Here is a 57,671-nt window from a genome sequence, read left to right as displayed (position 1 = left end):
ATTTCAGCAGTTGCAGGGAAGTTGGATCCGAGCCGCCAGACCTTGATGAGGTGACGAATGAATCCGCAGATTTGCTCCAGCGCGATCAAATGCGGGCCATGTCGCTGCTGCTGCCTTGAGGCGCCCCGCCCGTCGAAAGTCTTGTGCGCCCATGGGTGCCGAACACGTACTCAACAAGGCGGTGGTCGCAGAAAGGGACCCGCACGTCGAGACCCAAAGCCATGCTCATCCGGTCCTTGCGGTCGAGCAGCGTCGGCAGGTGACGCGTGAGAAAGAGATAGCAGACCTCTCGTGCGGATCGGCCGAGGCCGGCCCGGTCAGGGCGGGTACTTCCGCAAGTGCCCTGCGGTACTGCTCGTCGAGGTAGCCGCCCCGAGTGATGTTTAAGACGGCATGCGGATTACATCGAGTGTGTGCTCCGGCGGCATCAGATTCAGGAGGATTTCGCCTCCATCTTCCGCACGATGGGAGAGACATCCTTGTTGGCTTCCGATGCGGCGTCTTTTCATGTCCGTTACTCGTCGTCAAATCGATTGTTTCGATGCAATGCATCTGCAGGATGCATGAACTCTTGTCGATTGAGATGAAGAGTTCAGAGCGTTTGAACGCAGATCAGCTCATCGAAATCCGCGCCGCGAGGAGATGGCAGAGCCGTTATTCCGCGCCGCAGTCCGTAAACCATTGGTTGCTGGCCCTCCCTAAGAGGAATTTCCGGTGCGGAGCTGCTCTAGTAGCCTGCCGGCAAAGGACAACGAGGTGCAAATCGGCCGCCGGCGCACGGTTTCCCTCAATGTCGGATACCCGACAGGAACACAAATCTGCTAACGCATTGCTTTAATGTAATTTCCTTTCTGGCACGTTCGATGCGGAGACTTTCCGAACGCATCACCGGGTGTCGTCCTATGATCAGGCTCACCGAAAATGCTGTCGCCGCATTTAAGACCGCGCTCTCGCTGGCCGCCAAGCCCGGCCGAAGGTCGGCGCATCATGGTCGAGGCGGGCGGCTGCGCCGGATTAGGATACGGAATCGATTGGAAAGCATCTCGCTGACGGCGACGCGGTCATCGAGCCGGGCGGAACTAGGATATGGGTCGATCCCGCCAACGAAGCATGTCCGGCATGACTGTTGATCGCGTCACTGGCTGGGATCCTCGGGCTTCACACCCGACACACGAACGCGAGCACAAACTCTCGCACATCCGGCCAGGACCGCGGCTCGAGAATACCCCCGTAAGCCCAAAGGCTATGGGCTATATTGGCCGCGAACATGTCGCCTACTTGGGAAACACCTATAGGAACAAGACAAGTGGAGCTCTCTTGCATTGGGGTCGGTTCTGGAACCGTCTATTTTGAGCTTTGCGTATCAGATACACGAGCAAATTGGGCAAGGGGCACTGTTCCTGGATCGGCAGGTCGACTTGGTATCCAGGCATCGCACTCGATTAACTCCAGGTCAGCCACTTCAAGTATCTGGGCACCCTACTGGCGCCCCTCTCGTCGCCCGCCTGGGGCCCAGAGCCGGATTATTCTGGCGGGGGCCTCCAACGGGTCGGCTACCGCCTCTCTCGCAACTTGCACAAGAGGCTGTTGCGTTAGTAGCCGAAGATACCACTGCTTCAACAGCTTAGGTTCGTCATGCGCAAACACAAGTTTTCTCGAACCGGGCTGTCGCGCGCGTTCGGTGTCGACATGGCCACGCTTGGAACGGGAAGCGCCGGCACGGGGTTTTCGTTCGGTAGGGTGGCAATGGTATCCATAAGTCCGGAGCCAAGGCACCAGGAAGAGCGCAGGGTGCTCCTATTCACCAAGGTCCGAATGTGGTGTGATCGACCAATGGATTAAATCGGCGGCACGCTGAAGTGTCGTCTGGGTCTGAGCATGATTGGATGAAACGGCGATGACATGTCCGATGCATTCTCGATGGCCGCCTTTCTTGGGGACTCGCGTCTTGGGTTCGATATAGAACTCGACCTCGGCGATGCCTGAGACAGCAGCCGCCCGACTGTCGCCATCGATCCAATCGAGGGTGCCATCGAGATCAGGAACCAGGAACCGTGCGGCCGCGGTGTTCGTCGGGCTTCTGCGCAAACTCCTTTGGGCACCAGTCACAAGTTTGATGTGCTCGGTCACGAGATCCACGCGGTAAACCAGCTGAACCAATTCAGGAGCAGGCGAAGCTGGAAGGTGCGGGCTGACTCCAATCACAACTGGACCACGCTTCGTCAACCGGAGTTCAATGTTCGTTGGCCCCCAGCCAAGGCCGAGTGCCCTCAAACAATTCAGCGAAACATTGGCAATACTATCATGCTCGTCTTCACTCAGCATAGCCGGATAGGTGCACTCGCGACAGATGAGATCCAGTGGTCGACTGAAGTAAAGGGCGGCAATTCCAATCACCTCATTTCCCATCATGTTAATGCTATAGTGGGGACCCTGTGTTAATTCTTCGACTAGTATCCGCGGCGAAGAACGCGCCATGTGATTCACACCCAACAGACTGGCTGTATGTTCCGCTAAATCTTTGAGATTTCTGCACAATCTGGCGCCGGTGCTTCCGCTGCCCTTGACGACTACCGGCAGTCCGATATCATTCGCAAAGCTCTCCACCTCCATCGCGTTCGCTGCCATGTGATACGCAGGTACTGAAACGCCAGCCTCCGAGAGAAGCTGACGTTGAGCGAATTTGTCGCAGCATTGTTCAATCGACGCAGGGTTCGGTCCCGGTAGACCGAAGTGCCGGCAGAGCTTACCAACTGTCGCGGAAACTGACACGTCGTCGCCCGCAAATCCAGTAATTCCAGCAATGTCGTAGGTTATACGCAGCCGGTAGCATTCGCGGATCAGCGCATCGATATTGCTTGTATCGATAGGAATAGCGTCGACGCTTTCCGCCCCAAGATATTCGTACTGAGCGGGATTTACCGCCAGGGTAATTGGATGGAGACCGAGACGCTGAGCCGCTTGAATGTGGAGCGGACCATTACCCCTATGACCTTCAATCAGTATGAGCGCTTTTCTTCCCACGGGCTATGGACTCCGATGTTGCGTGCTGTTGCGGCGGCCACGAGCGTAAGCAGGCATCCGTACCTAATCTCAGACTTGGCGGTGAAGGCAGGGAAACCGATACCCGCGGATCGCAAGGGACTGTCCTCAAAAGCCGGGCGCCCCTCATCATCCGGCGGGAGAATGGCGTTCCACGAGCCAGCCCGAGTCGGTAGACGACTTACCTTTCATGGAAGACTTAGCTTGGCCGTGCGGCCACCGTCCACGACGAAGGTCTGGCCGCTGACGAATGAAGCCTCATCCGAGGCGATCCATGCGACCATAGCCGCGACTTCCTCAACACGGCCGGTTCGGCCCAATGGATGAATGGCACCCAGCCTCCCGCGCGCCTGCTCGGGCAAAGCGTGGATGAACTTGACGTTGAAATCCGTATCGATCCAGCCAGGAGCCACGCTATTGCAACGCACCCCCTCCGGCCCGCCGTCGACCGCCACGGCGCGCGTCAGGCCATGCAGCCCTGCCTTTGAGGCACAATAGGCAGCGTGCCCGGGGTTAGAAGCCAATCCTTCTATCGAGCCGATATTAACGATGGCGCCGCGGCTTTTGCGAAGGTGAGGCATTGCGTGGCGAATCAGCAGGAAAGGAGCATCAAGATTGAGCGCCATTGTGCGTCGCCATTCGTGCAGCCCCATCTCATCTACCCTCGCTTCAACCATACGTCCCGCGTTGTTGACGAGGATATCGAGCCGGCCGGCTTGTTGAATGACGTGGTCAATGGCCAGGTCCGGAACGCCGGAGTCGCAAAGGTCAGCGACTATCGTTTCTAGATGACCGGTCTCTTCAAGTTGAACCGAAAAGACCCTGGCACCGTCGCTGGCGAGCCTGTCGGCGATTGCCGCCCCAATGCCGCTGCTGGCCCCAGTCACCAGGGCGACTTTCCCGGCAAAGCGACTCATGCGACTGCCCTTTCGCGGTTCCCCTGGACAAGCGCGCCGCGGGCTGGGCAAGCCGGGTTGACCCAGACACCTTCTCGCGCGTGATCGGGACCCATCCCCCGGGTCCGCGATTCGACGACTGCCCTAAGCATCCTCCTGAGCGAGCGTAGGATGAACGGTGGCAGGTCTGCCTCCCGTGCGGACACCTTGTAGCCGACCGCCTGCAGCCTGGGATACCCGACAATAAAGATAAGTTTCTTGATCAGAGCCGACGGCTTGGTGGGCTGATCTGACGGCCATGCGCACATCGCACGAGACCGGTCTGGCGCCGCCACTCGATGTCCGAAGTCAATTTGAGTGGTAACCCGAGAATCCGCGCTAAAACCTCTTCTCAGTTCGGTGCCTGAACCCTCCCAGTATGATCTAGCTAAGGCTCCAAAAACGTCGCGCAAAAAGATGGTGTAGATTGGTCCGGTGTTGGGAGTCGGTTTCGTCCAGCATTGCGATGGCATGTTCCGGCACGTGCACCGCCTAAGTCGGAAGAAGGCTTGGCGTAACGCCCAAACGAGAGGCGAAGCTTGCTGATCATAGCACGCACACAACAATTCATTTCGTTCAAGAAAGACGCCGGCAAACAGCCAGTGTATCAACCGGTAGAGCGAACTAGGCGATTCTTTCTCCGGCAGCTTCGCGTCGGGCGCCCGAGTTTCGCCATTTGCCGCAAAAGTCATCGTCTGGTCCATCAGGCTTCCTCTGGCCAAGTGCCGGCAAATGCGCTGAGCGCTTTCGGCCTCCGACGTCGGCAGTTCCTGCTGCCTGCTATTAGGAACACTCAAAAGTCGTGCCAAGTGGGCATCAAGACGTTAAAAGAACTTCTAGTTATTATTCAAAGCCTTAGATGAGAGTGCGTCAGCTGCAGCCAAACGCCACAGCGTCACCGAGTCGACAAAACCGACAGTTTGTCTCGGCGCTCGTCGCTTTGAGGCTTTCGAAGTGGCGTGTTTTTTTGTCCTTGAGTCGGACTGGAAAATCCCACAAGGCCATCGACTTGGGGCGTAGCGATTGTAACGCAGGGAAACCACGGCTCAGCCGACAGGCAGGTAAGCAACCGTGTTTTCATGTCGATGCTGAGTGCCAAGGCTTGTTAGTCCGCAGAACTTCGTCGAGGATCGTGATGAGCTTTCGCGTCGCGCGATGACCACCTTTGCCTGCTTGCCCTTGGCGCGCGGGCGCTGGCGGAACGCAGCGAAAACGACTCTATGAAGGGCCCGCGCTGAGGGCGTGGCGCTACAGGACCGGGCAGACACTGGGCGTGGAAAGCAGCAGGCGGTCGCTATAAGCCAAGCGGGATCGGCCAATGGAGTGGACAATGCGTTTGTCGAGCAGCAGGATGTCGGCATCGAGCCGGCTCCAAGGCGCTTGGGCGGCGCTTGAGAGCGGGATCGCGCAGGTGCTCGAGCCGGTTGTTAAGGTCATGGCAAGTTTTTGAACCTGCCGCAAGCGATGGGCCCGCCGCGGCACGACCCTAGTTGCTGCGGCCACGCCAGGGAAATGAGCGAATTGGCCGGTAAGCCATTCCGGCTATCAATCCTTTCTATGTTTTCTCCTCGGGCGGCCACGCTTTGGCACCTTCGGCAAAGTGCATTGCGGAGCTGCACAGAAAGCGTCGTAGCAAACCTTCTTACCCTTGTAGTTGGCCAGGGCCTGAAGCAAACTTGGTAGAAGGTACTGTTTCAGCTCGTCCAGGATAGGCCCCGGACGGTCCAGCGACTTCAGTGCCATCTCGATTAATTCGATCGCGCGATTTTGGTTGCCGCTCTCGTGATAGTATCGAGCGACCGCCGGATAAGCCCGGAACTTGTGGCCGTCGCCTTGCGGTGGATTGAGTGCCAGGATATGCTCGACGAGCTCTTTGCCGAGCGCGAAGCGCTCATGAGAAGGAAAGTGCGAGTGGTCATGCGCCGGACCGAAGAGTTGGTCTAGTGTTGCCAGCAGCCAATGCTCGGAGTTTCGGCTGATCGCGTCGCGAACCAATTGGCGTATGACAGGCAACCCGGTCCGCATGTCGTGCATCCTGTGAAGCAATAGATGCGCATGAGCAAGGCGGAAATTGATATCGCCCTCCATCAAGGCGGTGCCCTCTTCGACTGCCGAGAGTGCCGTCTTCCAGTCCTCTTTCCTCACTGCCGCCCAAAATCTCTTATTGATTGACTTGTTCAACGCTTGTTCGCGTGCTGTGAGCTCTCTATCGGCGATCTGCTTCGAGTCGGCGGCTTTCGCTGCGTCGCTGGTGCGCCAGCTGCCGTTGAGCACTTTCGGCAAGATCTCATCAAGTTCCGTCGGGTGACCCATAAAGGCGATACGGCCGTCTAGGTCGATCACGAACGAGGTCGGAACTCCGACAGAAGAGCTGGCTTCCATCCAAAGCTTTGTCATTTCGCCTGTGTAGTCGAACGCGATCGGAAAATTCAGATTCGAGCACTTTTCGGTCAACCACGCGTCCAGCTTGGCTCGCGCCTCAACGGCCGATGAGGCGCGTTCATGAGCCGCGACTCCGACGACCTCGAGTCCGCTGTCTCTAAACTTTTCCTGCAACTGTATCAGATGGCGCATCGCCGCCGCACATGGTTCGCTCCCGGTTGCCCAAAATTCGACGACGTACACTTTGCTGGGCTGGAAGTGTGCGATGGGCTCGCCGCGCAGCCAAGTCTCCACTTTGATCGAAGGAGCCGGCGACTCCATCTGCAATACCATATTGCTCTCCAACGCCATACCAAAGTTGCGCGCCTTTATGGGCAAGCTGTTCCCTGAAAGACGGGGCACGGGGGCCGACGAAAAGGAAGGGGCATCGCTCGTCCTGCGGGCTTCGATGCGGTCAGCCGTCAATCAGTTTTGCTGCACTTCAATTTAGCAAAAGCCGTGCCAGCGTGCTGAACGCCCAGTGACTGCATAATTACCCTGAAAAACATCCATGTGCCCCAAGAGTGACGGATGTAATGAAGCTGACATTTTTGCCAGTGTTTGTTTTGCACCCGACATTTTGCAAGCGGCTGTCGGTCTGGGCATATAGAGTCGTCGCCCTCACTGCGATGGCCCAGCAGTACCTGAATGCTCTTGTGTCCCGGGCTCGCGGCGTGAAAAGCGGCAACGAGGTTTTGACGCGTTTCACTGCTTCACGTTTGGGCCCTCCACCGCCTTTCATGGAGGGATCGGATTCAGTCAAACAGCGAACCGTTCAAATTGATGCATTTACGAATCATCGGCGTCCTTTCAGTCAACACCACAAGCAAATGATGGACACCGTCCACTCGGGTGTTGCACCCTTCCAGGTGCTGCTATGAATCCACCAACGTTGGAAGCAGCCCTATCTCTCTTGGAAGGTGCCCCGGGTTTTCTTGAGGTATGGTGCGTAGAATCCGGACACGAGCATAGGATGATCACGAGGCAACGCGGAGAAGCCTCCGGCTGAACCCTGGCAATTTCTCGATGAACACAGACATACCGATACTCCGATGCACTCGAATTCCGATGTAGCGTAGTTCCACGTCACTTCGGCGCCAGAAGAGATATCCTGAACAGCAACAAAGTCGTAGGCCCCGAAGCGATTAGGCACAATCGCTAAGTTTGGATCACAAGAATGATTCACAATGACAGCCGGCTCCTGAAAGAGAGCATGGACATTCCAGTCCAATTGAAACGAATTCGTCGTTCGTGTCCTCTCCATGCGTTCAATTAGCCCTGTGATAACAATTTCCCCCGGCAGGAAATCGCGAGCGGCGAATACCCCGCGCCCTCTATCGCCACCCGTGCTGAGGATTCTTACGCTACGGTCATTGAGCTGCTTTGCGCAGGCGACATCATCCGTCAAAATAGACAAGATTTTGTTTAAGTGGTTATTCGACATGGCCTATTCTTTCCATCCAAGGCTAGTTTCTGCTGAGAGATTCTTAAATCTTGCAGAGAATACACACTCTGTTTTCTGAAGCGTCATTCTTTACTTTTCCAAGTACTGCTGAGGCATACGAACTGTGGATGCCGATGCCCAATTGCCGCAAAGGGATCTTACTCAGACCTGGCATGTAGCGTTCCTCCCTTCGGACCATTCCCCGACATGAATGCCGCTAGCAGCGACCGCTCCTCCGCAACACGAACCCTCAAATTTCGTGCCAATCGAGCCGAAGAAGAAATTTCGTGATGCCTTTCGGTCATTATCTGAGGCAAACAAGAGAACGGCTAAACCAGGCGTGTTTAGCGGATCCGACAAACGTGACACCAGATGTCGCATAGCGTTGCTGGAGGAGCTTGTGGCTAGACCGTGGATGGCGAAGACGTGGGGGCGATTTGACAGGAAATCCGCCGCAGGGACGTCGGTCTATACTCATTCCAGCTGCCATCGAACTGGCGGTTCGCACAATTTAGTACGAACCGGAGTCCAACGGCGACCAAAGCATCGCCGTTTGCGTCTCTCAGCCCGAGAATCGAGGAGTGCAGCTGACAAAGCCTGGCGGGCAGCTCTATGACCAGGTGTGCACCAGCTTTCGCGGTCTGGGATAGGTGCCTGCGGCCTTGCTCACGCTTTGGCCAAGTGAGCGTAACTTGCTGCGAAACGTCGGAGCATGTATTCGCCGCAAGTTACCGGCTGGTAGCGCTGTGGGTTGCTGTCCGTGACACATGACTTTAACGGCTCTATGATCGCATCGAAATCAGGGTCGATAAAGAAGGGGACTGAGTATCGCTCGCGCCCTGAGCTATTCACCACGCGATGCATGTTGGCCAGGTAGACATCGTTGGTGAGCCGCTGAATCAGGTCCCCGATGTTGATTATGAAAGTACCGTGGATCGGTGTGCCCTCTACCCAATCGCCATCTCGGTTCAGGACCTGAAGACCGCCCACGTCATCCTGTGCCAGGATGGTCAAATTACCGTAGTCTGTGTGGGCGCCAATTCCGATCATGTCCTCGCTAACATGGCCGCTCTGCGGCGGGTAGTGGAGCAGGCGCTGGACGCTGATCGGGTTCCGCATGAAATTCTCGAAATAGCTTTCCGACAGGTCCAGGCTGAGCGCAATTCCCTGCAAAAGTTTTTTCGCGAGGTCCACCATCCTTTGATGGTATCCGTATGTCAGTTCCCGAAACTCGGGCCAATTTGAGGGCCACTGGTTAGGACCGAAAAACGGACCTTCCAACACCGAACGTTCAGGTCCGAAGTCAAAGCACTCCTTAAGGTCTTTCGTCTTTCCGGGATCGGTGTTTTCTCCAAACGGCTCAATGTATCCGCGAAAAGCCAAATCGGAATTTCTAGTGTGCAGTAAGGTCTTCTGCCATAATGGCAAATCAAAGAACTCCCGGCTGACACGGAAAACCGAATCTATCAAATCCTGCGGAATACCGTGGTTCTTTACATACATGAAACCGGCGTTGGACAGCGCCCATCGTATTTCACTAGCCACCGCTTTTTTGTTCGTACCATCGAGAAGTGGGCCTATATCGACCAATGGTATTTTATCAAAGCTTTCGCGTTTTGCTTTCAATTTGTCGTCTAGCCTGACTAAGAAATCCTTGGACATAAGTACACCTGTTTAACAATGGGGAGTCGGAGCATCGCTTCGACGATGTGGTTCGTGGAGCGTCGCAACGCGAAAAGCGTCGGGAGACGTGACGTGGTCCCCGCCATTTCGGCCGCGATCATCGGCCCGCAGTACCCATCGGCCAGACCCAAATCGTAGGAACTGGCCCATCCGCGGTAGAAGTGGTCTAAGCGACCGGCGTCGCCGCCGAGGGCGTGGGAATCCTTGATGTGCTTGCGTGCGGCTTGCTCCAGTGCCGTCTGCTGATCAAGTGTTCATGGCAGCTCCTGCGTTTAGGAGGTCGTGATGAGCAGCGGCCCGTCCTACACTGCTGCTAACTGCCAGATGAGGACATCAAACCTCGTGCCAATTGACCAAAGGGGACGTGAAAAAAACACTTTTATGAATGTTTTCCGCTATTTGGGCTGAGGCATGATAACAGGTTGGCTCTAACTAGGCCTGTATGGTTGACTACAACCCTACAAGAGTTTCGGATTGTAGAACCTCACACTGCTGTACGTTGACGACGCCGCGGAGCGCGGGCCCGCAGGTCGTTTGCGCATTTCGCTGATTGTGAGAGCCATTTCACCTAAATCACTATGCAGGTCTGTCGAAGCGGCCGCTATTTCCAGAAGATCGCGGCGTTGTTCGTCGTTGAGCTTCTCCGGCCCCCAATATCTAAGATCAGCAAGTCGGTTTTTGTCAGGCTATTGAGCAGTGCGTAACGGCCGTCTCCGCGGGCAAGACGAGCGAGGCGAAGAGGCGCGGCACGCGGGGGTACGCGACCGAGAAATCCTCGCTGCATGCCCTTAGGGCCGAGCGCGCAGGCCAGCCAGCTTTTCCCGACGTTCGTTCGAAAGTGTCATACTGCCGGGTGTCCGGCGCATGAGGTTCGGATCACATATCGCTTTCATCCACGCGCGGGAGGTTTCGTCACTGTGGTCGGTGTCCGTGGGCATGCTGGCGCCGATCGTTTCATTATCCGCCAACCCGATCGCACCTTGGCTCTGCTGCCTGCCTGGATGGCCAACGCGGCTGGATTGTTATGCGAACTTGTCCAGCATCCGAAGCTTCCGCTTCAGAAGCTCAACATACTTCACGCTTTGGTCAGCGCGCACGTAACCTGGCTCAGAGAGGATTCTCTCTCAACGCGAGGAGCCGCAGATGAAGGAGCAGAGACGCAGCCAAGGGGATTTATTCGAACCAACCAGGTTGCCGGCGGAGCGTCCGCTCTGGGTGAGGAAGACGCTGACGCCACTGCTCCAGCTTCTTCTGGTCGAAGCGGCAGCTTAGGCGCCACGAGAGGAGAACAGAGAGTGGATTGGCGAGGAGGACGGCAATTACCATGATACGTCTGAACACTTAGCTCGGAGCGCGTTCGTTTATATGCGCCAGTCGACGGCTGATCAGGTCCACAACAATCATAAGCGCCGTCGGCGCCAAATATGCGCTCGCCGATCGTGCTCGAGCTCTCGGACGGAGCGCCGTCGAGGTAATCGATGCTGATCTCACCCGCTCCGGCTCGGGGATCGTACGGCCGCGCTTCGAGAAGCTGCTGGCTGCAATCTGCGAAGGACGCGTGGGCGCCGTCGTCGATGAGGATTGGCGTCTATGACCTCCTCATCCGAGCGATCGCCTCCTGCTCGGCATGAAGGGCACGATGAGCGAGGCCGAACTGCACACCCTGAAGTCGCGGCTGCAAGGCGGCATCCTCAACAAGGCGCGCCGCGGCGAGCTCGAGATGCCGTTGCCGATCGGGTTGGTCTACACCCGGACGTGCGGGTCGTGCTCGATCCGACCGACAGATCCAGGACACGGTGCGGCTCCTGTTCAATACCCCCCGCCAGACCGGCTCGGCCTGCGCCGTCGTGCGCCGCCTGCGCGGCGAGAAGATCGTCTTTCCCGGGCGTATCCGTCGCAGCATCGGCAAGGGGGCGACGTCCTGTGGAGCGAGATCGACCAATCCCCCGTCCTCCAGATACCGATTGCCAGGTTCTGATACCCGAACCCCACGAGGGCTACATTTCCTGGGCTGAGTACGAGCGGAATCAGACTACCCTGGAGCAGAACGCTGCCGGCTTTTCACCCGCGCTGAGCATGCCCCACCAGGCCAGCGGTCTGTTGCAGGGGACGGCTGTTGTGCGGCCGCTGCGGTGCACGCATGCCGGTCCATTACGAGCCGTTCGAGGGGCGGCTGCGCCCGTATTACGTCTGCACCGAAGCCGTCGTGCGGCACGCCGGCAAGCACTGCCAATGCGTGCGCGGCGCTCCGGTCGACGAGGCGGTAAGCGCGCTACTGCTGAAGGCGATCGCGCCGGCGGCGATCGATGTCGCGCTTGCCGTGCAGCACGAGATCACCCAGCGTGTGGAGCAGGCTGCGGCGCTGCACGGCACGCAGTTGCCACGCGCCCGCTATGAGGCTGAACTTGCCGTCGAGGCTATCCTGAAGGTCGATCCGGACAACCGCTTGGTCGCCGACGCGCTGGAAGTGATCCGGCCAGGATCGCACTCATGCAGCGCCTCTTGTGTAGGGATGGCCGGGATTATGGAAGATGTCCCGCCGACACTCGGATCCCTGTGGCGCTGATAGAGCTGCTCGCGGCGCCTGCGCGCCGGCAATCGACGCCTTGAAGTTGAGCATGGCGCAGCAAAATTGGGAAGCACGAAGATCCGAACATTTGGTATCGGCATGTCACGTTATGCTGCAGGCAATGCCCAACCATGGTACATGACATTGGCGAGACCGTAGTGGTGCTCAGGAGTTCTGTTCGCGGGGGGTGGTCATCGTCGGACGAAGCGCTCGTCGAACAGAACGGCAGCGGCCGGCATCCTCCACTCCTCCATCAAGTTGGCGCATAATACCTCTTACTTTGAGATTAGCATCCGGTAACGCACGTGCCCATCTTCCTTGACGTAGGAATCATAGAGTCTACGGGCACGGACGTTGTCCTTGTCGGCATGCCAGTAAAGCCGATCCCAGCCATTTTTTTTGCAAACTGCGACGAGATCGTCAACGAGCGCCCGGCCAATGCCGGAGCCGCGGAAATGCTCGTCAACATAAAGATCCTCAAGATAGCAGTCATTGCTCTTGACCCACGACGAAGGGTGGGGGATATGGATAGCGAAGCCTACAGGCGTACAATCCTGCTCGGCAACCCGCATCTTAACCGGCGAGGCGGGATCGATAATCCGCCTCCAGGCGATCGCAGTCACCTCGGGATCGAGCGTCATCCTGAAGAAGTGCACGTGACAGTCCCAAAGTTTGCGCCAGGCATGTTCATGCTCTGGACGCGCATCCTTGATCTCAAGTGCCATGGCGATCCTCAAATGAAAAGAACGGGAAATAACTGCGACCGAGGTTTTCCCCAGTCTGGTTATGACCGGCGGCTATGCCGATCAGCTAAATCATTACATTCGCAGGGATGATGTTGCGATTCAGTGCTCCTAACTTGCAATGCTCTCCCGCTAATCCAGCTTCAGGAACTAGGCTATGTTTTTGCGCGCAAAGTCGGCCAATGCCCTAGAACCTCCCCAGCGCTCGCGCCATTGTCCGCCTCCTGAAGGCAGCGTTGAATCAAAGCAGCGTCTGGCATGACATCACAATCGCTTGTCGACCTGCGGACGTGCCTATCGGCCGTGCCTCAAGCTGTGCTCATCAAAGCTGGATCAAAAGGACATTTTGTGAGATTTTCGACGCCGTTCTCGGTGATCAGCACCTGCTCTTCTAGTTTAACGCCCTCGTGCCCGCCAACGGCGCCGATGTATGACTCTACGCATAGCGTCATCCCCGGTTCGAGCACATAGTCGAATGCTCCTGGGATGAAATCTTCAGGATATAGGATGGCAGGGTATTCGTCGCAAAGGCCGATGCCGTGCATCATGACGCCATAGCGCTGCTCGACGAATTCCGCGGGGAGTCTGTGACTGCGTTCCGTGAGCTCCGTGAATGATGTGCCAGGTTTGAGCATGGCCATATTGGTCATCATGTGCTCATAGGCTATACTGTGGAGTCTTCGCTGCTCGTCACTCGCTCGGCCGTCGCCACAGTACCACGTTCGGGAGAAATCCGCACACATGCCGTAAGGCCCGACAACATCGGTGTCGAATGCGACCAGGTCTCCCGTTCTAATCCGTCGTGGCCCAGCTTCCTGCAGCCACGGATTTGTACGAGGGCCGGACGTAAGAAGGCGCGTTTCGATCCATTCGCCACCGCGGGCGATGTTCTCAGCATGAAGAACAGACCACAACTCCGTTTCGGCGATATCTGGACGCAAACGCTCGCGCATTTTGGAAACTGCAATTTCACAAGTAGCCAACGAGCAGCGCATCGCGTTGATCTCGTCTATCCCCTTGATAGCCCGCGCATGCTCCATAAGCTGCATGCCGTTGCAAACCTCGATGCCAAGGACATCTAATGCGCGCAGGCCCGGGATCTCCATTTTGTCAACAGCCAGACGCCTATTTTCGCCGCCGAAGCGGCGCAGCAGTTCATCTACCTGCCCGGCAAAATCCGTTGCGATGGCCTCTCCTTCGTCCCCGGCGACAAAGTAGTAAAAGCCAGCCCCCCCTTCTCGGATCTCGTTGATGAGCGGGAGGTGCCCCGATAGCGGACTACACCCGCGAAGGTCCCATAGAACGACATGGCCGTCCGCCGATACGAAAACAGCTCGGGAAGTATTGTGCATGATCCAGATTTGCATGTTCGAAGAATCAGTAGCATATCGAATGTTCAGAGGATCGAAGCACAGCACTCCAGTATAATCGCGTTGGCGCAGTTGCTGGACGATACGGTCTAGCCGCGTCTTACGCATGCGGTCCAGGCTCGGCGGTGTAAGACCCAGTGCCGACCACTCGGCAAAGGCTAGGTCCGTCGGCCCGATCTCCACTCGATCGTTGTCGTCGATGCTCCCGTCGGGTTTCAGAGCAATTTCCTTACGTGTCGGATCAATTTTGCGGTTCACAATAGAAAAAGAGGACATTTTAGCATTGCCTTTTCCAACGTCACTTTGCCTTACGCGCCCGGCATCGTCGGCAACTCAAGCGAGGTGAGGGCCGGCCCGTGCGATCGCACCGTCAGCGAAGATTTCGTACCCTGCTGCGGAGTTCTTCAGTCGTTCGTAATGTGATTGAGTTGACTATTCCGGTTCGCCTTCTGTGACTGGGAGCGGACCGGTTCCATACCCGTTTCGTCCTCTCAGATGAGGGAAGTGCTTGATGTATTTTCCGAACTTGTATGCCCCGCAAGTGATCGGCTGGTATTGCGCCGGATTGGCCTCGGAAACGCAACTCTCCAAAGGCGCGAAGACAGCGTCAGGGTCGGCGTCGATAAAGAACGGTATCGAATAGCGTTCTCGCCCGGAAGTGTTCACCACTCGATGCAGGTTCGCGAGATAGACATCGTTGGTCAGCTTCTGCAGCAAATCGCCGATGTTGACGACGAAAGTATTAGGGATCGGCGTGCCCTCGACCCAGACCCCATTTCGGTTCATCACCTGAAGCCCTCCGACGCTATCCTGGGCGATAAAACCTAGGTTACCAAAGTCGGTGTGCGCTCCGATGCCGATGATCCTCTCGTCCACGAGGCCGGTTTGTGGCGGATAGCGCTGCAAGCGTTGAGACGTAATGGGATCCTTCATTCGCGGCTCGAAGAAATCTGATGGAAGATCAAGGCTGAGCGCTATGCCCCTCAGAATCTTTATCGATAGCTCCTTCATGGCCTCGTGATAGGTGAAAACAGCCTCCCTGAAACCGGGTAGAGTGGCCGGCCACTGGTTGGGCCCAAAGAACGGGCTATCGACACTCGGCCGCTCGGGGCCGATGTCGAAGCACTCTTTTAAGTCCCTAGTTTTTGACGGATCGGTGTTTTCGCCGAAGATCTCGATATAACCGCGCAGCGCGACCCCGGAATTACTGATGTGCAGTTTCATCTTCTCTTCGACGGGAAGGTTAAAGAAAGCCCGAGCCTGCGCAAAGATTTCAGCCAGTAACTTCTCTGATATGCCGTGGTTCTTGATATACATGAAACCGACATTGCTTAGCGCCCATCGAAATTCCTTCGCCACGCTTCGTGCATCTGTTCCATCAAGCAACGGACCAACGTCAATAATTGGGAGTCTGTCGAATGTCTCGCGCTGGGCATGAAGCCTGTCGTCGAGCTGGACCAAATCTGATGTCGTCATTGAAGTTCACCCATTTCTTAATAGCGCATATTTGGCTGCAAGGCTGCGCGTGGCGGGAGACTGGCTGCCGTTCGGCAGCAGCGAGCTCGAGAGCGTTTCCGCTATCCGCGTCGCCTGTGAGCGCCGCTGGAACAAGGCATCGCCGGGTTCCGAATACTTACTAACCCAAGATCGTCCATCTTCGGATCTCCCAAGGTTGGGGCTCGGCTTTTCAGGACCAGTCTCTTGGCCCAGAGGTTGCCAGTCAGCTTGTGGCCGACACCGCGCATTTGCAAAGCGGCAGATGTGCGAACTTGGCCAAACTAGTTCCCACATTCCGAACGATCAAGATAAACATGATTTCATCAAGGTGAAGTCTAGGTAACGTAAAGAACAAATCCTTATTGTAATTGTAGTAAGCTGTTAAAAAACCGGCACGGCCTGATTCGCTGACTCCGAAGAAAATTCGGAGGGCATTGGGTGAGAGGCGGTGATCATCGGACAGGCGAGCTATTCAGATCCTATGAAGTCTGAGAGGCTGGTGGATGCAGCCGAAACGAATGATTTAGCGTAGGATTCGGTTGTCTAAGCCAACCTGCGACCTCACTGGCGAGCCACCGCCATGACCGACGATACGTTCGCGCCGTTTTCATTTCCAGTCGTTGGACGCAAGAAGATCACAGCTGCGTTTGACGGCGGACGCAACACCTGGGATGGGCGTCACGCTTTTGGACGCGGCCGAGCGACGCCTTCAACTGGCTGACAGGCTGGCCGCCGCGAGCCCCGATCCGCTCGATCCAAAGCGGTGATGCGCGATGGCCCACATTGTGCGCGCGCCCATCTTTGCGATCGCGTGCAGCAAAGGGATTGGCAACGACATCACCGACTGCGTATCGACCCGGCCGTTAAGCTCCCCCGGCGGCTGCCCGACAGCGGGATTGGTCTTTGCTCGCAGCCGACCTGCTCGCGCCTGGAGAACCTGCCGACCTGCGCACTGTCATGCTGCTCGGTTGGGTTCTGTTCGATATCTAGCTGTCGAGCTATGCCGCGTCGCCCGCAAGCGCAACGCTCATATCGACGACACGGTGGATGTGATTCACGGCCATCAGCAGCTCTCGCACTTCAACGCCCACTGCGACGAGCGTTGCTTACTGCCGATCCTATTCTACGACGCTGAGACGGGACGCCCGGTCGCCATGATCGGGGTCCTTGCAAGACCTCGGCGGGCAAGGAGATCCGCGGCCATCTGCGGCGGCTTATCCGGCGCATCCGCACCGCTGGCCGACCACCCGCAACCTGGTCCGCAGCGATGGTCACTTGGGCCGGGCGCAAGTCATGGCCTGGTGCGAGAACATTGCGATCGACTATCTCTTCGGATTGCCAGGCAACAAGGTCGTTCAACGTCTCATTTATGAAGCCGCCGACGATACCGCACCCGCCGCGCGCTCAATCACAAGCTGCGCGGCTATGCCGAGGCCCTTTTTTGCCGACGTGGAGGTGCTCACATCGTCACGCCAGCTCTGTCCGGCTTGCTTGGGGATTACGCACCCGTTCTGTCGGCTTTTCTGTCGGCTTTCTCTCAGTTTGTGTCGTTCGCGACCCTTTGCTCCTCCAGGCATTTTCTCGTTCTTGCTTAGGCCAAATCGCTCAAAACAGTTCCTTTCTCGCCGAGCATCTTAACTCAAAGTTCGAGCGATTCGATGGTTTGCATGCGGAAGGGGCTGTCATCGGCGGACTTGGTCCAACGGAAGAGCTTACCAGTTTCATTTGTTGGCACGAATTTTGAAGCCCTGTTGGGTAGCAAGTGGCCACAGCCGACGAGGAACACTTGCTTACGTGCGAAGGAGCTGTGATGAATACCGTTGATCAACAAACCGCCCTGGAGCACACCGCACACAAGCGCATCAAGGAGGTCCTTGGCCTCGATGGCAACGCCGATCGCTTAGCCAAGTTCTATCGCCAATGGGCCAGCACCTACGATCTGGACGTTGTTCAATACGGATACTGCGGGCCGATCATCGTGGCGGAACTCGCAGCTGTTGTACAAATGGCCTATTTGCCCAAGGAACGAGCAGCCACGGCAATTTTGGATGTCGGCTGTGGAACAGGCCTTGTCGGAGTGGAACTGGAACGCCTCGGATTCCGGTTGATCGACGGGTTCGATCTGTCCGAGGAGATGGCCGAAAAGGCCCGGGAAACTCGCGTTTACCGCAATGTCAGAGGCGATGTTGATCTTAGCGTGCCGCTCTCCGGATACTCGGCGAGCTATGATATCACGGTATGCTGCGGCGTCTTCACGCTCGGGCATGTCCAACCAGACCGGCTGCGTGAGTTAGCCCGCGTTACGCGCCCGAACGGGTTCATCATCGCAAACACCCGCAGGAGCTATGCGGATGCCACTTGCTTCGCAGACGAGGTGAAGCATCTGCAGGACGCGCGTGTACTCGTGCTGACACATTGTCTGAACGACGGCAGATACGTCACGGAGGAGGACGCTCATTACTGGGTTTTCCGGATACCTGAAAAGGCCAGCTCACCAGAGGTATAGAGACTCCACAATTCGTTGGCGGGCCGACACACGGCAACGTCGATAACGGAGTAGTGCAACATGACGGCACGATCAATCGCGGAATCCAGACGGCCCCTGAGAGAGCGCTGTCGTGCGGCATCGATGTACGCCTCCACCTACAGTCGGCGAGCAGCACCATCGTCAACGTCGGCTCAATCGAAGGGCGGGGCTCCAATACGAAACTCGCGGCCTACTGCACCTCCAAAGCCGGTCCGGTATCCACTGCCTCACGACAATAGCGAAGGCGTCCGTTGCAACGGAGTTGCGCCGGGGTGGATCGACGCCGACATAAAAATGTGGATCTCATGAGCAACCTGCCGATCCCCAGGGTTCCGCCAAAAGGTCGGAAGTAATCCATCCAGTAGGCCCACCGATGGAGGCGGGGTGCCGATGTTAAGCCTGCCGCATTAGGGGCAGGTTTGCGCTTCCGAAGCAGAGTCACAGCGCTTCTGTCAAACAGGTCGTCGGCACGCGCAATGGACGATGCAAATCTAAGGAAGCAGATCTAAGGAAAAGGTGAGTGTTGAGACGGGCCCACGGAATCCAGTTTCAAAGAATGACAGTCTCATCCCGCGAAGCTCTGGCGAATAGGCGTGGTTTTCTGGCGCGTCTCGATGCAATCCAACTGGAGGTAATTAAATGGTGTCGAATATTGCTTTGGACGAGCGTCGGAATGCGGCTGTTTCGGCGGGGGGCTCGTGGTCCTTTCCGATATATGTCGAGCGGGCTCAAGGTGCAGAGATCTGGGATGTGGAGGGGCGGCGATATATCGACTTCCTGAGTGGAATGGGTGCTCTCGCTGTCGGACACTCGCATCCGAAGATTGTCGCTGCCATACAGGCCCAGCTTACAAAGTTCAGCCACACCTTTTTTGGCACCGCTCCGTATGAAAGTTACCTTGCCGTAGCTGAGCGGTTGAACCAGCGTTGCAAGGTGGGCGGGCGGGCCAAGACATTGCTCGTCACGACCGGGGCAGAGGCTGTCGAGAATGCCGTCAAGCTTGCCCGCGCCTATACCAAGCGGCGTGGCATTATTGTCTTCGGTGGTGCATTTCACGGCCGCACGCTGCTGACGATGGCGATGACGGGAAAGGTAAATCCATACAAGCAGTCGTTCGGACCGTTCCCGGGCAACATCTATCGTGCCCCCTATCCGGATCTGTATCGGGGCGTCAGCGTCGAGCACTGCCTTTCGGAGTTGGACACGCTCTTCGAAACCGAGATCGAGGCGAGTGCGGTCGCGGCGATCTTCATCGAGCCGCTTCTGGGTGAAGGTGGCTTCATCCCCGCGCCCGTTGAGTTCATGGCAGGTATCCGGCGCCTTTGCGATCAGCATGGCATCGTCCTTGTCGCCGACGAGGTGCAATCCGGCTTCGGGAGAACCGGCCGCCTGTTTGCCATAGAACATACCGGCATCGAGCCTGACTTGATCACGATGGGCAAGAGCATGGCAGCTGGCATCCCGATTGCGGCAATCGTCGGCAAAGCGGAGATCATGGATTCCGTTGCCGTCGGCGGCCTGGGCGGAACCTATGCGGGCAATCCGTTGGCATGTGCGGCTGCTTTGGCCGTGCTGGATGTCCTCGAGGAGGAAAACCTGCTTGGCCGCGCAAGTGAGATCGGCGAGCGTCTCACGGCTGGCTTGCAGCGGATTCAGAAGAAGAGAAACCGCACGGTGATTGGCGACATCCGTGGGCTGGGCTCGATGATCGGCGCCGAACTGGTCGAAGATGGAGAAACCCGCAAGCCCGCGCGCGCCCTGACCGCCAAAGTCATCAAGGAAGCAGCCAATCGCGGTTTGCTGCTCGCATCGGCCGGCCGACACTTCAACGTGATCCGCTTCCTTGTCCCGCTGGTCCTGTCGGATGCGCTCGTCGACGAAGCCCTGGGCATCATCGATGACTCGATCGACGTCGCGCTCGAGAGTGAGCTTGCCCCCGCAAAGGCAGCAGATCAGGTCAGGTGAGAACTCATGAACTTTGCAAATCCCTCGGAGGCACTTGCACTGGCAAGTGAATTCCGTCGTGCACCGTTCGGGCATCACAGTCCGAACCTGCAGAAGCTTCTGCGCATGTTTCGCAGCCTTCCAATCGCCGGAAAGCACGCCTTGTTCTCAATCCGGCCCAACCGCAGTTGGATGCTCGTTACTCTCACAGGGATACCCGGCCGTCCCATGACGAAACATGAGGACATCATCTTTGAGGATCTGGCGGAGGCGGAGTGGTACGTGTTCCGCCGACGCTGGCGTCAACATTTCGGAACTGAGCTTCCGGACGGAGCTGAAGCATGAGGACGCTGTCTGGTTACGCAAACATTATAAGCGCCAAGCCGGGCGACACTGTTGAATTCAAGGTGAGTTCGCACGGTTCCGCCTCGAGCTTCTCGGCTCGACTGGTGCGGCTCATCACCACTGAGGAGCATCCGCGTACGGCCGGCTTGATCGAACGGGACGTCGAGGCGGCCTTCAACGGGGAATATCCCGCCCGACGGCAACCGATCCACACTGGGTCTTACGGCTACGTGGACCATGCCACCGCGTTTTCCGGACTAGAGGATTTCACGTTCCAGACCTGGCTCTGGCCAACCCTGCCTGGAACCAGGCGTCAAACAATCGCGGGTACTTGGGACGAGAGCCGCAGCCTGGGTTTTGCGCTCGCGATCGACGAGACGGGTCGATTGACGTTCCTGATGGGTGATGGTGAAGGGAAGGTTTCCTCCGCCAGTCTGTCCACGCCCTTGCTTGAGCGGCAGTGGGGATTGGTTGCTGCCAGCTATAGTGCAAAAGATCGCACGGTAGTTCTACACCAGAGCCCCCGCTGTGAAATCGGTGATCTCGGCTCCGCGGAAACCCGCCAGTTTGATATTGCTGCCTTTCATGGGAACGGCGCGCAAAGACATTTCTTCATCGCTGCCCACAAGGCGTCCGGTGACGATGGATTGCTGTTGGCGGGAGGGCATTACAACGGGAAGATCGATTCTCCGAAACTTCACGCCTGTGCCCTTTCCGTTGAGGAGATGGCCTCGCTTGGCGGCGACGCCGACATCGCCCGGCTAAACGAGTGCGTTTCGGCCGATTGGGACTTCAGCATCGATCAGGGATCGGACATCTTCAAGGATGTCTCGGGCAACGGGCTGGACGGTCGCCTGGTGAACATGCCAACCCGGGCCATGAAGGGTTACAACTGGACCGGTCGATTCCATGACTGGCGAACCGCGCCACGCGAATATGGCGCCATCCATTTTCACGACGACGACCTCTATGACGCCGGGTGGTCGACCGACTTTGCCTTCACGGTCCCGAACGGACTGGAAAGCGGCGTCTATGCCGCCCGCCTCGACGCTCAGCACGCAAGCCCAGCCTATATCATATTCTTCGTGCGGCCGCCGAAGGGGCAGGCCACTTCGGATGTGGTCTACCTGGCCTCGACGGCGACCTACATGGCTTATGCCAACCAGACGCTCATTGCCCGCGACCCGCTCGACGAGATGAGCATGGGCGGCCTTCTGATCTTCGGAGAAGATGACGTTTTCCTGGATGAGAACCCGGAATACGGAAAGTCGCTGTACGATCTTCACACCGACGGAAGCGGCGTCTGTTACTCGTCGCGTCTACGACCGGTCCTAACCATGTCGCCGAATGCAAAATATTGGAGGTTCGGTGGTGACGGCTACCTGACAGGTTGGCTCGATGCGCTAGGCATCAGCGCAGACGTCATCACGGACGAAGACCTCCACAACGAAGGAGAAAGCATTCTCGCCCCTTATCGTGTCGTCTTGACGGGATGCCATCCCGAATACGTGTCCTTGGCAATGTGGGATGCCTTGAAGACCCACCTCGGCCGAGGCGGGCGTCTGATGTATCTCGGCGGCAACGGGTTCTATTGGAGGACGGCGTTTCATCCAACGCTGCCTGGCCTGATCGAAGTTCGCCGCGCCGAAGACGGTTCTCGCGCCTGGTCGGCTGAAGCGGGCGAATATTTCATGAGCACGACGGGCGAATACGGCGGGATGTGGCGTCGCCAGGACCGAACCCCCAACCAACTCGTTGGAATTGGCTTTTGCGCGCAAGGCTTCATGTCGGGTTCATACTATCAGTGGGGCCCAGGCAGCAGCGATCCCCGCGTCGATTTTGTTTTCAAGGGTATCAGCAAAGGTCCCAAGTTCGGGGATTATGGCCTGTCCGGCAACGGGGCGGCGGGACAAGAACTGGATCGCTACGATCCGGCCTTGGGATCGCCAAGACATGCTGTGGCCATAGCGACCTCAACCGACCATACCGACAACATGCTATTGGCTAAGGAAGAGTTCGGCGCGATGCATTGGATGATTGGTGGGACTGAGAACAAAAACGTTCGCTCGGACATAGTATTTTTCGAAACCTCAGGCGGCGGAGCGGTTTTCTCCGTTGGGTCCATTTCCTGGTGCATGAGCCTGCCCATCGACGACTACGAAAACGATGTCTCCCGGGTGACGCGGAACGTGCTTGAGCGCTTCCGCGATCCCAGACCGTTTCCGTTACCTCGTTCGGATTGGTGAGCGGGCTCCACCGATCCCGCCATTGTGTTTCGGCGTGTAGAGATTGCACGCCGAAACACATCTCGGCGTCGTCGGCAGCCCATCCGAGAAACTGGCGCTATTGGAGAGGTGTACGCCTCCGGCGAAGCTTTCGACTACCCACATTCGCAGACGCGGCCTATTGCCCTGCATGAATCTGTCGTGATTTTGTCCATGACGCCGAATTACGGAAGCGTCACTGACGCGAGACAAGACCAGCAGCAGCGGAGCCGCTTGGCAGGAGGAAGAGCTTTCTGCTGCGGCGCTTCCCCGACAAACGCCTAGCCTGTCGACTGCCGCAGTTGCTGGATCAACTGTCAGCTGCGCCGCGCAAGCCGATCCCGGCGGTATGTGGCGACTGACGACGGCGAAGACGGCTTCCCGCTTCTTTGACAACCCGCTGACCGGACATAGCGTTCTCGCCGGCCATTTTGCAGCGACTGCGGCGCGTTGCGGCAAACGAAGGTCCGATCTTATCCTGCAGGACACGACCGAATTTGCCGCCGGTCAACTTCTGCACCGCGGACGGCCCGGGCGCTGCAACGGAACGGCCGTCGTCGGCGATGTCTCGATGGTCGTCTAGCCGCGCACGATCGCCGCCGTGGTCGGCACCTCCGGCTCCGGCAAGACGGCAGCGTATCCGGGCAGCGAGCGGTTATCGGCGCCGTCGATCTTGACGATGCCAGAGGTGGGCTCGACCAGCCGGTTGATCATCCTGAGCAGCGTCGCCGCAGCATCGGCTACGCCATCCAGGGGCCACGCGGTGAAGTGGCGCAAAGGTTTTGATCCCGAGGGGGCGATGGGGCAGTCACCGGACTTGGTCTACGACCCGGCCCGCCTTGACAGTTTTCGCCAGGCGTTTCGTCAGACGCGGCAGGAAGAGACCCGGGATCGCGTCAATTGGTTGGGTCCCGATAACCTCCATTCCCATCGCTGAATAAAAGGGAACTGCGAACGGGTCGGCCGCAAGGCTAATCCGCTCGGCGCCAATGCTCTGCGCACAGGTCTCGAGTTTCCGCCAGAGCGCCCGCCCGACACCAGAGCGCTTGAGCCTCGGATCGACGAACATGGCCCAGACCTCCGCGCCGTCGTCCGATCGTCTCAAGTCAAAGAAGCCGTTCAGCAGGCCATCGGCATTTTCGGCAACCCAGGTCTCGCCTTCTACGATCGTTTGCGGCGTGTAGTGGAGATTGTAAATGGCCTCACACGCCCGCAAGAATGCCTCGTCGTAGCCGTTCGAGGCCTTTGAGCGGAGCGCCAGCGCAATGAGCATCGACGCTTCCTCCGCTCTTGCACGTCGGATGCGGTACTGCTGGTCCAAGCGCTCGGTCATGATTATCTGTTCCTCCGAAGATGAGAAATCTTGATGCAGCGTGGAGCGCGATGCAAAAGCGGTGCCAGTCTACGGGCATTTGGCTTTCTGTATTGCGAAGGAAACCCTTCGCTCTGAGAGCCTTGGGCGTCGACAACGGTAGCGAATTCGTTAACACGAGCTTGTCGAATATTGCCTTGGTCACGGTAAGCCCCGCGGATACCTCGAGCGTTTCAACCACGTGGGGGTGGGTCGAACTCATCCGATCGCGGCCCTACCGCAAGAACCACCAAGCGCGGATAAAGGAGAAAAGGGCGCCGTTGTGTGGAAGCTCTTGGACTATCGGTCGCTTCGAAGGTTTGGTGGCGGCAAGGGCGATCACGCGTCTCTACGGAGCTCCAGGCTGTTCGTGGATTTCTTCCAGCCCTCGTTCAAGTTGACCTCGAAGCATCGCGACGGCGCGAAGGTGGTATAAGCGCTATCATTCACCGCAGATGATCTGCGAGCGTCTCCTGCAAGAGGAAGGTGTCCCGAGGGCCACCAAGAGCAAGTTGCGCGAGATCGCCGCGGACCTCGATCCCTAAAACTTCTGGTGGAGATCGGACCGGCAGCGCCTGGCAGAATGTCGGGTTCAAAACAAACATTGGCAGAAGTGAGCTTCATTAAATCCGCTCACTTATGGCACATGGATGTTTTCAAAGGGCAATTACCAATCACTAAAGATTCGGCACGCTGGCACGGCTTTTGCTAAGTTGGAGTGGGGCAAATATGTTTGACCGACGACTAATCGACTCCCGCAGGACGGGCGATGCCCTCCTTTAGGCACTCTCTCAGGGAACAGCTTGCCCATAAAGGCGCCCAACTTTGGCATGGTGTTGGCGAGCAATATGGTATTGCAAATGGGTCATCAGCTCCTTCGATCAAAGCTGAGACTTGGCTGCGCGGCGAACCCATCGCACACTTAAGGCCCGGCAAAGTGTACGTCGTCGAATTTTGGGCGGCTGAGACCGAACCATGTACGGCAGCGATGCGTCATCTGATGCAGTTGCAGGAACAGTTCAGGTACAGCGGATTCCAGGTGGTCGGAGTCGCGACTCCTGAACGCGCCTCAACGGACGTCGAGGCGGGGAGCCGAGCTGGCCGCGTGGTTGACCAAAAAACGAATCTCAAGTTTCCGATCGCGTTCGACTACAAAGGCGAATTGTCGGATCGCCGACCTTGTTCGTAATCGATCTAGACGGCCGCATCGACTTTATCGGAGGCGATCCGCAAGATGATGAGCGACAACGTGCCCACGAGCCGGCATCACCGGCGCCCTAGCATGGCGACGCTCTGCTCGCAGGACTTGTCCGCTGCCGGCGCTGCGGCCGCAACCTCACGGTGCGGTACGCGGGCACCAAGTACAACATTCCGCGCTATTTCTGCTGGCGGGATCTGCTCGACAATGGCGAGCCGCATCGCCTTTTGGCGGACCGCGCGTCGATGATGCGATTGAGGAAGCGCTTCTGCGAGTCGTGGAGCACCGGGAGCGATTGCTGCCGCTGCCGAGCGAGCTAAGACCAGTCACTAATCATGTCGGTGAGATCGAGAACAAGATCGCCGCGCATGATGCCGCTACGCTCATCAGCCCGCCAATTGGAGCCGAGAAACCGTTGTCGAATATGCCAACTTGAAATCGCCAACCCGATGTCGGGTCTTCATCGCAATCCAGAGCGTCGCGTTGCCCCAGCCATCAAGGGTCGGATGAGCAGTCGCTCCGCGATCGCGACCCATGATTGCTGTTAAGCCCGAACACCGGGATGGAGCGCGACTACCGCGCCGGCGAGCAGGGCGACGCCAACCCGCAAAACTTGGGCCGTATCGCGTGATACTAAAATGGTGAAATAGACCAATCGATCAAGTCAACGGCACGCTGAAGTATTGCCGAAGTCTGAGCTGGGCTGGCTGAAACGGCTATGATATACCCGATCCAGTCGCGATAATCGCCTTTCCTAGCGATCCGCATGTTCGGTTTGACATACAATTTTACCTCGACGACACCCGGCACAGCAGCCGCCCGGCTGTCGCCATCGACCCAATCGAGGATGCCATCGCGATCCGGAACCAGTATCCGCGCAGCCGCAGTCTGTGAATGTTTTATTCGCAAATCCCATTCGTCGCCGATGACGAGCTTGATGTGCGCAGTGACGAGATCGACACCGCAAGCCAGGTGAACCAGTTGAGGAGTGGGCACGCCCCCAAGGCGCGGGTTGACCTCGATGACGACTGGGCCACGCTTCGTCCATCGGAATTCGATGTTCATAGGCCCCCAGCCAACGCTGAGTGCCCGTATACAGTTCACCGAAATATCGACGATACGTGAATGCTCTTCATCAGTAAACGCCTGCGGGAACGTGAACTGACGAAGCACAAAATGCGGTGGGGGACCGAAGTCAGCGGCTGCAATCCCGATGACCTCATTTCCCATAGTTTCAATGCTATACTGCAAGCCTTGTGCGAATTCTTCAACCAGTATCTTCCTCCCCGAACCCCGCCATATGTGCTTCCCGCACAACAGATAGGTCGTATGTTCGGCCAACTCTTCAGTGTTGCGACACAACCGGACACCGCAGCTGCCTCCCCCCATGGCCGGCTTAAGAACTACCGGCAAGCCGATCTCCGCAGCAGCGCTTTCCACCTCCGCCGCATTTGCGGCGACGCGAAAGGCAGGTACAGGAACGCCGGCCTCGGCGAGAAGTTGACGTTGAGTGAATTTGTCGCAACACCGTTCAATGGATTCGGGGTTCGGTCCCGGAAGGTCAAAATACCGGCAGAGCTTGCTAATTGTCGCATAGAACGCCTCTAAGGATGAGGTAATGCCAGCAATGTCGTAAGTGGTCTCTAACCGGGAACATTCATGGATCAGAGCATCGATATCGTATGTATCGACACGGACTGCTTCAGTGCGTTCCGCGGCAATATACTCGTACTGGGCAGGGTCAGCCGATAGGGTAATTGGATGAAGACCAAGACGCTGAGCCGCTTGGACGAAGAGATGACCATTACCCGTTGGATCACCTTCGACCAGTATGAGTGCTCTCGTTGCCATTGGCTGTGCTCCGTTCGCGGGGAGTTCGAATATAACCGGATCAGCCTTTTTGGCTGTGCACCAGATCGGTCTGATGTGAACATAACATTGTCTGCGATTAGCGATTGCAAAGATCCTGCAAACATACTTGAAGATTTGTTGAACCGAGGATCGTGCCTAATCATCGAACTTGAGATCGACGGCATTGTGATGCGGGGTTGTAGACGACGTCGTAGATCTTGCGCGCAAGCACGCGATCAGCGAGGCGACGCTGTATAACTGGAAGGCGAAGTATGGCTGGATGGACGTGTCCGACGCCAAGCGCCTGAGGCTCTGGAAGACTAGAACGCGAAGCTGAAGAAGCAGATGGGTGGAGGCAGCGGCGCTGTCTCTGGATGTCGACGCCACGTTTCTCCCGGCTGGGCATTGAGCGCCGCTGACTGGTGGTCGGTTCCGTCGGACCTAATCAGCGAGAGGAGCGCCGTTTTTCCCGACCCACCGGTTCGGAGAGTCGTGGCGAGCTCGCCCTGTTCCGCCGTAAAGTCGAGCCGCTCCAAAGCGCAAAACTGGCCGTACTGCGAAAGCCCGTAAAGACTGATCGATGCCATTAGCCGAGCGCGCTAGTTCTGATGCCAAGCGCTCCGCTCTTCGACCCAGATCCCCCGCAACCCCGGCGGCGTCACACTCAAGGTCGGCAATCCTTGCGATCTACTCTTCGACCGAGGTTCGTACCAGCCCATATCAGCCACGTCGACGCGAACGCATCGGTGGGGCCAAGCGTGACCTATGGGAATAAATCACGACGTGTAGTGATCCTCACGACTTCCGACGCCTTAGAAAAACTGCTTGCCAGCAACCTATAGAGGTCTTCGCCGGCTCTGGTAAGCACGACATTATCCCCAAGCCCCACAATCAGCCGAACGCCAAGCTCCCCCTCAATGGCTTTGATCTGCCGACAGATCTCTCCCGATGTCACTTTTAGCTCGGAAGCCGTAAGCTTGAACGACAAATGGCGCGCCAATGCCTCGAATCCCTCAAGGGCAGTCAGGGACGGTATATCATGGTAGAGATGGACCATTGGTCACTCATAGAGAGTTGGAAATCGGGAACAGAACGAAACGTATTCCGTGCCACCACTGTCCTCCGTGACAAATTGCAGCCGTCCACCGCGCCCCCGCAAATTGCATGCCGAACTGGCGCGTTTTAGTTGCACCGCTACTAACCCGTGCCGATGGTCCAATCCTTGGCGTCGGTTTCGTCAGGTTTTCGGCATCTTAGGAACTAGCTGACGGCCACCGGCACGTCCGTAGAGGTAATGGGGACGAGCATTAATAGGACGGGAGAGCCGCAAGGTGGCCGCTGGACGACGTCCTTAGTTCTCAGCTCGTTAAAAGAATAGGGCGAGCCCGCATGAAAGCCGTCGTCAAGTGAAATTGAGGTTGGACAAGCTTTGCCGACGCCCATCTCGAAATATCGATGAGTTGACCGATGAGGCTGACAACAGACTGATATTGCGTCCCGCTGCGAGACATTTTGGTTGCGACTTTGCAGGCTTGCCAATGCCGGGACTGTCGCTCGCATAGACTTCCGGATCAACCGCTCCGGCCAGCCGCATGTCCTAGACAATAATACTATGCCAGGGTTCGAAACGGGCAATTCTTACGCCCTAGCGGCCATGAACGCCGGATGTGGTTAATCCTATCTTGAATGTCGCACACGGGCGGCATTTCGGATGCACATTCCCCTGAACTGCAATCACCCGCCCAGGGAGATTCTTCTTCGCATGCCATCGAACGCTGGCACCTAAAGTTAGGTATGCAACCGGACGGCAGTCGAATTCAAAGAGATCAGTTATGACAAGGCAGAGGAAGCAGAGACAGGACCTTGGTGGCGGCCAACGAAATTGTGGTTCACAGCCGTCGACCGCTCCCGACCAAGGCATTGCGCGTTATGCGTGCTTCGAACTCGCGGTCAGGGGTTTGTGTCACGACGAGCCCGAAATACTCATCAAGCAGGGCGAGCACGCGCTGCGTGTGATTCCGGAGCTGCTCTAACCCGTACATCTTCACGACGTATTCGGCTAACAGTTGGACAGCGCTCTCTTCGTCTCCTCCGTGAACGACGAACGGGTCCGGGATTCGCTGCACAGTTACGTCACTAAAGTGCGCGGCAGCGAACAGATCGAGCACCTCGCCCGCGGTAAAATGAGGATAGTCATGGGGGGTCACGGAATGAATTGACACCACGTCAGCGAACCAGCGGGCAGTGGGGGAGCCCTCCTCAAAGTCATGAAGAACAAAGATGCCACCGGGCCGGAGAATTCGCGCAGCCTCCCGGACAGCAGTGACGCGCTGAGAGCGCGGGATGTGGTGCGTGCCGTAAGCCATCAGCACGCCATCCACTGATCCGTCTCTAATCCAGAACGGATCGGTTGCGGCCTGCCAGATCGCAAACAGGCCGTCTCGGGTGCAGCGGTCTACCATAAACTGGGAGACGTCCGAGTTGATGAAACTTGGGCAGCGCGCCGCACCCAAGAGCCGGTGCGCTACCTTGTTCACGTATCCGTCACCGGCGAGAAGATCGCAGAAGATCAGTGATGAACACAGTCCGTCGCGTCCATTGGGGTGCATTTTTCCCAGGAGGTCCATCACACCCTCCGATCGTGCCAGCAGGGACATTTGGATGCTATCGAGGTAGTCCGAACCACGCGCTTCCGAGGTGAACTCATTCCGCGACAGAATGGCAAGACAGTCGAATGATTCGATGGCTATTCGGGGATCGATGGCCTTGAAGGCCACTGGGTCTATTTTTTCCAACCGGGAGAGGTGCGAATCTAAACTATTAGGAAACATTGTTGTTCTCTGTGGGATACCAGGTGCCGACGGGTAGAGCGATAGTGCCAGTTCTTCGTTCAGTTTACGGACCCCGATCTTGGAGAGGCTATTGCCGCGTTGGATTCTGCGGATAGCTGCATTCAATATGGCGTTACTCTTCCGGTCGGACTCCGTATCCGTCGCACTAAAACGGAATGTGCTAGAGATCTCTGAAGGTTCTATCTCCTAAGGTGGACCAACCGCAAAACCTGCTGACCTAAGCCCCCGTATTTCATGCGACCCTGGATCTCATCGGTCGGGCAAATCGTCCAACCAGCAGGCACCCTCAACGTGCGGCCGGGAAAAGATCTTTCCGATCTTTTCGGGATTCTTGTTTTGATGATACCGCATATACATACGGTCATCGGCGCCAAGGTCGAGGACTTCGATCTTTCCTGTGTAATGGGACATGATGTATTTGAAGGTTTTTTGGATCCCACTGAGGCGTTGGTTGATGCCGCGAGAAATCTCTATTCCGCGGCGCAGTGAAACCTGAAAATGGGAAGCGCCTTTTACCGGTCTGGCCTGAAAAAGGTAATACGGGCGGATACCCATTTGGTGACACTTGGCGAACGTGGCTGCCAAGATCTCTGGATCATCGTTGACCTTCGCGAGAAGCACGGTTTGGTTCAGGAACTGTACGCCCTGTGCGCGCAATGAGCGAACCTCATGCTCCGCCTTGACAGAGATTTCGCCGATGTGATCGAAGTGTGTGACGATCACTGCGGCCTTACCCGCTTCGTCGATGCGTTTGAACAAAGCCGGTAAAGCGGGATCCTCGAACCGTTTGGGCTGGTACGCTAGTGTTTTTGTACCAAATCGAATCGAATCCAGATGTGGGATTGGCAGCAGATGATCAATCATCTTGTCGAGCTTGGCCGTGCTGAGTACCAGCGGATCGCCTCCTGTTATCAGTACGTTCGTTATCTCGGGATGGCCGTTTATATATTGCGAAATTTGCTCGAAATCGGTTGCGATTTCATCGGTATTTTTTCCGACAAGGCGTTTTCGAAGGCAATAGCGGCAATATGATGCACAACGGTCCGTAACCAGAAGCAACCCGGTTTGGGCGTACTTGTGCTGAAATCCGGGAAAGACCGTATTATGTAGCTCGCCGCTCGTGTCCAGGTTTCCAGAACTTTCGAACTCATCGAATGACGGCTCCACGATGTATTTGAGCTGTTCATAATAACCGCTGTTTGTGATCTGCTCACGATAAGATTTTGTGACAAGATAACGCATGATGCGACTGGCTTGCAGTTCCCCCTCTGTAACGACGCGCGGGCCCTCGATGAAATTCATCACCGTAGTGTCAGGCTGCGAGGCCGGGTTGGCGGGTGGTGCTTCAGGAGGGCAAACGAGAGGCGTTCGCGTGTTCAACTCACGATCGCCACGGCTCTGGCCCTTATCGATGTCCGCGACCGCTTCCGGATGCCGTTCCCGCTGCGCCTCAAGCAGTTCGTGAACCCAGCGGTCTTGTGGAGGGGCCGTCTTCGTCGGGTTCGGCTCGACAGGATATCGACATGCGTCCACCAACAGAAGTGGTACCGACCAAACTCGCTGCCCGGGGCCGGCCACCATCTGGCTCAGGACCTGCTGCAAATAGGTCACAAATCGCTCCACCGTGCCCCGCTCAAACAGCGAGGTCGGATAGATCAGCTCTCCACAGATCGCCTCGCCGACTTGGGAAAGGTTAAGCGCAAGATCGTGTTGCGCGACACGATCGCCAACGTAAACAGATTCAAGCTCAAGGCCCGCCAATTCGGCCGACCCCCCAGAATTGTCTTGCCATGTAAGTGTAACCTCCGGTTTGTGAGACGGATCGATAAGTTGCACCGCCTGCTCAAATGGTAGGTCCTGATCATCCTGCACCCCACGCGCGGCGACATTAGCCCGTTCTAGCAATGTCTCCAGTGTCGGATCTCCCGATAGACTAATCCGCAACGCCAAGGTCCTGACGAAGCAGCCGATCAGTCCCTCAATCTCGGAGCGGGTGCGGTTGTCGGTAGGTGTACCGATCACCAGCTCGTTCTGACCCGACAGCCGCGCCAGTACCAGCACCCAGCCCGCCAGCAGGGTAACGAACAGGGTCGTCCCATGACGCTGGCTCAGTTCCTTGAGCTGTGTACTCAGCCGCTCGTGCAACTCAAATTCGACGTAACTGCCGCTGTAGTCCTGCTCCGCCGGCCGCGGCCGGTCTGTCGGCAGCTCCAGCACTGCTGGCAAGCCGTCCTGCATCCGGAGCCAGTATTCCGACTGCCGCTGCAAGAGTTCCCCTGCTAGCCGACCTCGCTGCCAAATCGCGTAGTCCGCATACTGCACCGGCAATGGTCTCAGCCGATCCGCGCGGCCTTCCCAGGCCGCGGAGTAGAGTTCGCTAAGCTCGCAAATCAGGATCTCCCGCGACCGGCCGTCCGAGACCATGCGGTGCATGATGATCAGCAGCATATGAATGTCCTGCGTCAAACGCCCCAGTCGAGCACGGATCAGCGGCCCGTCTTCCAGATCAAACACCGCCTGCCCTTCAAAACACATCAGCTCCGCAAGGGCCCCCTCCACATCCGTGGCCACCAGATCATCTCGTTTCAGCGGCAGGCCGATGTCCGCCGGTCCAATCCTTTGGAACGGCTCGCCGTCCTTCACCCCGAAGCTGGTGCGCAGCACCTCATGACGCGCCACCAACCCGTCCAAGGCCGACTGCAGGGCAGCCTCGTCCAATTCGCCGCGAAGCCGAAGCCCCACATAGATGAGATCGGCCTTATTACCGCCCTTCCGATGTGACAGGAACCAAAGTCGCTGCTGGGGAAGCGACAGTGGCACCCGTGATTGACGCGGCAAAGCTTCAATTGGCGGTACCGCACTCAGTGCAAGGTCTATCGTATTGTTTTGGATTGTTCGAGCCAGTTTCATTAGCCCTCCTCGGTCGAAGCATGCGACACCGCTATGGGAACAGGTCGTGTACCGTGTCCAAGCAATCGGCGTGCCACCGAGAAGGTCGTGCGAGCCAAGAGCCAATCCAAGTGTTTTCGCCGCGACAGTCGGTTTGCTGCGCCTAATTGTGTCGGGTTCCGGACGGTAGCGTCTTTAATCGGATACGGCTGGCACAGAAAAATTTGCCACTGAGCGCATGTTGAAAATACCGGCGAGCCGGCCACTAGCGCGGGCTAGGACGAGAAGGGCTTATTGCTGGTGCTCAGCGTTCATGGCTATCGAGACTGGCAGATGCGCGCTTGATCGGAATTGCCCATTTAAGAGCTCAGGAAGGTTGCTCTAGTTTCGAGTTCTGAGCTGACGGAACCGCGTTCCGATCGGCCGTCGCCGTCCCCGGCGCTTGCGCAAGGTGGGTGAATGATCGTAGGCCCGACCAGCGCCGCGGGGACCGATGGTTGACCGGATTGTGCAACCTGTGAGGCGGTCGAGAGCGCGGTCTTATCGTGGCGTCACCGTGATCGGTAGAGAAGAGGAGTGCCGGCCGCTTTGGGTGTAGAGGAGTATAGAAACGAAATGTGAACAAGGGTCAGATTGATGCGCAGTGTCGCGGGCTGCAGATGCGAATCCAAATTCGCCAGCGACATTTGCGCTGCTCAAGAATCCGATCTTTCGCTCTCCAGCCTCGGATGGCTGGTGCACGCCGAGACACGGCACAGGGTTTGGTGCGATGGGCGCAGATCGTTCTGTTGGCCAGTGAGGGGATCGAGAACAAGGAAATTGCCGTACGCCTTCGAGCGACGCCCAACACGGTGGGCACATGGCGTCGGTGCTTTGCCGAACAGAGGCTCGACGGCCTCTACGATGAACCCGCCCCGGCGCCCCTCCGGCAGATTGGCGATGAGGAGATTGCCGAGACGATCCGGTTGACGCTAGAGACGACGCCGCGGGACGCTACGCATTGGAGCTTGCGCTCCATGGCGCGGGCCGTTGGTTGTGCCCTCGACGATCCACCGCACCTGGACAGCCTTTGGCCTTCCGACGCACCGCACCGATAGCTTCAAACTGTCGTCCGATGCCTGTTTGTGAAGAAGGTGCGCGACATCGTCGGGCTCTATCTCGCACCGCCGCCCGAACCGGACGCTGGTCCTGTGCGTGGACGAGAAGAGCCAAATCCAGGCGCTGGACCGCACCCAGCCTTATCTACCGATGCGCCCTGGCCAGATCGAGCGGCGCAGCCACGGCTACACGCGGCAGGGGACCCTTTCCCTTTTAGCCGCGCTCGATGCCGCCAACGGCAAGATCATCGGCCGCTGCTTCAAATGTCATCGGGCGCGGGAGTTCCTAACGTTCCTGCGCGAGATCGAGGCCAACGTGCCGGCTGACCTGATCCTGTTCCCCGCCTGGTAGCGCAACAACTTAGGGCGCGCTAACGATCTCAATCTTCGCAGTCGGCTGCCTAGATGCAGATCTGCTAAGGCAGAAGCCTCGTCCCGCTTTACGGTGAGCACCGTCCGGGGCTCTTCCGCTGGCTTCAGGACGGCAGGCAAACCCCCGACGAGCCATGATTACCGGGTCTCCGTTCCCCAGCAAGTCAGATTATGTTGCCGCGGCTGGTGCGACAGCATCAGCGTGGCATTCTGGGGGTACAGCCTCTGCCTAGCGACTTCGCTGCTTCGAGGCGGTAGCAAGAGCAGCGTGTCACATAAATTCTTCCTATGTCGACCCAGTATCTTTTCCGACTTATCCCGTTCGAAATGTTGGCTTAAATCCATTGTGCTCCTCAGCGCGAGGAATGCTTGGCAACCTCTACGGTCTTTACCCTAACCTTTGGTTTCCACACATATAAGGGCCGCGCTTTGAAATTAGACGATAACACCGCCGGGAACGATCAACTGAAGGGCGGACCGTCGCATAACGCATCTCCGGAGCGGTTCGCGCTAGGGCTGACTCGGGCGAATCTGGGCAGCGTGAGGGAGGCGGGTTCCTCCTTATGTGAAGTGTCGCTTCGCGGCCCGTTCAGCCGAAACGAGCACATCGAGCGGGAGCGTGCCCTTGCGGTCGCGGCTCTGATCCGAAGCAAAGTTTTCATCCCGGTCGGCCACGCCCGCGGACCTTACCGCCTCCATCTTGCGCTTGATGGTGACGGACTACTTTTCCAGATCGCCACGGAAAAGCATGTAAACGCAATTACTCATCGAATGTCCGTCATTCCAATGCGTAGGTTTCTCAAGCATTACATCCACACCTGCCAAAACTATTACGACGCTATGTCGCGCGCGCCCCTTGCGTCGCTAACAACGATTGATGCAGGACGTTGCGCTCTTCATGACGAGGGTGCCGAATTCCTCAAGACCCGCATTGCCGACAAGTTGGTTGTCGATAGCGACACTGCCCGACAGCTGTTCGTACTCGTCTACGTTCTGTTGATGCGAATCCAGCCGCTCAGGGATAGGCATCAGAGTGAGAAGCGCCGATGGCGAGGCAGAACCCCACTGAGCAAGTGCAAGCAACACGATCTCTATCCATTTAAGGAGCAACTATGGATGCCTTGGCCCTAAATGCCACGTCGGGCTTTTTGGCGAGCATCGATCATAATTTTCGAGCCGCCATGGCCTTTCTGGATCTCCCCGAGGGACTTGCCGAGCGCATCATACAGTGCAACTCAACCTATACGGTGCGCTTCGGGGTGAGATTGCGTGGCCGAATGTACAGCTTTGTCGGGTGGCGCTCGGTACACAGCGAGCACTGTGAGCCTGTCAAAGGGGGCATTCGCTACGCTCCGGACGCAGATGCTGAAGAGGTGGAGGCGCTCGCGGCGTTAATGACATTGAAATGCGCACTGGTTGATGTGCCGTTCGGAGGTTCAAAAGGCGCTCTCAAGATCAATCCACGTGAGTGGAGCCCGCAAGAGCTGGAACGCATCACACGGCGGTTCACTCAGGAGTTGAACAAACGTGGCCTGATCGGACCCGGCCTCAACGTGCCTGCGCCTGACGTAGGCACCAGCGAGCGCGAGATGGCTTGGATGATGGACGAATTCCGCCGGGCCAACCCCACCGATGTCATCAACGCCCGCGCCTGCGTGACGGGAAAGCCGCTTTCCAAAGGCGGGATTGCGGGCCGCACGGAGGCGACAGGTCGCGGAGTGCAGTTCGCCATCCAATGCTATCTCCGCGATCTGCGTACCCCCGGAATTTGCGGACGGCGAGATCTGGAAGGGGCCCGTGTCATTGTGCAGGGTTTTGGCAATGTAGGCTACCACTCGGCAAAATTCATCTCCGAAGATGATGGGGCGCGGATTGTAATAGTCGCCGAGCGCGATGGATTTGTCTCAAATCCCGAGGGCATTCCCATCGAAGCTCTGAAACAGCATCAGTTGCGCACCGGCACCATTCTCGGTTTTGAGGGCGCCAATTCTTTCGCAGGGGACATGAGCGGCATTGAAGAGGAATGCGATATCCTTATTCCCGCAGCGATGGAGAATGCCATTCACATCGAAAACGCCGAGCGGATCAAAGCCCGCCTCATTGTTGAAGCTGCCAATGGCCCTGTCACCTTCCAAGCCGACCGAATTCTGCGGTCCCAAGGAGCATCGATCCTGCCCGATCTCTATGTCAATGCGGGCGGAGTGGTGGTGAGTTATTTCGAATGGGTGAAGAATCTTACTCACATCCCTTTCGGTTTAATGGAGAGGCGGCGGCGCGAGCGAAGGAACCACGCTATTGCAACAGCGCTCGAGCGAATGACCGGCAAGACGTTTCCCGCTGACATGCGCGACGAATTTCTGGAAGGCGGCGCCGAGATCGATCTCGTTCGCTCCGGCCTCGAGGACGTGATGCGCAGCGGCTGGGCCAATATCGCGGATCTTCTTGAAGAGCAGCCGGACCTTGGTGACTACAGGACAGCGGCTTACATCGTGGCCATTCGCAGGATCGCCGCGGCTTATGAGGCTATAGGTATTTGAGAGTAGCCCCTGAGTGACTCTAGCTCTGCAACCCCTGCCGGCGCCACCTCCCCGCCGGCAGGGTGCTTTTTCTGAAACATGTGACCTCATGAACGATTGAACCAGCCGGCGCTGACCATCTGGGAATAGCTCTCGTTCGCATGACCTGGCATCGATCGGGCCGCATGTCCTTACTCTACAGGAGAATGCCTTGCCGATTCGCCGCGAAGGTTACTGGCCCGACCTCCCAGTCTGGCTCTTCGTCGCGGTGGTCGCCATAGCCCGTCATTGCGTCATTGAGCGCCTCCGGCGTGATCACCGATGGTCGACGCAAGCTCCTGGCGTGGTAATTTGGCCTGTCCAAGGTCGAGCTCACCGGGACGGAGTTCTTCTGCAAGCGCTCATTTGCCTTCGTTCGTATAACGGAATTCTAGATCGGGCTAACCCCGGACTCTCCTGCAAGCTCTCCAGCGATGCCGCTCCTTGCAGCAGGTATTTTGCCGGCCGACTCATCTAATCGGCACCGCTTTCGAGCAGCTGCCGCGCGGCAGTCAAAAGGTGCAGCGTGAAGATCAGAACGGAACGTGCGTAACAGGAATTCCCGATCCAGCCGCGCCGCTTTTTCAGACCGTGCATAGACCAGGGGTCCGAGTCCTGAGCTCTCGAGGCGGCATTTCGCAAATCGTCTCGCGGAACCCGATCGGACGCTAAATTGGAGCAGATGTCTTTGGTGTGTTTGCAACCAATGAACTCCGCCCGGCGCAGCCCGAGTAAGACACCACCGAAGCGCCTCTATCGAACATAAATTGTTTCTATGGCAGCGGCAAAATAATGAGGGTGCGAGAGCTGAGTTTTGACCTCTCCAAACGCACAAAATAATTATACGGTGCCTCGTCTACCTAGGCGCCCGCCACTGCGGGCGACAAAGGCGTCACCCGGTATGTTGATTATAGAACGTTTTGCCATGGCTCTTAATGAGACCTACCCTCGAGATGCTTCCTCGTTGTCCACGAGGACGGTCACAGTCAGCAACTTCCCCTCAGAGCTAAGCGTCAGCGGGTGGTTCGCGAATTTGGGCAATGTAAATATCGCTGCCCCACTGACCGGTAGTGTCGACGCTGACTGGGTTGTAGTGGGTGGGGGGTGGTTCGGAACTAATGCGGCTAGGCGCATAGCAGAGCTTCGTCGCCAGGATTCGGTTTTGCTGGTCGATGCTGTTGAAATCGGCAACAACGCCGCGGGGCGCTGCGCAGGCTATGCGATTGACCTTGCGCATAATCCACGAAACGCGAATTTTGTCGAAGATGAAAAGGGCAATATCGAGGAGCGCGATATCAATCTGGAGGGTATAGCCTATCTGCGGGATGCCGTGGAGAGGTATGGCATCAAATGCGATTGGAGCCCTGAAGGAAAGACGCACTCGGCAGTGACCGCGAGAGGCGAAGCTTGTCTTGCAACCTTTGCTCAAGCACTCGATCGGATCGGAGCAGAATATCAATGGTACGACGCCCGCCAGATGAAAGACATGGTTGGCTGCTCGTACTACACGAAAGGCCTGCACACTCCGGGCACTGTTCTGCTGCAGCCAGCAGCCTTGCTCCGCGGCATTGCCGCCAATCTAGGAGACAATGCAACAGTCTATGAAAAGACACCAATCCTTGAGGTTGTGTACGGCTCTCCGCGCCATGTCCTGCGCACGGCTAACGGGGAGATCCAAGCCAAGAACATAATCCTCGCCAATAACGGATTCATCTCAGAGTTCGGCTTTTTCGAGAAGAGCGCCATCCCGGTTTACACATACGCGAGCATGACCCGCCCTTTGACGGCTGCGGAAAGCGCTAGAATCGGTGGTCGAGCGACCTACGGCTTGATTCCGGCGGAGAGCTTCGGGACCACAGTGCGCAGGACGGCGGACAATCGGCTTTTCATTCGAAACATCTACGACTACGCCGACGGGTTCCATACCACCGATGCGCAGCTCGCGCGCGCCAAACGCAGTCACCAGAAATCGTTCTATAGGCGCTTCCCCGAAATATCTTCGATCGGCTTCGAATACACTTGGGGCGGTGCCCTGAGCCTGGCCCAGAACGGCGGCTTCGTTTTCGGTCAGCTGAGTGACCGGGTCTTCGGGGCGGGCTTCTGCAACGGCACCGGCGTCTCGCGCGGTGCAATATACGGCAAGGCTGTAGCCGAACTCGCCTGTGGCCAGGATAGCAAGTCTATTCGCATTCTGCAGAACAAGGCAAGGCCGAGCCCGGCATACCCAAAGGTAATCACTTCGCTTGGTGTCCGATATTCGACGAGATTCCGGCTCTGGAGAGCCGGTCGTGAAGTATAGATGCGGGCTAAAGTTAAATCAGGAGTGACGAACATGGCGAATCTGAGAGGTATAAACTTGGCTATGCAGACCCCCTTCCATAAGGACGGGTCAATCGATTTCGCCCGCTGGGACAAGCTGCTCGATCAATATCTGGAGACCGGGATGCACGGTTTTGTGCTCAGTTCCGGCACTGGCCAGCATGCCTACCTCACCGAGGAAGAATGTAATAAGCTGTTCGCATCGGGCGTGAAGCGTATCGACGGTCGTGCCGCGATTACTGCGCAAACCTCGGCTTTGAACCTGCAAGAAGTGATCCGCCGCTCCAAGGCCGCTCAAGATGCCGGCGTGGATGCGCTGATGATCCTGCCGCCCTTTTTCGAGGGTCCCAAGCACGATGATGGCATTTTCGCCTTCTATGAAGCTGTCTGCAAGGAAGTGTCGATCGACGTCATCGGCTACAATATCCCCGGGGCGACGGGTATCGAGCTAACTCCGAAGCTCTATACGCGCTTGCTGCAGCTGGACAACTTTAATTTCATCAAGGACAGCGCAGGTGATCTATGCAAGCAACAGGCGCTGTTGGCGTGCGGTGGTAATATACTGAATGGCGCCGATCCCAACGCGCCGTTCTCCTTCATGTTGAGTACGGCAGGTACGATTTGGGGCTGCGCCAATATCTTTCCGAGTGAGGCGATCCAGCTCTTCAACCTTATCGATAGCGGCAAACACGCCGAGGGCCTGAAGCTGTGGCAGTCGATGTTCCCGATCGTCGCCTACTGCTGGCAAAATGACTACATCCCGGCTGTGAAGGCTGCATCGCGCCAGATGGGCTTTGACGGTGGCACTGTGCGCGCGCCGGTGTGCGAGGTGGGTCCGGACGAAGAGGTAAAAATCGCCGCGGCTCTCAAGCCATTGCAGCTGGCAAGGGCAGCCTAGCAGGATATTTTCAGCCTGGAATCCCGATGATGAATAGCCAAGAAGCTCGCTTGCGCAACGACCTTGCCGCAGCGTTTCGCTGGACCGCGCGCCTCGGTTTACATGAGGCGACTGCGAACCATTTCTCAGTCGCCCTCGACGAGAATGGCGGTCGGTTTCTCATGAATCCGAACATGGCCCATTTCTCGCAGATTAAGGCGCGCGATTTGCTCTTACTCAATTCGGCCGCGAAGGAGGCGCCGAGAGGCCCTGACGCGCCAGACCGCACAGCGTGGGAATTGCATTCATTCCTTCACCGGAACATCCCGCGCGCGCAGTGCATTCTGCACACCCACATGCCCTACGCGACGGCCTGGAGCTGCCTGGAGGACCCGGAGATCTTGCCGATCTGCCAGAATTCTGCGCGGTTCTATGGCAACGTAGCCTACGACAACACTTACGGCGGAATGTTCGTCGATTCCGAGGAGCCGGCGCGAGTGGCCGAGCTACTGGATGACAAGGATGTCTTGCTCCTTGGCGGGCACGGAGTGCTGGTGGTGGGCCTCAGCGTGGCGCATGCCTTCGACACGCTCTATCACCTCGAACGCGCCTGCATGAATCTCGTGCTGGCGCATTCCACCGGGAAGCAGGTCAAACGCCTGTCGCATGAAGTTGCGGCTAAGACGGCGCGGCAGTGGCGAGAATACCAGGGATTCTCCGAAGGGCACTTTCGCGCTCTCGTCTCGATACTCGACAAGGAAGACCCGGGTTATCGGCTGCAGCCGGCTGTCGCTGCCTGAGAATGGGAACTTCTATGACAAGTTTTACTCGGGACGATGTCCTCTCGATAGCTCGCGCGCTGAGGCTACCCTCGCGCCCCTTTATCAATGGCGACTACCATCGTGCCACAGCCGGAAGAACATTCAAGAGCGTCAACCCCGCCACGGGTGAAGTTCTTGCGGAAATCGCCGGCTGCGGTCCATCCGATGTGGATGCTGCTGTAGCGGCTGCGAAGGCCGCGTTCGACTCCGGCGTGTGGTCGCAGAAACACCCATCTGAACGCAAGGCGGTGCTGCAGCGTTTTGCGGAGCTGACCAACAAGAACCTGCAGGAACTCGCGGTTCTGGAAAGCCTGGATTCGGGCAAGCCGATCACCGACTGCTTAACGGTCGACGTGCCGTTCACGGCAAGCACCATTGCTTGGCATGCTGAAGCCCAGGACAAGCTGTTCTCCAGAATAGCATCGACCGACAGCAACGCACTCGGGATGATCGTACGCGAGCCGCTGGGTGTAGTCGGCCTTGTGCTTCCTTGGAACTTCCCGATGCTCATGGCTGGCTGGAAGCTGGGTCCGGCCTTGGCCACGGGGAATTCCGTTGTGCTAAAGCCATCCCAGATGACTACGCTTACCGCCCTGCGCATGGCGGAACTGGCCGTCGAGGCAGGGCTACCGGCGGGGGTTTTGAATGTCGTGACCGGGTCGGGCGAGGTCGGAGAGGCGCTCGGTCTTCACCCAGACCTCCGTATTATTTCGTTCACTGGTTCCACCGAAGTCGGGCGGATGTTCCTCGACTACTCCCGGCGCTCGAATCTGAAGCGGATCGTACTGGAGCTGGGCGGAAAAAATCCCGCGGTTGTATTGGCGGACGCGCCAAACCTCGACTTTGTGGCCGAGCAGCAGGCCTTCTCAATTTTGACCAACATGGGCCAGAATTGCGCCTCGAACAGCCGCCTGATCGCACACAGGGCGATCAAGGAAGAATTGACCGACAAGATCGTCGCCGCTTGCAGGAATTGGAATCTGGGCGATCCACTGGAGCCGTCCACGCAGCTCGGCCCAGTGGTGGGTGCAAACCACTGCAACACCATCAAGAAATATCTCGAGAGGGGGCGTGCCGAGGGTGCGGCGCTCGCCTGCGGTGGCAATCAGCTTGATCGGCCAGGCTATTTCATCGAGGCGACGGTGTTCGACAGGGTGACGCCGGATATGACCATCTACCGCGAGGAGATCTTTGGCCCTGTGTTGACCATCTCCGAAGCGCGGGACGATGACCACGCGATCGAGCTGGCCAACGACACCGATTATGGTCTCACTGCGTCGCTATACACGACGGACGTGGGCAAGGCTCACAAGCTTTCAAGGCGGCTCAACGCGGGCACCGTCTCTGTGAACTGCTACTCCGAAGGCGAGATCTCGACCCCGTTCGGCGGCTTCAAGCAGTCCGGCTTCGGGGGGCGCGACAATGGCCTGGAGGCGCATGAGCAGTACACCGAGGTGAAGACAATATGGATGAATCTGGCGCCGCCGGCCCGGCCTGGAGCGTAGACGATGAAGTCTGTTCGAGTGGTCGAAGGCAATACGTTCGTCGCGCAGGACATCGAACGTCCGGCGTTGCGCGCGGGCGCCGTGCGTGTGAGGATCCAGGCTGCATTCTTGCCGCCTTACTTCGAGCATTTGCCTTCAGGTAGTTGGCAGACGCCTCCTCGCCCTTTCACTCCCGGTCAATGCGCGATCGGCATCGTCGAGGAAACAGCCGATCCGGACTGCGCGCTGCGTCGCGGTCAGACAGTCTATTGTGATATGTATATCGAAGGCTCCGGACCCGAGGCGGATCATGGGTTCATCGGCTGTTTCGGGCTGGCACCCGCCGCAAGCCGGCATCTCGCAAAATGGCCGAATGGCACATTTGCGGAGGAGTTCGTTGGCCCGGAACTATGCTTCACAGCCATCCCTGACAACGTGCGCACGTCGCCCGAAATTCTGTGTCGGTTGGGATGGTTCGCAACTGCGCTGGCTGGCTTCAGGCGAGGGGGTTTCCGGCCGGGTAACGTCGTTGCAATTAACGGTGCCGCGGGCCTGCTCGGCAGCTCCGCTGCTGTCGTGGCATTGGCCATCGGAGCGGCCCAAGTGCGGCTCGTGGGACGCAGGACTTCAGTTCTTCGGGAGTTGGCTGCTCTGGACAGCCGCATCGTGGTGGAGGACCCGGACGATCAATCCCCGCTTGACTTCGTCCTGGATTGCGTCGGAGGAGAGAACGCCTCCAAATCGGTGGCGCTGTCGGAACGGCTGCGTCGCTTCGGGAATGTTGCGTTCGTCGGTGCCCTCACCGCGCGTGCGGCCTTCAACACAAGCCTGTTGATGCGCAACAGCAACAGCGTGGTGGGCTCATTCTGGTTTCCTCACGAACTGGCCGCAGACGTGCTGGCATTAATCGCCGCAGCCGCGATCGATCTGTCGGCTTTCCGCGCTGAAACTTTCGATACCGATCAAATCGCAGCCGCGATGAAGCAGAGCGTTCAGCACTCTGGCGGGCTGTTTCATGTCGCGCTGAAACCTTGAACGAGAGTAAGATGTCCACTCTTCCGGAAGAAGTACAGGTAGTCGTCATCGGCGGCGGCATTGGCGGTGCGTCGATCGCGTATCACTTGGCCAAGCGCGGCGTGTCCGATGTTCTCCTTTTGGAGCGCGACCGGCTAACATGCGGCACGACCTGGCATGCGGCTGGTCTGGTCGGCACGCTTTGGCCCACGAAGAACATGACCCAGCTCGGCGCCTATTCGCACCGCCTCTACCAGGAGCTCGAAGCGGAAACTGGGCAGGCGACCGGGTATAAGCGCAACGGCTCGATCTCGCTTGCGCAGAACACGGCCCGGCTTGAGGAATTGACGCGCACCGCCGAGATGGCACGGGTGTTTGGTGTTGAGGTCGAAGTGGTCGGGCCAAAAACGCTTGGAGAACTTTATCCGGGCATCGACACCAGCGACCTGGCCGGCGGGCTCCATTTGCCGAAGGACGGCCAGACCAATCCCATCGACGTCACCATGGCACTGGTTAGGGGCGCACGCATGAAAGGCGCGGCGGTCCGTGAGGGCGTCACCGTCACAAAGATCCTGACCGACGGCGACAAGGTAACTGGTGTTGAAACCAGCCAGGGCACTGTCCGCGCCAGGAAGGTGGTTCTGACGGGCGGTATGTGGTCACGCGACCTGGCCAAGCAGGTCGGAGTGGTGCTGCCACTGTTCGCCTGCGAGCACTACTACGTCGTTTCCGAGCCGATTCCCGGATTACCGAGCAAGCTACCCATTATGCGCGATCTCGACCACGGCGTTTATTTCAAGGAAGACGCTGGCAAGCTTCTGATCGGTTTTTTCGAGGACAATGCGAACCCGCTTCCAATGTCGAAGCTGCCGGCCGATTTCAGCTTCGGCCACCTGCCATATGAGCTCGACCACTTCGAGAAGTATCTCGAGAGGGCCATGGGCAGGCATCCGGTGCTGGAAAAGATCGGCATCTCGACCTTCTTCAACGGCCCGGAGAGCTTCACCACCGACAATCAGCACCTGATGGGCGAAGCGCCGCTTCTGAAGAACTTCTTTGTCGCGTGCGGTTTCAACAGCCGCGGCATCGGCGGCGCGGGCGGCATTGGCATGGTGATGGCCGAATGGATCGACCTTGGTTATCCACCGATGGACGTCTGGGAAAGCGATTGCCGCCGCGCGATGCCCTTCCAAGGCGACGAGACATATCTGGAAAACCGCGTCGCCGAGGCGCTCGAGCGTTCCTATGCAATGCACTGGCCTTACTATCAGTATCGCTCCAGCCGAGGCATCCGCAAATCGCCATTCCACGACCGTCTCGTTGAGCTGGGCGCGGTGCATGGTGAGGTCGCAGGCTGGGAGCGCCCGAATTGGTACGCGCCGAAGGGCGTCAAGGCAGAATATGAATATAGCTACAGCCGCCAGAACTGGTTCCCCTATGCGGCAGAGGAGCACAACAACGTTCGCGAGAACGTCGGCTTCTACGATCTGACTTCGCTCGCCAAGTTCAAAGTAACAGGCAGCGACGCTGAGACGCTCCTGCAGCGGCTCTGCTGTGCTGACGTCGCAGTGCCGGTTGGCAAGCTCGTCTATACCCAATGGTTGAACGAACGCGGTGGGATCGAGGCCGATCTCACCGTGGTGAAAATGGGACAGGACGAATTCATGATCGCCACTCCCTGCGGCAGCCATGTGAAAGACTGGTCCTGGCTGATGACCCATGTCGCAACCGAGGAAAACGTCGAAATCACGGATATCACCGATGATTTCGGCGTGATCGCGGTCCAGGGTCCGAATGCCCGCGCTGTCTTCCAATCGATGACCGATGAAGACCTTTCCAACGAGCATTTCGGATTCGGCACCGGCCGCTGGATGACCGCCGCTGGCGTGCGGCTTTGGGCTCAGCGGATTTCCTATGTCGGCGAGCTCGGCTGGGAGATCTACATTCCTGTTCAGGATGCATTGACCTTCCTCGACGCGCTCCTAGTCGCTGGGAAAAGCTTCGGCCTACGACCTGCCGGCATGCACGCGGTGGACGCGTTGCGCATGGAGAAGGGCTTCCGCCACTGGGGCCATGACATCGTCTACGAGGACAATCTGGTCGATGCCGGGTTGGCCTTCACAGCCAAGCCGAACAAGAACCAGCCCTTCATTGGCCGCGACGCATTCGTCCACCAGAAAGGCGCTGGGATCAGTAAGAAGCGAATGGTTTGCTTCCTCCTGGAGAAATCCGAGCCGCTACTTTTTCATAACGAGCCGATCCTCATGGACGGCAAACCCGTCGGATATCTGACGTCCGGAAATTATGCGCACCACCTGGGGGCTGCAATCGGCATGGGCTATGTGAACGCCGAGGAGGCCGTCACAGCCGAATTTATCGCCAAGGGCAAATTCGCAATCCAGGTCAACGGGCGCGCTGAACCGGCGAAGGCCAGCCTTATGCCATTCTATGATCCGAAATCAGAGCGCATGCGCGCCTAAGACCTAAGAAATTCAGAAACTTGGAGTATCGTTCTGTGAACAACCAATTCTCACTTGACGGAAAAGTCGTGCTCATCACGGGGTCAACGCGCGGCCTCGGCTGGGCCTCCGCCCAAGCTGCTGCAGAGGCTGGTGCAATGGTGGTGCTCCACGGGCGCAGCGAAGCTGCCGGGAAAGCGCGAAAGGAAGAACTGGAGGCGAGGGGCCTCAAAGCCGATTACTTGGCCTTCGAAATGGCCGATCGTGACGCTGTCACAACAGCGATCCCGACGATCATCCAGCGCCACGGCAGCATCTGGGGCCTCGTAAACAACGCAGGCATGCTGCTGCACAACGCCATCTGGGACGAAACCGTCGATACTTACGAGCGGATGATGGCCGTCCACATGGTTGCACCGTTCTTGCTGACACAGGCGGCAGCCGCTGAAATGCGGAAGGTAGATACCCCAGACCGAGGTCGCATCATAAACATCTCGTCAATCGCATTCTCCAGCCCGCGGGCCGGAATTTGCAACTACACGTCGGCGAAAGGCGCGATCGTAGGATTCACCAGGGCCGCATCAGCTGAACTGGGAGCCTTCGGTATACGCGTCAACGCGATTGCTCCCGGATATTTCGTAACCGAAATCAACAAGGAAAGGCTGGCGGACGAGACATTTGCGAACAAGATCAAGGTACGCACGCCCTCCGCGCGTTGGGGTGACCCGTCGGAGCTGGGCGGCCCAACCGTGTTCCTTCTGTCCAACGCCTCGTCCTACGTAAACGGGCAGCTGCTATTTGTTGACGGCGGCATGAGCCACTTCCTTCACAGCGTTTAAGGAGAACACATATGGCTGGTCGTCTTGATGGTAAGGCAGTACTTGTCACCGGCGCAGGATCCATGGGCCCTGGCTGGGGGAACGGGAAGGCTGCCGCCGTGCTCTTCGCTCGCGAAGGCGCCAAGGTTCTAGTGGCGGACCTGAACAAGGACGCTGTGCAGCAGACTGCGGACATAATTCGGGGTGAGGGTGGATACGCGGAAATCTTCATAGGAAACGTAACCGACGAACAGTCGGTCAAAGCCATGGTAGCAGCGTGCGTCGACGCGTTCGCCAGCTTGGACGTGCTACACAATAATGTCGGCATTCTCAAAGCGGGGAGTCCAGAAAGTACTAGCGTCGAGGACTGGGATCGAATACTCAATATTAATACGAAGGCATTTTTCTTGCCCTGTAAGCATGCCTTGCCCCAGATGCTTAAGCAAGGATCGGGCTCGATCATCAATATCTCCTCAATTTCGGGCTTCCGCAATCTCGGCTCGCCCTACATCGCGTACAACACCTCAAAGGGAGCCGTTGTATCATTCACTCGGAACCTTGCGGCGACCTATGCCGATAAGGGTATTCGCGCGAACTCAATTCTCCCGGGAATCATCGACACGCCAATGGCGAGGGACGCAACCATCCAGACTAGCGGGAAATCCGAGGCGGAGATTGACTTTGACGCTCTGGCCAAGGCACGGGCTGCACGCGTCCCCATGAAACGAACCGGCACCGCCTGGGACATCGCGCACACGGCTCTGTTCCTGGCAAGCGACGATTCGGCCTACATCACCGGGTCGGAAATCTACGTGGATGGAGGGTTGAACTGCGTCGCATAGCCCGATGTGCGAAACAATCCTCGATCAGGCTGACGCGCCTCGGATATTGCCGGGAGGTCGGAACCCCAGTGTCCGACTCGGTCACAGAGCCTTCACGGTCGGGCAACTTCGGATCTAAAGCGCGTCGCGCTGAAACGAATTCAGGCGACGCGCTTTAAGTCTTTGTTTCTATGCATGCCGTTTTCCCAAAACCGCTGCGCACTTTTAGGCGACATGCATTAAGTCAGTCACCAACGATGTCTGGTGAGAGGTGTTTCCGTGGGTGCAAGGACCCAATCCATTGGCTTACGCGGCCTGCTCTCGTCTCACATGTTGCTGTCTGTGTTCGAAGCGAGGCGACGTGTTTGGAAGATGCTCGCAGCCCTTGAATCAAATGTATGTTCCATGACAGCATTCGTTTTGGGCCGCTGCATTAGGTCAATCGCTCGAAGATGACGTTGATGTCAGTCATTGCAGCAAGTCGGTATGATCTGCATTCCATCAGATTAATGATCTGAGCCGTGATGCCCTTTAGATACTGCTCACTTGACTCGCATTGGATGACAGCAGGTCTGATGCGCTCGTAGTCAATCGCCTTAACAAGATCGTGGTCCAGTCCTTCGCAATCGATCGATAAAAAATCGACCTTATTGGCATAAGGGGTCAATAGTTCATTGATACCGATCGCGCTCACCTCAATATGTTCTCGGATACCTCCTATACCGTCGAAGTCGCCGAAACTTTCAATATGTGCCTTATCTACCGAGGAAAGCTCATGGGCGTTTCCAATGAAGAGCGTGGCAGACGCTTGCGGAGCGGGCAAGACAACGGATCGCACGAGAACGTCTTCCGGGCGTGCGGTGCGGATCAGCGGTTCCAATTCAGGATTGGGTTCAACTAGAACACCTCGCGCGCCTCTTTCGTACATAAGATATGTACTTGACGTAGAGATGGGGTGATTAGCGCCGATTTCGACATAGAACACACTGGTCCAAGGTCTTTGGGTCTTGCAGAGTCTTGCGGCCAAGATCCCTTCGACAATAACGTCTTCTCCGGCTAGCGCATAACTAGCCGGAGCGAAGTGCTTGATCCGAGAGTTCGGCAGATTGAGCCTAGCGACCTCTTGGTTTATGGACTGGTTTTCAAACTGGGACAACATAGTTCGCACTCCGATGTTACTTGCGATTGTGGTATGGGCCGTCACGACCGGTTTGTTGTGGCGGCTCTTGCTCATCATCCTAGCAATCGGCGTGCCAGTGCGGATCTCCTTAGAGAAGCACGCGCAGCCGCTGGGATGGCCGCAACACTTTGTCGAGTTCGCGACAGTCAAGATGAACCCGGAGCACACGCGCGCCTGCAAAAGGGGCAGTCCAAGACCGACCGGATTGACGCCGCTATGCTGGCTCGCTTCGGCTCGCCTTGCCGAGCCTGGAATGCTGATGAGAATGTCGAAGGGGCCTCGGAGACCAGCTTCGCTGGCGATCCGGATACGGCATTCGGCGTCGACCGCCCCGGATGTGGGCGGCGATCTGTTTCAACGTCATTTGGGTTGGCGCTGACATGCCGGAGTTGGCAACCCTTGCCAACAAGGGCTGCAAGTCTCGCTGGCCTCGCACCGGTTGATCGACAATCCGGCCAATGAAAGCCTAAGAGCTTCATCCCAGGGCGCCCGGCAAACCCTCAGGCACGCAATCTGCATACCTGCCCTCGTCGCCACCCCGCTTCACGAACCACTCAAGGTAAATATGAAAGCCTCAGAGCAGGCGGCAAACGCCCAAAAGCCGCCATTACCTCTATCTGCGAAGCTCATCGTCCTCGCAAACACGCTAATTAGCCGGCACCTGTGGAATCAAAAAAAGTGCCGGCCCAGCTAGCCCCCGGGGAGAAGGGCTCAGGCGTCCAGCCAGACGTTCTGGAACTCCATTGTGTAGGTGGGGTGCATGGCGTAGTTCTTTACCTTCTTGTTCATGTGGCAGTAGAGCTTCTGCCAGAACGGCTGGATCATGATGCCGGACTGCTGGAGGATCTGCTCGACGTCCTTCATAATCTCCCTGCGTTTGGCGACGTCTGTCAGCGACAGCGCGTCTTTGAGCTTGGCGTCGAAATTTGGATCGGAGTAAGCCGTCTCGTTCCAAGCCTCGCCAGTGCGGTACGCCAATGCGAGGACCTGAACCCCGAGCGGGCGCATGTACCATTGTGTTGTGGAATAAGGGTATTTGTTCCAGTCGTTCCAGTAGGTCGAGGCCGGGATAACGGTACGCTTAACCTTGATACCAGCTTCGCGCAGTTGAGCAGCGATTGCGTCAGCTGTGTTCTTCTGCCATTCGTCGTCGACCGAGATTATCTCGTGCTCGAAGTCGGCCTGTCCGGCATCCAGCATCAGCTTCTTGGTACCCGCAATATCCCGCGCCTTTTTTGGGAGCGGATAGTACTCTGGATGAATGGGGCTCACATGGTGGTTCTCGCCGACTGTTCCATGGCCATTGTAACCGAGCTGCATTACGGCGTTGTTGTCGACCGCCATCTGCAGCGCGTTGCGCACCCGTTTGTCGTCGTACGGCTTGTGGGTCGTATTCGTTCGGCAAATTAAGGTGGTTGCTGTATCTATTTCGGATTTGGCTAGGCCCATCTTGTCCAAGATGTCGATGAAGTCCGCCGGCGTCTCAAAATTGAGGTCGATCTCACCGGAATCGAACGCGTTTAACGAGGCGTTGAAATCGGCGCCGTAGTCGATGAACTCGATACTATCGAGGAGCGCTTCGCCACCCCACCACTTGCCATTCGCGCGACGCTTGACGACCGCTTTCGAACCCACCGCATAGGATACCAGCTCGAATGCTCCGGTACCGATGGGCTTTTTGACCGGGTCAGCTCCGTCTTTATCGAAGTCACGATGAACCACGAGCGCCGGGTAATCAGTGAACCCCGCAATTAGGGTAATGTCGGGCGCGGACAGCTTCAATTTGACCGTGTTGTCGTCCAACTTAGTGATCGAACCTTCCCTCGCCTTACCCGTTTTGGTGTCTACCAAACCACTGACACGTGCCGCCATGGAATTGCCCGAGACATTTTTCTCACACCAGCGATTCAGGTTGACGACCACATCCTCGGCGGTAAAGGCATCGCCGTTGTTCCAGGTAACGCCTTTTCGCACATGCAGCGTATATTCTGTGGCATCGTCATTGACGTCCCAGCTTTCGAGCAGAACCGGCTCAAAGGTGAACTGGCGGGTGTAGCGGACCAGGGGCTCGAGCCATGAGCGTGTTACGTTTGCCATTTCCGTCCAGTCGTAGGTCCGAGGATCCTTCTGACCTTTGACGTTCATTGAGACGCGCAGTGTTCCACCCTTCTTCGGCTCTTCAGCCACGGCCCTTGTAGGGGCCGCAAGACCGATCATGCCGTAGGCAACCGCGGTAGATGCCCCGAAAGCAGTCGCGAGAGCCAGAAATTCACGCCGATCCATACGACCTGCACGCGCCTCTCCCGCCATAGCCCTAATGGTTGATGGAACTTGCTCGCCGTTGCTTGTGAAAACTCCCATGTGCTTTCCCCTTTATGCCTCTGCTAATATCACGCCTTCGCGAACTAGCTTTCGAAAAGACGCGATCTAAACTTGTATTCTTGAGTGAACTTTTACCAGCGGTTCCAAGAACTGCCGATAAACGTCGGAGTTCACTTCAAAGTCACTTACCCTGGTGGCATAGGCTGTCATACCTGTCGCAGTACTCATCTGGCCTTCCTAAATAGAAGGACGGTTAGCTGACGAATGCGCGGTCCGCCGGCTTTGCCTCAGGGCGGTCGCCGGGGCGGTAGAGTGAAATCATATGCTGCGATTACGGGCTTCTGAAAGACGAAAAAAAACCGACCGATATAATGGCAGTTTATGTCTCTTGCAGCTAAACCGAGGACTTTGCGCTCGTGATGCGTCGGCGACGGATGCGCCCTCGAGTACTCTAAAGGATCGGGAAGTGAGACCGATTTCGAGAGCTGCGACACAGGCTTGGCCCAACTCGGCTCGGCACCTCGCATTGCCTCTATCAAATGTTTTAGCCTCAACGACCGGATGGGCGGCCACGGCGTGTTGATGCCGCACCCGATCTCGCATCGTAAGCGCGGCGAACGCTGCTTCTGGCGGATCGGCCCCACCCTGACGGCAAGACCATCGATATATCCTAAGCACCAAACGCTCAAGCACCGGACGGCCGAAGCGCGGTCACTGCCTGCCCAGCGTCGACTTGAGAGGCTGTGAGATCAAGTTGGTTCTGATGCTGTCTTTCCAAGGTAAAGTGATCTGTACGCCACCCTTGGAACGGATAGCTTACAGACGACAACCCGGCCACGCTTCCCCGCTATACCGCAAATAAGGATATTGATATGGACGTACGCGCGGCCGCCCTTGCATCACGTGGCAAATATCTTCAGATTACCCCGGCCCTTTCCTGAGCTCTCTAGCCGAGCGCGAGCGCGCACGAGACTGCACCCGGCCCCGGTCGGGCGAAGCCGCACAGGACGCGCAAAGCTACCAAAAGAGGCTATCAATGATACTGGAGGTCTGATGCAACAACTTAAGTTTCTTCAATCGCTCTGGGCAATGGAACGACGCGAGCCTGATGGGTTTGAGCGAACGCTGGACGAGAACCTCCACATGATTGCGGACGGGTCTTTCGATGGTGTTAGCGCTTTTGTTGGGAATAAGGAGCAGACAAAGGCGCTTCAAGTGGCTCTAAGTGGAACTGGCCTGTTTGTCGAAGCATGTGGTGCACCTGCCACCGATGATGATTTGAAGCGGCAGATCGACTTGGCGGGTGAGCTCGGCGCACTGCATTTCAATGCGCAACCAGACATAAGACTGCGCCGGCTAGGCGACGGAATCGATCTTATTCGGCGGTGGATAAGAATAAGTGAAGACGCTGCTCTGCCGGTCTACTTCGAGACACACCGCAATCGACTCACGACCGACCTATTCTACACCCTCGATTTATTGGAAGCCGCGCCCAACCTTCCGCTTCTCGCGGACCTGTCGCATTTCCTTGTAGGTCGTGAATTTGCGTGGCCTGTGAGCGACGAAAATCATCGTCTGATTGAGCGGATCCTGGATTCGTCATGGGCATTTCACGGCCGAGTGGCATCACGCGAACAGGTCCAAATCGAGATTTCGTTCCCTCATCACAAGATGTGGGTGGATCTTTTCGTGCGATGGTGGCGCTATGGCTTCGCTAGTTGGCGCCGCCGCTCAAAGTCCGACGCCATACTATGCTTTACGTGTGAGCTTGGACCACGTCCCTACGCAATCACAACACAAACTGCAAATGACTCGACAGACCGGTGGGCCGAAGCTTTGCTGATGCGCGATCTCGTAAGTGACATTTGGACTGAGCCGACATGAACTCGCACCGAGCACGTGTGGTAGGTCCGACGTGGCGACCGAGGTTCAGGGCCTTGCCAGGTGGCTAGCCCGTCGGTGCTCTGCCGCCGACAGCCGAAGCGAATGATTTCTTCGTCTATGACAGTGGCAGCGACGGCTGCGTGGTACCCGTACGGTGAGTCTTCGCCGGAGGCGTATGCTGCGTGTGGGTGCCTGCCGTCAGTAATCGTTGGCTGCGAAAGTCAGAGTGGAAAGCCCTAAAACGCAGTTGGCAAGGTGCCGCGTCGTAGGTCGATGCAAGGTTGACAACAATTGACGTGGCGGCGCGATACGCGTGTTTAACGCACTTCAGAAAGCCTCGGAACTCGTCTTGTGGCACGGGACGAACCTCAAAAGCGCGCAGCAAGTAACAATAGAGCTTTGGCATCCTTCGAAAGATCGGCCACATGTTCGGGTGCAACCGTCTGGCCGGCCTCTATGATCCGTTTGCCGGCCATGTAGGCACGCGGTTCATTTATTGCATCGACGGCCAGGAGCCGTCCTCCCCCATAGTACCACATAGACAGTGACCGCTCATGATCGCCGTTTCGTTGGACGATCCGATCGTAACCGGCGTTCAAGCCCGCTATCTGCAGCTTGACGTCATATTGATCCGACCAGAACCAAGGTTTGGCCTCATAGCTCTCGCACGCACCAAGCATGTTTCTGGCGACCAGTTCTGCGTGATCGATCGCATTGCCTACGCTTTCAAGTCGGATGCGCCTTCCCTTATAGGGAAAGGAAGCACATTCACCGGCTGACCAAATGTTTGGATCAGACGTACGGCCCTGAGCGTCGGTTCGGATCCCATTTTCGATCTCGAGTTCGGCTTCCTCAGCAATGCTAGTTGTAGGCGTGACCCCAATGGCAACTATGACGAAGTCAGCTGGAATCTTCATGCCATTGGAGAGATCTGCGCTGGAGACGCGAGCGTCGCCCGTCAAACGGTCGATTCCTATATTCTCGAGGATATTAACGCCGTGGCTGCAGTGCAGCCTACGGAAATAGTCGGACGTTGGCGGCGCCGCCACGCGCTGGAGAATCCGGGGGGCCATCTCAATCAGCGTAATCTCAAGCCCAAGCTTGACCCCGACGGCGGCGGCCTCGAGCCCGAGATACCCGCCCCCGATAATAAGCAGCTTCCGTCCGGACTGGAATTCCGCGGCCATTGCGTCGGCATCGGCGAGCGTTCGAATCGTATACACGCCCCTCAAATCGCCGCCCCATGCAGCCGGTATCAGCCGTGGCCGGGAGCCCATTGTCAGCGCCAGCTTCTCATAGGGGATTGACTCATCGCCCGCGACCAGTGTCTTAGCCGAGCGATCGATCGACGTAACAGGTGCCGACAATTTGAGATTGATTTCATTCTCTTTCCAGAAAGAGGGTGCGCGAAGGTAAAGCCGCTCCAAGTCCATATCTCGAAGAAGATAGCCCTTGGAAAGCGGCGGCCGTTGATAGGGCGGCGCGGGCTCTTCGCCTATAAGCGTTACCGGCCCGTCGTACCCCAAGGCCCGAACCTTGGCTGCGAGCGACGCTCCGGCTTGACCCGCACCAACGACGACGATGCCGGCCATGAACAAATTCCTTGCGCGATCGGTCTTACTTGCCCAAGTGTTCGACGGGTCATCCGAGGACTCACACCTGTTTTTCGGGCATGTAAAGAACAAGTCCTTCCAATGCATCTTGGACCCTGATCTGACAGGTTAGGCGGGAGCGGACAGGGTCTGGCTCGAATGCGAAATCGAGCATATCGTTTTCCATCGCCTCTTTCGGCGGGAGCTTACCCACCCAGCTCGGGTCGACATAGACGTGGCAGGTCGCGCAGGAACAGGCTCCGCCACAATCTGCCTCGATACCGGGAATGCCGTTGTCTCGGGCCCCTTCCATGACCGTGGCGCCACGAGGAACGTCCACAACATGCTCCCGACCATTATGTTCCACGTAAGTGATCTTGATCATCGCGATCTTCCTAGACTTGTACTGCCAACGTCCTGGGGCACCAGGCACAATGCGCCCGGTGTATTACTTTATTCGCATTGCTTTCAAACGGGCACGGGTGCGGGCCGTAGCCTCTTCCGTGCCATCGTGGAACGTACCGAACCATTTGTCGCACGGCACTTCGGGCTCACCGTAGTTACACTCGAAGTAGCGATGGTGCAGCTGATGGAAAAAGTCCCCCACCTTCAGTCCAGCGTCGCTATCCTCTCCGCCGGTTATGGCTTCATAACCGCCGTGCGAGGTGATGGCCAAAAGTACCTTCTGCTGCAGCTGGAAGATGAAGTGTATTGGATGAGACGGGATGACTAGATGTATTAGAACCGAACTCAGATATATGACATGCTCTACAGGGTGCATTGACATGCCAGACCACGGGCCAACATTTACGTTTCGATGATGTAGAGAATGGACCTTATCGTATATCGGCCCCCAATGCAGCAAGCGGTGGATCCAATAAAAGTGAAACACGCCGTATATTGGCAAAAGCACAAACCAAAGAACACACCATACAGGGTGTTCAGAAAAGCTCAGCATCGGCGCATAGCCGTTGGCGTATGCCCAGAGGCCCAGAACGTCATATGCCGTCCAAATCGTGGCTCCACTGGCAATCGACCAATAAACGTTGTCCAAGAACTGGCTATTGAATTTATAGAGCGCATTTTTCTTGTGGAATGGACGGGCATCATACCGAAGGTGATTACCTTGTCGTTTGAAGGTGTAAAGGTAGAGATGCATTCCTCCTGCCACGAGAACCATAAGCGCGAGGTTGCGCAGATAAACGCCCGCGATCCAACCAAAAGCAAAACTTCGCGCTGTTTCCAACGAAGGCGATAGATAGAACCACGTCAGGAATGACACGCCCACCACGATCAACCGATCCGATATCGGGAGCCAAGAATTCCACAGAACCTTCAGCCCAAGGATCGGTCCGCGTTTCAAGTTAAACAGCGACTGATCCTCAAGCGGAAGGTTGGGGTGGTAATTCCAGGTCGATTTCCCGGGAAGGGTGACATCCGGCTTCGTAGTGTCATGTATCATGAGAGTCACTCACCTATGCTTCGCAAACCCAACGAGGTCGCCTCGCCGAGCGGAGCGCCCAATGTTTCCAGCGCTAGGGCTTCTTCAGGAATCGTTACGTCGCCGTAGCAGAGGACCGACCGCACGCGACTGATTGAAACGCGCTCAGCGCCTCAATCCGTTGCTCCCCTTTGCTCCTGGCCTATGAGAGAATATAAGATGAGCGTGCCGACAGCTCAAAGGTAAATAAACTCAACCAGAGTTGAGCGTAATGTATTGAACTGCGCCGGGGAATGCCGGAGTCCCCCTTGAGAGGGTAAGCAAGACAAGACAAACAGCTTGCTCCGGACGCGCCCGAGCGGTGCGGATGGTTGTGGATCACGCTTTGAGCATCGGTCGCACTGTGGCGGTTTGCCTAATCGCGCCCAAGATCAGCTGCACGGCGCAAACGCTAGATGTTTAGTCCCGGCATCTGGTGGAGCGGATTGAGTGTGAAGCGTTCGGGCTGAGTGGCCCATGCCTTGCAAATGAACTCGTAGGGCGTGAGGTCCTTGAGGTCTTGAGTCTGCGGCCGAAGTTGTAAGCCGCGACGAAGTCGGCGGGATGCCTGCGGAGCTGGTCACGCCTCTCTCGTAGTGAAACGCTTGACGGTCGGCTCCTTGATGGTCCGGTTCATCCGCTCGACCTTACCGTTGGTCAACGATGCTTGGCCTTGGTCGTGCGGTGCTCGATGGCGCAGGCGTATTCGGAGGCATTGGCCCGGAAGCGTTCGCTGTTGGCGATCGCGTTCTTGGTCAGCGGGCACGGTCGATCCTCCGGCGCCGGGCGTGGTGAACTGGATGCCGTCGTCGCTGAGCACGGTGTGGATCTTATAGGGGACGGCCGCGATCAGCCGGAACAGGAAGTCTCTTGATGTGGCGGTGGTGGCCTTCTCGTGCAACTCGACGAAGGCCAATTTCCAGGTGCGGTCGAGCTTACCCTGTTCGCTGCGCACCTAGGCAATGTCGACATGGAGGTAGCCGATCGGATAGGTCTTGAACTTCTTCTTCGAAGGCTTGTCACCTTCGACATCCGGCAGGTAGCCGATGCCGTGGCTGCAGGCAACGGTGCAAGGAAGAGCGTCAGATGCGGGATGGTCGTTCGCAAAGCATAGAGGCAGTCATCGAGCGTCAGCAACCTACAGCGCCGAAAGGTGACGATGACCGCCTCTTCCTCGTCCGAGAGCACCGTCGATCGCGACTCCTTTGGTCCGGTCGGGAGGTCGGAGACTGTGGTCCGGCACGCCGCGCCGAGGAAGGTCAATGTACGCCAGTGGCCATGCAGAGCCAGGCCGCGCAGCCGCTTGCCCTTCGGTCCCGAACCGCGCAGCGCAGCCATGCTCGTCTTGATCCAGGTCTCATCGATGAAGACCAGGCACTGCGGAGGCCATTCTGCCATGATCGCCATCGTTGGCGTCCGCGGGGCAATATCGGCGCGCGCCTGCTCAAGGGCGAACAGCGTTTTTTTGCGTATTTCGCAAAAACGGGACAGTCGTTCCGCTAAATCGCGGACAGCAGTTTCACTAAGTCGCGGACAGCAGGATAGGGTCGGCCCTCGGTTGCCTGATTGAACTCATTTGCGATTGATTTCGCCGTTTTCGGCGCCGGTCAAGAGCGGCGGTGTTTTTTGCTTTCTCATGCTGTCGCCTTCG

General features: G+C 57.4%; 48 protein-coding genes and 5 pseudogenes (1 of these 53 running past the window's edge). 28 read left to right on the top strand and 25 right to left on the bottom strand.

Features of this window, described 5'->3' with window-relative positions; genetic code table 11:
• Window positions 1–119, top strand: partial view of an exopolysaccharide production repressor protein gene (locus NKH67_RS18965; RefSeq protein WP_353031527.1) — the 3' portion only. The gene continues 205 nt to the left of window position 1, outside the view; only the last 119 of its 324 coding nucleotides appear in the window; its start codon lies off the left edge, out of view; it ends in the stop codon at window positions 117–119.
• On the opposite strand, the pseudogene NKH67_RS18960 reads toward NKH67_RS18965, so the two are convergent.
• From NKH67_RS18960 to NKH67_RS18940, 5 genes and pseudogenes are all read right to left on the bottom strand, one after another.
• Window positions 86–292: pseudogene (locus tag NKH67_RS18960) on the bottom strand (asparagine synthase-related protein); the annotation flags it as partial. The gene NKH67_RS18965 and the pseudogene NKH67_RS18960 sit on opposite strands and share 34 nt — an antisense overlap.
• Window positions 293–1,797: 1,505 nt before the next feature.
• On the bottom strand, window positions 1,798–3,024 hold the full coding sequence (locus NKH67_RS18955) for an ATP-grasp domain-containing protein (RefSeq protein WP_353031525.1): 1,227 nt from the start codon (window positions 3,022–3,024) through the stop codon (window positions 1,798–1,800).
• A gap of 206 nt (window positions 3,025–3,230) precedes the next feature.
• On the bottom strand, window positions 3,231–3,959 hold the full coding sequence (locus NKH67_RS18950) for an SDR family NAD(P)-dependent oxidoreductase (protein WP_353031523.1): 729 nt from the start codon (window positions 3,957–3,959) through the stop codon (window positions 3,231–3,233).
• A gap of 1,266 nt (window positions 3,960–5,225) precedes the next feature.
• Window positions 5,226–5,414, bottom strand: a complete 189-nt coding sequence (locus NKH67_RS18945) for a hypothetical protein (protein WP_353031521.1) — start codon at window positions 5,412–5,414, stop codon at window positions 5,226–5,228.
• Window positions 5,415–5,522: 108 nt separating this feature from the next.
• A complete protein-coding gene (locus tag NKH67_RS18940; protein ID WP_502893772.1) occupies window positions 5,523–6,692 on the bottom strand; it encodes a TlpA disulfide reductase family protein in 1,170 nt (389 codons plus the stop codon).
• Window positions 6,693–6,934: 242 nt separating this feature from the next.
• Here NKH67_RS18940 and NKH67_RS18935 point away from each other — a divergent pair, with 242 nt between their 5' ends.
• Window positions 6,935–7,279 carry a hypothetical protein gene (locus NKH67_RS18935; protein WP_353031517.1) on the top strand — a complete coding sequence of 115 codons (345 nt, stop codon included), beginning with the start codon at window positions 6,935–6,937 and terminating at the stop codon, window positions 7,277–7,279.
• 23 nt (window positions 7,280–7,302) lie between these two features.
• On the opposite strand, the gene NKH67_RS18930 is transcribed toward NKH67_RS18935, so the two are convergent.
• The 3 genes from NKH67_RS18930 to NKH67_RS18920 all read right to left on the bottom strand — a co-directional run bounded on the left by NKH67_RS18930 (window position 7,303) and on the right by NKH67_RS18920 (window position 10,309).
• Window positions 7,303–7,842, bottom strand: coding sequence for an SET domain-containing protein-lysine N-methyltransferase (locus NKH67_RS18930; protein ID WP_353031515.1), 540 nt, complete (start codon window positions 7,840–7,842; stop codon window positions 7,303–7,305).
• 666 nt (window positions 7,843–8,508) lie between these two features.
• Window positions 8,509–9,504, bottom strand: a complete 996-nt coding sequence (locus NKH67_RS18925; protein WP_353031513.1) for an isopenicillin N synthase family dioxygenase — start codon at window positions 9,502–9,504, stop codon at window positions 8,509–8,511.
• A gap of 622 nt (window positions 9,505–10,126) precedes the next feature.
• Entirely contained in the window at window positions 10,127–10,309 is a 183-nt protein-coding gene (locus tag NKH67_RS18920; protein WP_353031511.1) for a hypothetical protein, read from the bottom strand.
• Here NKH67_RS18920 and NKH67_RS34190 point away from each other — a divergent pair.
• The 3 genes from NKH67_RS34190 (at window position 10,308) to NKH67_RS34180 (ending at window position 12,091) form a co-directional block, all read left to right on the top strand.
• A complete protein-coding gene (locus NKH67_RS34190; RefSeq protein WP_502893768.1) occupies window positions 10,308–10,853 on the top strand; it encodes a DUF5372 family protein in 546 nt (181 codons plus the stop codon). The genes NKH67_RS18920 and NKH67_RS34190 overlap by 2 nt on opposite strands.
• Window positions 10,854–11,164: 311 nt before the next feature.
• Window positions 11,165–11,503, top strand: coding sequence for a hypothetical protein (locus NKH67_RS34185; RefSeq protein ID WP_502893767.1), 339 nt, complete (start codon window positions 11,165–11,167; stop codon window positions 11,501–11,503).
• Window positions 11,504–11,665: 162 nt separating this feature from the next.
• On the top strand, window positions 11,666–12,091 hold the full coding sequence (locus NKH67_RS34180; RefSeq protein ID WP_502893766.1) for a hypothetical protein: 426 nt from the start codon (window positions 11,666–11,668) through the stop codon (window positions 12,089–12,091).
• 278 nt (window positions 12,092–12,369) lie between these two features.
• Here NKH67_RS34180 and NKH67_RS18910 read toward each other — a convergent pair whose 3' ends face one another.
• From NKH67_RS18910 to NKH67_RS18900, 3 genes are all read right to left on the bottom strand, one after another.
• Window positions 12,370–12,819 carry a GNAT family N-acetyltransferase gene (locus NKH67_RS18910; RefSeq protein ID WP_353031509.1) on the bottom strand — a complete coding sequence of 150 codons (450 nt, stop codon included), beginning with the start codon at window positions 12,817–12,819 and terminating at the stop codon, window positions 12,370–12,372.
• 326 nt (window positions 12,820–13,145) lie between these two features.
• Window positions 13,146–14,483, bottom strand: a complete 1,338-nt coding sequence (locus NKH67_RS18905; RefSeq protein ID WP_353031507.1) for a M24 family metallopeptidase — start codon at window positions 14,481–14,483, stop codon at window positions 13,146–13,148.
• A gap of 156 nt (window positions 14,484–14,639) precedes the next feature.
• Window positions 14,640–15,683: an isopenicillin N synthase family dioxygenase gene (locus tag NKH67_RS18900; RefSeq protein ID WP_353031505.1), complete on the bottom strand. Its 1,044-nt coding sequence runs from the start codon at window positions 15,681–15,683 to the stop codon at window positions 14,640–14,642.
• A 601-nt stretch (window positions 15,684–16,284) separates the two neighbouring features.
• Between NKH67_RS18900 and NKH67_RS18895 the strand changes: the two are divergent.
• The 6 genes and pseudogenes from NKH67_RS18895 to NKH67_RS34175 form a co-directional block, all read left to right on the top strand.
• A pseudogene (locus tag NKH67_RS18895) lies at window positions 16,285–17,146 on the top strand (transposase); the annotation flags it as partial.
• A 368-nt stretch (window positions 17,147–17,514) separates the two neighbouring features.
• Window positions 17,515–18,210 carry a class I SAM-dependent DNA methyltransferase gene (locus tag NKH67_RS18890; RefSeq protein WP_353031503.1) on the top strand — a complete coding sequence of 232 codons (696 nt, stop codon included), beginning with the start codon at window positions 17,515–17,517 and terminating at the stop codon, window positions 18,208–18,210.
• 660 nt (window positions 18,211–18,870) lie between these two features.
• Window positions 18,871–20,196 (top strand): 4-aminobutyrate--2-oxoglutarate transaminase, encoded by a 1,326-nt coding sequence (gene gabT / locus NKH67_RS18885; protein ID WP_353031501.1) that lies wholly within the window; start codon window positions 18,871–18,873, stop codon window positions 20,194–20,196.
• Between the two features lie 6 nt (window positions 20,197–20,202).
• Entirely contained in the window at window positions 20,203–20,520 is a 318-nt protein-coding gene (locus NKH67_RS18880) for a N,N-dimethylformamidase alpha subunit family protein (protein WP_353031499.1), read from the top strand.
• Window positions 20,517–22,766, top strand: coding sequence for a N,N-dimethylformamidase beta subunit family domain-containing protein (locus NKH67_RS18875; protein WP_353031497.1), 2,250 nt, complete (start codon window positions 20,517–20,519; stop codon window positions 22,764–22,766). The genes NKH67_RS18880 and NKH67_RS18875 overlap by 4 nt, the downstream gene beginning before the upstream one ends.
• A 272-nt stretch (window positions 22,767–23,038) precedes the next feature.
• The gene (locus NKH67_RS34175; RefSeq protein WP_502893771.1) at window positions 23,039–23,146 is read left to right on the top strand and encodes a transposase DNA-binding-containing protein; all 108 of its coding nucleotides are present in this window, start codon (window positions 23,039–23,041) and stop codon (window positions 23,144–23,146) included.
• A 217-nt stretch (window positions 23,147–23,363) separates the two neighbouring features.
• On the opposite strand, the gene NKH67_RS18865 is transcribed toward NKH67_RS34175, so the two are convergent.
• Together NKH67_RS18865 and NKH67_RS18860 are read right to left on the bottom strand one after the other, a co-directional pair.
• Window positions 23,364–23,561 (bottom strand): hypothetical protein, encoded by a 198-nt coding sequence (locus NKH67_RS18865; protein ID WP_353031633.1) that lies wholly within the window; start codon window positions 23,559–23,561, stop codon window positions 23,364–23,366.
• Between the two features lie 31 nt (window positions 23,562–23,592).
• Window positions 23,593–24,117 (bottom strand): GNAT family N-acetyltransferase, encoded by a 525-nt coding sequence (locus NKH67_RS18860; RefSeq protein WP_353031495.1) that lies wholly within the window; start codon window positions 24,115–24,117, stop codon window positions 23,593–23,595.
• A gap of 787 nt (window positions 24,118–24,904) precedes the next feature.
• Here NKH67_RS18860 and NKH67_RS18855 point away from each other — a divergent pair.
• A complete protein-coding gene (locus NKH67_RS18855) occupies window positions 24,905–25,324 on the top strand; it encodes a TlpA disulfide reductase family protein (protein WP_353031493.1) in 420 nt (139 codons plus the stop codon).
• A 104-nt stretch (window positions 25,325–25,428) separates the two neighbouring features.
• Window positions 25,429–25,653 carry a recombinase zinc ribbon domain-containing protein gene (locus NKH67_RS18850; protein WP_353031617.1) on the top strand — a complete coding sequence of 75 codons (225 nt, stop codon included), beginning with the start codon at window positions 25,429–25,431 and terminating at the stop codon, window positions 25,651–25,653.
• Between the two features lie 313 nt (window positions 25,654–25,966).
• Here the strand turns inward: NKH67_RS18850 and NKH67_RS18845 are convergent, their stop codons facing one another.
• Window positions 25,967–27,184 (bottom strand): ATP-grasp domain-containing protein, encoded by a 1,218-nt coding sequence (locus NKH67_RS18845; RefSeq protein WP_353031491.1) that lies wholly within the window; start codon window positions 27,182–27,184, stop codon window positions 25,967–25,969.
• A 214-nt stretch (window positions 27,185–27,398) separates the two neighbouring features.
• Here NKH67_RS18845 and NKH67_RS18840 point away from each other — a divergent pair.
• A pseudogene (locus NKH67_RS18840) lies at window positions 27,399–27,505 on the top strand (transposase); the annotation flags it as partial.
• A gap of 442 nt (window positions 27,506–27,947) precedes the next feature.
• On the opposite strand, the gene NKH67_RS18835 reads toward NKH67_RS18840, so the two are convergent.
• Complete coding sequence (locus tag NKH67_RS18835) at window positions 27,948–28,241, bottom strand: LysR family transcriptional regulator (protein WP_353031489.1); 294 nt, start codon at window positions 28,239–28,241, stop codon at window positions 27,948–27,950.
• A 459-nt stretch (window positions 28,242–28,700) separates the two neighbouring features.
• On the opposite strand from NKH67_RS18835, the gene NKH67_RS18830 reads away from it, so the two are divergent.
• Complete coding sequence (locus NKH67_RS18830; protein WP_353031487.1) at window positions 28,701–28,859, top strand: hypothetical protein; 159 nt, start codon at window positions 28,701–28,703, stop codon at window positions 28,857–28,859.
• Window positions 28,860–29,073: 214 nt separating this feature from the next.
• Here the strand turns inward: NKH67_RS18830 and NKH67_RS18825 are convergent, their stop codons facing one another.
• Both NKH67_RS18825 and NKH67_RS18820 read right to left on the bottom strand, forming a co-directional pair.
• Window positions 29,074–29,961 (bottom strand): class I SAM-dependent methyltransferase, encoded by an 888-nt coding sequence (locus NKH67_RS18825; RefSeq protein WP_353031485.1) that lies wholly within the window; start codon window positions 29,959–29,961, stop codon window positions 29,074–29,076.
• Window positions 29,962–30,285: 324 nt separating this feature from the next.
• Window positions 30,286–32,946 (bottom strand): condensation domain-containing protein, encoded by a 2,661-nt coding sequence (locus NKH67_RS18820; protein ID WP_353031483.1) that lies wholly within the window; start codon window positions 32,944–32,946, stop codon window positions 30,286–30,288.
• 638 nt (window positions 32,947–33,584) lie between these two features.
• Here NKH67_RS18820 and NKH67_RS34170 point away from each other — a divergent pair.
• The 4 genes from NKH67_RS34170 (at window position 33,585) to NKH67_RS18805 (ending at window position 36,931) form a co-directional block, all read left to right on the top strand.
• A complete protein-coding gene (locus tag NKH67_RS34170; RefSeq protein WP_502893770.1) occupies window positions 33,585–34,022 on the top strand; it encodes a helix-turn-helix domain-containing protein in 438 nt (145 codons plus the stop codon).
• Between the two features lie 97 nt (window positions 34,023–34,119).
• Window positions 34,120–34,374, top strand: a complete 255-nt coding sequence (locus NKH67_RS34165; protein ID WP_502893765.1) for a hypothetical protein — start codon at window positions 34,120–34,122, stop codon at window positions 34,372–34,374.
• 560 nt (window positions 34,375–34,934) lie between these two features.
• Window positions 34,935–35,525 (top strand): UPF0262 family protein, encoded by a 591-nt coding sequence (locus NKH67_RS18810; RefSeq protein ID WP_353031615.1) that lies wholly within the window; start codon window positions 34,935–34,937, stop codon window positions 35,523–35,525.
• Window positions 35,526–35,575: 50 nt separating this feature from the next.
• Window positions 35,576–36,931 carry a Glu/Leu/Phe/Val family dehydrogenase gene (locus tag NKH67_RS18805; protein WP_353031613.1) on the top strand — a complete coding sequence of 452 codons (1,356 nt, stop codon included), beginning with the start codon at window positions 35,576–35,578 and terminating at the stop codon, window positions 36,929–36,931.
• Window positions 36,932–37,106: 175 nt separating this feature from the next.
• On the opposite strand, the gene NKH67_RS18800 is transcribed toward NKH67_RS18805, so the two are convergent.
• Complete coding sequence (locus tag NKH67_RS18800) at window positions 37,107–37,274, bottom strand: hypothetical protein (protein WP_353031481.1); 168 nt, start codon at window positions 37,272–37,274, stop codon at window positions 37,107–37,109.
• Between the two features lie 639 nt (window positions 37,275–37,913).
• On the opposite strand from NKH67_RS18800, the gene NKH67_RS18795 reads away from it, so the two are divergent.
• Genes NKH67_RS18795 through NKH67_RS18760 form a run of 8 tightly spaced genes read left to right on the top strand, consistent with a single transcriptional unit; the run spans window position 37,914 to window position 47,583 of the window.
• Window positions 37,914–39,248: an NAD(P)/FAD-dependent oxidoreductase gene (locus tag NKH67_RS18795; RefSeq protein ID WP_502893769.1), complete on the top strand. Its 1,335-nt coding sequence runs from the start codon at window positions 37,914–37,916 to the stop codon at window positions 39,246–39,248.
• A gap of 33 nt (window positions 39,249–39,281) precedes the next feature.
• Entirely contained in the window at window positions 39,282–40,166 is an 885-nt protein-coding gene (locus NKH67_RS18790) for a dihydrodipicolinate synthase family protein (RefSeq protein WP_353031477.1), read from the top strand.
• A 26-nt stretch (window positions 40,167–40,192) separates the two neighbouring features.
• The gene (locus tag NKH67_RS18785) at window positions 40,193–40,945 is read left to right on the top strand and encodes a class II aldolase/adducin family protein (protein ID WP_353031475.1); all 753 of its coding nucleotides are present in this window, start codon (window positions 40,193–40,195) and stop codon (window positions 40,943–40,945) included.
• A 14-nt stretch (window positions 40,946–40,959) separates the two neighbouring features.
• Window positions 40,960–42,471, top strand: coding sequence for an aldehyde dehydrogenase (locus NKH67_RS18780; protein WP_353031473.1), 1,512 nt, complete (start codon window positions 40,960–40,962; stop codon window positions 42,469–42,471).
• Window positions 42,472–42,474: 3 nt separating this feature from the next.
• Entirely contained in the window at window positions 42,475–43,485 is a 1,011-nt protein-coding gene (locus NKH67_RS18775; protein WP_353031471.1) for an alcohol dehydrogenase catalytic domain-containing protein, read from the top strand.
• A gap of 11 nt (window positions 43,486–43,496) precedes the next feature.
• A complete protein-coding gene (locus tag NKH67_RS18770) occupies window positions 43,497–45,944 on the top strand; it encodes a GcvT family protein (RefSeq protein ID WP_353031469.1) in 2,448 nt (815 codons plus the stop codon).
• A 35-nt stretch (window positions 45,945–45,979) separates the two neighbouring features.
• Entirely contained in the window at window positions 45,980–46,762 is a 783-nt protein-coding gene (locus tag NKH67_RS18765) for an SDR family NAD(P)-dependent oxidoreductase (protein ID WP_353031467.1), read from the top strand.
• An 11-nt stretch (window positions 46,763–46,773) separates the two neighbouring features.
• On the top strand, window positions 46,774–47,583 hold the full coding sequence (locus NKH67_RS18760; protein ID WP_353031465.1) for an SDR family NAD(P)-dependent oxidoreductase: 810 nt from the start codon (window positions 46,774–46,776) through the stop codon (window positions 47,581–47,583).
• Between the two features lie 412 nt (window positions 47,584–47,995).
• On the opposite strand, the gene NKH67_RS18755 is transcribed toward NKH67_RS18760, so the two are convergent.
• Window positions 47,996–48,721, bottom strand: coding sequence for an FkbM family methyltransferase (locus tag NKH67_RS18755; RefSeq protein WP_353031463.1), 726 nt, complete (start codon window positions 48,719–48,721; stop codon window positions 47,996–47,998).
• Between the two features lie 732 nt (window positions 48,722–49,453).
• Window positions 49,454–51,103, bottom strand: coding sequence for an ABC transporter substrate-binding protein (locus NKH67_RS18750; protein WP_353031461.1), 1,650 nt, complete (start codon window positions 51,101–51,103; stop codon window positions 49,454–49,456).
• Between the two features lie 1,011 nt (window positions 51,104–52,114).
• Between NKH67_RS18750 and NKH67_RS18745 the strand changes: the two genes are divergently transcribed.
• Window positions 52,115–52,948 carry an IolE/MocC family protein gene (locus NKH67_RS18745; protein WP_353031611.1) on the top strand — a complete coding sequence of 278 codons (834 nt, stop codon included), beginning with the start codon at window positions 52,115–52,117 and terminating at the stop codon, window positions 52,946–52,948.
• A gap of 368 nt (window positions 52,949–53,316) precedes the next feature.
• Here NKH67_RS18745 and NKH67_RS18740 read toward each other — a convergent pair whose 3' ends face one another.
• The 5 genes and pseudogenes from NKH67_RS18740 to NKH67_RS18720 all read right to left on the bottom strand — a co-directional run.
• On the bottom strand, window positions 53,317–54,540 hold the full coding sequence (locus NKH67_RS18740) for an NAD(P)/FAD-dependent oxidoreductase (RefSeq protein ID WP_353031459.1): 1,224 nt from the start codon (window positions 54,538–54,540) through the stop codon (window positions 53,317–53,319).
• A gap of 61 nt (window positions 54,541–54,601) precedes the next feature.
• Complete coding sequence (locus tag NKH67_RS18735; protein WP_353031457.1) at window positions 54,602–54,925, bottom strand: 2Fe-2S iron-sulfur cluster-binding protein; 324 nt, start codon at window positions 54,923–54,925, stop codon at window positions 54,602–54,604.
• 63 nt (window positions 54,926–54,988) lie between these two features.
• Entirely contained in the window at window positions 54,989–56,002 is a 1,014-nt protein-coding gene (locus tag NKH67_RS18730; protein WP_353031455.1) for a sterol desaturase family protein, read from the bottom strand.
• A 430-nt stretch (window positions 56,003–56,432) separates the two neighbouring features.
• Window positions 56,433–57,259 (bottom strand): annotated as a pseudogene (locus tag NKH67_RS18725) (transposase family protein); the annotation flags it as partial.
• Between the two features lie 6 nt (window positions 57,260–57,265).
• Window positions 57,266–57,487: pseudogene (locus tag NKH67_RS18720) on the bottom strand (IS630 family transposase); the annotation flags it as partial.
• Window positions 57,488–57,671: the final 184 nt, after the last annotated feature.

The sequence above is a fragment of the Mesorhizobium sp. M0968 genome, assembly GCF_040319065.1.
Taxonomy (GTDB): domain Bacteria; phylum Pseudomonadota; class Alphaproteobacteria; order Rhizobiales; family Rhizobiaceae; genus Mesorhizobium.
This window is presented reverse-complemented; position numbering and strand designations above follow the sequence as displayed.

Excerpts from the sequence above, each read along its gene's own strand:
- NKH67_RS18950 (WP_353031523.1), bottom strand. The coding sequence starts at position 3,959 with ATGAGTCGCTTTGCCGGGAAAGTCGCCCTGGTGACTGGGGCCAGCAGC.
- NKH67_RS18945 (WP_353031521.1), bottom strand. The coding sequence starts at position 5,414 with ATGACCTTAACAACCGGCTCGAGCACCTGCGCGATCCCGCTCTCAAGC.
- NKH67_RS18940 (WP_502893772.1), bottom strand. The coding sequence starts at position 6,692 with ATGGTATTGCAGATGGAGTCGCCGGCTCCTTCGATCAAAGTGGAGACT.
- NKH67_RS18935 (WP_353031517.1), top strand. The coding sequence starts at position 6,935 with ATGAAGCTGACATTTTTGCCAGTGTTTGTTTTGCACCCGACATTTTGC.
- NKH67_RS18930 (WP_353031515.1), bottom strand. The coding sequence starts at position 7,842 with ATGTCGAATAACCACTTAAACAAAATCTTGTCTATTTTGACGGATGAT.
- NKH67_RS18925 (WP_353031513.1), bottom strand. The coding sequence starts at position 9,504 with ATGTCCAAGGATTTCTTAGTCAGGCTAGACGACAAATTGAAAGCAAAA.
- NKH67_RS34190 (WP_502893768.1), top strand. The coding sequence starts at position 10,308 with ATGCCCTTAGGGCCGAGCGCGCAGGCCAGCCAGCTTTTCCCGACGTTC.
- NKH67_RS18920 (WP_353031511.1), bottom strand. The coding sequence starts at position 10,309 with ATGCAGCGAGGATTTCTCGGTCGCGTACCCCCGCGTGCCGCGCCTCTT.
- NKH67_RS34185 (WP_502893767.1), top strand. The coding sequence starts at position 11,165 with ATGAGCGAGGCCGAACTGCACACCCTGAAGTCGCGGCTGCAAGGCGGC.
- NKH67_RS34180 (WP_502893766.1), top strand. The coding sequence starts at position 11,666 with ATGCCGGTCCATTACGAGCCGTTCGAGGGGCGGCTGCGCCCGTATTAC.
- NKH67_RS18910 (WP_353031509.1), bottom strand. The coding sequence starts at position 12,819 with ATGGCACTTGAGATCAAGGATGCGCGTCCAGAGCATGAACATGCCTGG.
- NKH67_RS18905 (WP_353031507.1), bottom strand. The coding sequence starts at position 14,483 with ATGTCCTCTTTTTCTATTGTGAACCGCAAAATTGATCCGACACGTAAG.
- NKH67_RS18900 (WP_353031505.1), bottom strand. The coding sequence starts at position 15,683 with ATGACGACATCAGATTTGGTCCAGCTCGACGACAGGCTTCATGCCCAG.
- NKH67_RS18890 (WP_353031503.1), top strand. The coding sequence starts at position 17,515 with ATGAATACCGTTGATCAACAAACCGCCCTGGAGCACACCGCACACAAG.
- gabT (WP_353031501.1), top strand. The coding sequence starts at position 18,871 with ATGGTGTCGAATATTGCTTTGGACGAGCGTCGGAATGCGGCTGTTTCG.
- NKH67_RS18880 (WP_353031499.1), top strand. The coding sequence starts at position 20,203 with ATGAACTTTGCAAATCCCTCGGAGGCACTTGCACTGGCAAGTGAATTC.
- NKH67_RS18875 (WP_353031497.1), top strand. The coding sequence starts at position 20,517 with ATGAGGACGCTGTCTGGTTACGCAAACATTATAAGCGCCAAGCCGGGC.
- NKH67_RS18860 (WP_353031495.1), bottom strand. The coding sequence starts at position 24,117 with ATGACCGAGCGCTTGGACCAGCAGTACCGCATCCGACGTGCAAGAGCG.
- NKH67_RS18855 (WP_353031493.1), top strand. The coding sequence starts at position 24,905 with ATGCCCTCCTTTAGGCACTCTCTCAGGGAACAGCTTGCCCATAAAGGC.
- NKH67_RS18845 (WP_353031491.1), bottom strand. The coding sequence starts at position 27,184 with ATGGCAACGAGAGCACTCATACTGGTCGAAGGTGATCCAACGGGTAAT.
- NKH67_RS18835 (WP_353031489.1), bottom strand. The coding sequence starts at position 28,241 with ATGGTCCATCTCTACCATGATATACCGTCCCTGACTGCCCTTGAGGGA.
- NKH67_RS18820 (WP_353031483.1), bottom strand. The coding sequence starts at position 32,946 with ATGAAACTGGCTCGAACAATCCAAAACAATACGATAGACCTTGCACTG.
- NKH67_RS34170 (WP_502893770.1), top strand. The coding sequence starts at position 33,585 with ATGCGAATCCAAATTCGCCAGCGACATTTGCGCTGCTCAAGAATCCGA.
- NKH67_RS18805 (WP_353031613.1), top strand. The coding sequence starts at position 35,576 with ATGGCCTTTCTGGATCTCCCCGAGGGACTTGCCGAGCGCATCATACAG.
- NKH67_RS18790 (WP_353031477.1), top strand. The coding sequence starts at position 39,282 with ATGGCGAATCTGAGAGGTATAAACTTGGCTATGCAGACCCCCTTCCAT.
- NKH67_RS18785 (WP_353031475.1), top strand. The coding sequence starts at position 40,193 with ATGATGAATAGCCAAGAAGCTCGCTTGCGCAACGACCTTGCCGCAGCG.
- NKH67_RS18780 (WP_353031473.1), top strand. The coding sequence starts at position 40,960 with ATGACAAGTTTTACTCGGGACGATGTCCTCTCGATAGCTCGCGCGCTG.
- NKH67_RS18775 (WP_353031471.1), top strand. The coding sequence starts at position 42,475 with ATGAAGTCTGTTCGAGTGGTCGAAGGCAATACGTTCGTCGCGCAGGAC.
- NKH67_RS18770 (WP_353031469.1), top strand. The coding sequence starts at position 43,497 with ATGTCCACTCTTCCGGAAGAAGTACAGGTAGTCGTCATCGGCGGCGGC.
- NKH67_RS18760 (WP_353031465.1), top strand. The coding sequence starts at position 46,774 with ATGGCTGGTCGTCTTGATGGTAAGGCAGTACTTGTCACCGGCGCAGGA.
- NKH67_RS18755 (WP_353031463.1), bottom strand. The coding sequence starts at position 48,721 with ATGTTGTCCCAGTTTGAAAACCAGTCCATAAACCAAGAGGTCGCTAGG.
- NKH67_RS18750 (WP_353031461.1), bottom strand. The coding sequence starts at position 51,103 with ATGGGAGTTTTCACAAGCAACGGCGAGCAAGTTCCATCAACCATTAGG.
- NKH67_RS18740 (WP_353031459.1), bottom strand. The coding sequence starts at position 54,540 with ATGGCCGGCATCGTCGTCGTTGGTGCGGGTCAAGCCGGAGCGTCGCTC.
- NKH67_RS18735 (WP_353031457.1), bottom strand. The coding sequence starts at position 54,925 with ATGATCAAGATCACTTACGTGGAACATAATGGTCGGGAGCATGTTGTG.
- NKH67_RS18730 (WP_353031455.1), bottom strand. The coding sequence starts at position 56,002 with ATGATACATGACACTACGAAGCCGGATGTCACCCTTCCCGGGAAATCG.